The sequence below is a fragment of the uncultured Chitinophaga sp. genome, from assembly GCF_902168175.1.
GTDB lineage: Bacteria > Bacteroidota > Bacteroidia > Chitinophagales > Chitinophagaceae > Chitinophaga.
The window spans coordinates 57,672-115,342 of record NZ_CABHOU010000021.1 but is presented as its reverse complement, the minus strand read 5'-3'; the positions used below and the strand labels follow the sequence as shown (position 1 = coordinate 115,342).

The following is a 57,671-nucleotide window of genomic DNA, read 5'->3' as shown; positions in this document are numbered from 1 at the left end:
ATGCCGAGGCCAACTTTGCCATGGCGGTGGTATTGGGCCGCATAGGTTTAATATCGGGTGCGAAAGAGAAAGTGGCATCTGCCAAAGAAGTGAAAAAGTATGCCGACCTGGCCCTGAAGTTTAAACCAGATTATCCGGAAGTATATCACCTGCTGGGTAAATGGAACTTCGAACTGGCTAACCTGAGCAGCATAGAAAAAACAGCGGCGAAAGTACTTTTCGGCGGTGTACCTCCCGGCACCATCCAGGATGCCATTGCCAATTACGAAAAGTGCCGTAAACTAAAGCCCGCGTACGTTATTAACTGGTACGACCTTGCCATTGCCTATCACCAGGATAACAAGGATACCGAAGCCATGGAAATACTCAGGAAGATGAATGGTCTGCGTCCTATTATCTTTGATGACCTGCAAACGAAAGCAGAAGGAAAAAAGATGCTGGAAGGCATGCAGTAATAAGCTGAATAGTGTGCTGTGGTTGAACGGAGCGTCGCAACGGGGGCTTAATAGTAGTACTACTGCTTGTTCCCCCTATATCTTTTTCCCTTTCCACCTGCCACTTTTCAGGTACCATAAACACATTACGAGAATACTGAACCAGTAAATAAATTCAGAGCCCCATGCCCAGTGCAGGGGCTTTTGCCATTTTTCTATTACCACCTGGCAATAAATGAGGTACAAAGCTACAGCGGTGAACTCGATGAACAGGTTTACGCGGGTGTTGCCGGTGCCGGTTACGCCGTTAAATACCACGGCGGCTACGGCAGTAATGAGTGTGCTGGCCGTAATCATACGTACAGAGGGTAGTGCCTCCGCAATAAGCGTCGCATCGGTGGTGTATATACCTAAAATTACGTGCGGGAAGATGTTCACCAACGTACACACCACTAAAGCGCAAAGCACACTAAAGCTCATGATCTTTTTGATGATACCCAGCACTTCGTCCTGCCTGTTCTGACCGATAAGGTTACTCACCATCGTATTGGCCGTAGCGGCCAGCGCCCATATAAATATGGAGAAGAAGCCAAACACGCTGCGCATCATATTAGAAATGGCCAGCGGCCGTTGCCCCAAATGTTCAATGAAAATGAAGAACACCAGCCAGCCGCCGATGCTGAACACGAACTGTACGATAAGCGGTGCGGCCACGGTTAATGTAGTGCGCATAGTTTCCCAATGCGGTTTTAACCAGCTGAACAAATGGAACTGCCGGTGATAACGAAGTATCAGCAGCATGCTAAAGGCAGTGATAAACCCGGTACACTCAGCAATGATGGAAGCATACGCAGCGCCATTCAGTCCCATAGCCGGGAAACCCAGTTTACCGAAAATAAGTGCGTAGTCGAACCCGATATTGGTGAGTTCCATGAACAACGAAGTGATGGCGAGAATGCGGGTATTGGCTGTACCGATATAAAAAGAGTTGGCCAGGCCCATCATCATTAAAAAGGGGAGGCCCCAAACACGGATACGGATAAATGACAGGGCCGCCTCGCGTATGTGGGGGTCATGTAAAGCCTTCGCGAAAATGAAGGGCGCAACCATAAAAGTGATAAGAATACCTGCAGCCGCAAACAACAATCCGAGCCATATACCGTTTGAAAACAGCCGGCCGATGCCACGGTAATTCAGTTCCCCCGCCCGGCGGGCTATCAGTACCTGCATACCGTTGTTGAGTCCGTGCGAAATCATGTACATCACGAGGTAGTAAATACCCGCGATGGCATTGGCTGCCAGTTCGAACTGGCCCAGTCTGCCGAGGAAAGCCGTATTGGTCATGTGGTTGATCTGCGGAACAATAAGGGCCAGCCATATCGGGCCCGCAATCTTTAACACTTGCCGGTTAGATGTATCTACTTGCATATACTACGGCGGCAAAGATACTTAAACCTTTAACAGCGCACGATTTCAGGCAGTTTTCAACAAAAATGCCTATTATTGTGCCTTACAAATGACGTAATATGCCCGTGGCTTACACGATACAACCCACTTTTGCGATTGATGACACCAGTTTGCTGGAAACAGACCTTACTACCTGCCACCTGGTGGTGTTGGTAGGTAAGGGGACTTTCAGTTATGCCGTGTACACCACCGCGATGCGGAAGTTCCTGGCATTAAAGTCCTACAGCTTTCAGCCAGGGAACATCGCAGTGGCCGAACTGGAAATGATCGAACAGGTATTTGATGCGGATAAACTGTTGTTTACCGCTTTCAAAGAAGTGCTGCTGGCTTTTGATACGGCAGATAATACACTGGTGCCCGAAATGTTCTACGGCTCCCAGCTTAAGAAAGATTTTCTTCACGTAGCACACCAGGAACAGTTGCAGGAAGCCGTTTTAACGGACGTACTGCCCGAACTGGCCATGGTAAACGTTTATGCTACAGATAAAGATATACTCGGATTTCTTCGTAAAGAGTTTTCCACCGATAAAGTAGTACACGCACATACCGCACTGCTAAAGGCTTACAACCAGGATCCCGATATTCACAGCCCGGATGGTACCGTGTTTATTGAGGTACAGCAGCAAAAGTTTACGCTTACCCTGTATTCGAGCGGCAACCTGCTGTTACAGCAGCAGTTCGCCTACAAAACCGGGCTTGACGTAGTGTATTATGCGGTAAATGCCCTTCGCCAGCTACAGTTGTCTGAACAGGACGTGCGTGTAAAGCTGGGTGGAGCGCTGGAAGAAAACTCGCAGGTATACCAGGAACTGTACAAGTTTATCCCTAAACTTAGCTGGGTACAACGCCCCGACAGTTTCTCCTACCTTTCCAAGATGCTGGAAGTAGCGCCTCATCATTTCCATAACCTGTATGCTTTAGCATTATGCGTATAATCGGCGGCGAAATGGGTGGAAGAAAGATCAGTCCTCCCGCTAACATGCCTCATACCCGTCCTACCACCGACATTGCGAAGGGCGGTTTGTTTAATATTATCGAGAATAACTTAGATATACCTTCGCTTAAAACCCTGGATATTTTTGGGGGAACAGGCAGTATTAGTTATGAACTGGCCTCCCGTGGCGCCACCGATCAAACGATCGTGGAAAAAGACCCGGCCATGGCCAACTTCATTCAAAAAACCGCGGCCTCACTGGGTATTAATCACCTGAAACTAATGCGTTCGGAAGTGTTTAAATACCTGGAACACTGTACGGAGAAGTTCGACTTCATCTTTGCAGGTCCGCCCTACGCGCTGGATACCATCGACGAACTGCCGAAGATCATCTTTAACAGGGAGTTACTGAACCCTGAAGGCTGGTTTGTGCTGGAACATACGCCACGTAATAACTACAAAGATTTTTCCTATTATCGTACCGAGCGAAATTATGGTACTACCATCTTCTCCGTGTTCATCAACCGGGAAGAGCTGCGAAAACCTTAACATATTATGCAACGTATTTGCTTATTTCCCGGCACTTTTGACCCGGTAACCTTTGGACACACAGATGTAATAGACCGGGCCATCGACCTGTTCGACGAGCTGGTGATCGGTATTGGCATCAATTCAGGTAAACAGCCGATGTACTCTATCGAACAGCGGGTTGCCTGGATTAAAGAGATCTATAAGGACCAGCCGAAGATTAAAGTTGCCTCTTACGAGGGGTTAACCGTGAACTTCTGCAAGCAGATAAACGCGAATTTCATATTGAGGGGTATCCGTTATGTGAGTGACTTTGAGTACGAGAAGGCCATAGCCGATATGAACAGGATGATGGACGACTCAATTGAAACCATCTTTCTCACCTGCTCGCCACGTTACAGCACCGTAGCTTCTACGCTGGTGCGCGATGTGATAAGGCATGGTGGCGATGCGTCGCAGTTCGTACCAGCACCAGTATTACGCACAATCAAATCAGCATAACTCTTTATTGTATGAAACCAATCTGGCATTCATTAAAAGTATCGCTCGAGCAGCTAAACGAAGGGGGACTGGGCACCATGGGTGAACACCTGGGTATGGAGTTTACCGAAATAGGTACCGATTACCTGCGGGCAATGATGCCCGTAGACCGCCGCACGGTACAGCCATACGGTTTGTTACACGGTGGGGCTTCGGCCGCACTGGCCGAAACGGTAGGCAGCATGGCATCCGGACTGGTCATCAACCCTGAAAAGCAAATCGTTGTGGGGCTGGAAATTAATGCCAACCACGTACGCGGCGTGCGTGAAGGGTATGTACACGCCATCGCCAAACCCTTACATCTCGGTGCATCCACCCATGTATGGGACATCCGCATTACCGACGATCACCACAAGCTGGTATGTGTGAGCCGCTTAACTGTGGCGGTATTGCAAAAGAAAGATACTACAGAAGCAGCGGCTTCCTGAAAATAACAACGCCGTGCAAATGCTGCACGGCGTCCTTTTTATTTCATTTCTTTCCAGCGGTCGAACACGTTAATGATGTTCTGGTAGGAGTACAGCAGGTACTTATCTACATTCTCTGCCCGCACCCATTCAATGTCAACAATATCTTCCTCGATTTGCGGCACGGTAAGCTCCGTTCCGGTAAAGTCCATATGGTACCATATGCTGTGTTTCAGCACTTTTTTGCCCTTATACGGGTAGTAGTGGTAGGTTTCGGTGATCTTTGGTCCAAGGGTAATCGAGTACAGGCCAGTTTCCTCAGTTACTTCGCGTACGGCACACTCCTCAATCGTTTCACCATCGTCCCATTTGCCTTTGGGTAAGTCCCACTTGCCGCGGCGGAAGATCATCAGTACATCACCTGCGGGGTTGGTTACCAGTCCACCGGCCGCCACCAGTACGGTGAAATGTGCTTTTACCTGTTCAAACAAAGCTTCCGGATCGCTGCTGCTCAGTACTGCTCCGTCCAGTTTGTCGTTAGCCATGTCGTTTATCACCGTGGCAATAGTGGCATCATCCGGATTGTTAAATTCCGGTATACCGGCATCCGTTTTGGTGCCGGTAAATACGATGTATAACGATCGTTCGTTTATATATATAATGGTGGGTGTTTGCATGGTTGCAAAAGTAGCAAATTCCGTTTAGCGCCTTTTCTGCATTTTATTTTACTTTTGCGTTCATGAACAATGTAAGTGAAAAGCAGGTAGCAGAGAAACTGTTACAGGTACAAGCCGTAAAGCTTAGCCCGTCAGAGCCCTTCACCTGGGCCTCCGGTTGGAAATCGCCTATTTATTGCGATAACCGTAAGATATTATCCTACCCGTATGTGAGGGATTTTATTAAATCGGAGATGAGCAACATCGTATTCGAAGTGTTTCCAGAAGCCGATGTGATAGCCGGTGTAGCTACCGCGGGTATTCCTCACGGAGCCATGGTGGCCGATCAGCTGAAATTGCCTTTTATTTACGTTCGTTCTAAGCCGAAAGAGCATGGTATGGGCAGGCAGATAGAGGGGGTTTTACAGGAAGGCCAGCGGGTAGTGGTAATCGAGGACCTGATTTCCACCGGGAAAAGTAGCCTGGAAGCGGTTCAGGCCATCCGTGCTGAAGGCGGGAACGTAATTGGCATGGTATCTATCTTTAATTACGGGTTCGATGTGGCGGTAAAAGCTATGGGCGAGGCCGGTGTTCCTTACCGTTCGATGAGTAACTACGAAGCGCTTATAGAACTGGCAGTAGAAAAGGGGCTGGTTTCAGAAGGAGAACAGGAAACGTTAAAATCCTGGAGGAACGACCCTGCGGCCTGGGGTAAGTGATATATTTGAATTTTTATTTGTATATTAGATTATAAAATTCAGACTTTTTATGCGTATCATCAGATTACTGCTCGTGTTTATGTTCGTTGGAATGGGTGTTACAATGGCCCAGGCCAAGAAAGGTACTTTGGCTACGGCGAAAATCAATACTCCTACGGTACAGTGCGAAATGTGCAAAGGCACTATCGAGCGTTACATGTACAGGGAAGATGGAATTCAGTCGTGCAAGGTAGATTTTAAGAAAAAGGTAACTACGGTGAAGTATTACACCGACCGTACGAACATAGAAAATGTGAAAACCGCTATAGCCAACGCGGGATACGATGCGGACGATGTGACCGCTAACGAAGATTCTTACAAAGCACTTCCTACCTGCTGTAAAAAACCGGAAGACGGTGGTGGACAGCCGACGAAGAAAAAACAATAATGCACGTTAGTATAGAGAGATAGAAAAGGGCAGCCTTGCATAAAGGCGGCCCTTTTTAATAAGTAAGGCCTTCCCTCAGGAAGGCCTTACTTATTAGCTATAATAGATGAGTTTTAGAATAAGCCCAGCTGCTGTTTGGTCTCGCATTTTATAGGAAAGGGCAGGAAAACACCGCCTTTACCTACCTTACATTTCCCCGATGCCTTAATGGTTACCTCCTTGGAAATGATAGCAGTCAGCGCATTTTTAAATACATTCGACATATCCACCTCCATCTTCACCGGGAAGTAAAAAGTGTCCCTGGCCGGTATATATATTAAGGTATCCTGGCTGGAGTGACCTACTTTAACATCGTTCAAAAACAGGTCGAAATCTGCTTCTTTCAGTTTGAGGGCGAATTTATTGGGATTATAATACGCGATGCTCATTCTCACAACGCTGGTCGTAAACCCAAGGTTATCTAAGCCGAAATTGGCCACTTTAACAAACTCCAGGTCCTTCATTTTTTCGCAGGAACTCATGGTGCCCCAGGCTACGAATACTACTAATAACAAGCGAACGTATCTCATTGGCAAGGTCATTTTTATCAAATTTGCACCAAACCTACGTTCTATTTTTCAATTTTCAGGCGGTCGGCAGGTGGTTTAACATGCTTTTAAACGCTGGCTGAGGGTGGTTATTTTGTCGATGGTGCTACTTTTAATGGTCTTTTGTAGCCCAATTTGTATTTACGGTTATCATTTTTTATGTTGATAGGGAGGGAGCGTATCTTGTTTTTCGAGATGGTATAGCTGGTGTTTTAAAGTGGTTTCAGGAGGCTGTTTGAAGATGCGATTACTAAAAATGTGCGATTTTAAGGTTGTTTAGATGCTTCTTTGGTATGTCTTGATTTGCCCGTAAGGGTGGTTATTGGTCACCCTTAAAAGTCGGAAATTGAAGACTTTTTCCCCAATTTCATGTCAGTTATAACCTTCTCTTATAGTCTAAAATGACCCATTAGGGTGTCTGTTTGTCCCATGGCAGACTGGTTCAAATGAGATATTTAGTCCTTGTTTCACTGTACGAAAAGCTGTTTTTCTAATCGCCGAATCGGTCAGTTGGAGTTGGCAGATGATGGAAAATCTGTGTAGTTGGGGGAATCTTCTCTCAAGAACTCTCACCTCAAAATTCATTCACTGACTCTTTTTTGAGCCCGTTAATCGTACAAAGTCGTCGAACTAAAATCTTTGATTTTTATAATTGTATCCGATTTTCAGCGCGCGATTTCCGGGACGATCAACTCATCTTTCCACGAAATTTCAAGCTTTTAGATTTGATTAAAAGGCCTTTTTCTGGCTAGTAAAAAAGGATAGAAGTAAAATTGGAAACGCTGTTTTTCGGAAAATCGGAAGTCAAAAAGGTGCTTCTATTGGTTTTCACCGGTCGAAAAAGTGGGTTTTAAATAGCGTCAAAAAGGAAATTCAACCAGGTTTTAAGATGGTGAAAAGCTGAATAATGAATCGTAAAATCGACCGAAATCTGATTGATAAGTCGAATCTTCCATTTTTAAACTGCGTTAATATAATATCAGAAAGTCGCTCAAAAGTCAAAAATCCGCCGCTCAGTTTATCCGGTAGATTGTGTATTTCAGGTTCCGAAATACGGTTTCCAAGTAATTGGGAGGAATCGCAAATGTCGGGTTCCTGGTTTTCGAGTAATAGAAAAGGGGAGATGTATAACAATAAATGATAAATCGTTTTTGGCTTTGAGGCTGCCGGAATAAGGGGAAAAAATGGCTGGATCTCCAATTTTGGGTATCAAAACTAGCTGTACGATTTTTCAATATCGACATGTGTTCCGCCAATTTGAGCAATTCAACTTCTGACCATTTTTAATAAAATGACGTTTCCTGATGGTAATTGTTGATATTAGTTTGTCCCGATTTGCACTGTCGTATGTAAATAATAGAGTATTTGTTTGAGCCAATTTTCGGAATTCACATCCTTAAAAATCCAGAAATAGGAGCCTGGCAACATTGATGTTATGGAGATATTTTTAAATGTCTCGTACGTCCATTACTCCATATTATATATGTCCCAAATTTTCTAAACGCCTGAAAACTTCAAGAGGTATTTAATAATTCTATAATTCGTTTAGTCAATTTTAGAAAATCGCCTACTGTCATTTTCTCCACCAGGTTCTTCAAAACGACACTTGGTATATGGAATTAATAATATGTGACAAGGTCTTTTCTTTACATCGATGGTGGCTCAAAATGGCCAAATGAACAATCTTGGGTACACACATATAAAATACCGTTACTTGTTTTTGGGGCAAAAGTGCCAATATGTCGGATTTTGGAAAGCCGCTTTTCGCCTAACATATTAGCATCTTAAGGAATGTGAAACGATCATTTTTAAACCCTCTTTTCAATCGGAGACATCACAAAACGTTTTTCGCTACCCTCCAATTTGGTCATTTAGTCGATCAAGATCAAGTCATTTCTGGCTACCTCATCTTTACTTCTTCATGAGGTAGGTCCTTCCTTTTTTGACCACCTCATTTTCCCGTTCAATTTTTCGGCTTTTTGAAAGGCTGGGGGCGGCCTGTTTGTTTAACATTTCACTTCAAGTAAAAACACTGAAAATGAATCTATTTTTCTACTAATTACTTTAGTATTTTTGCAAAGAATTCAATTTTTTGGCTGACGTTCTTTTTACTAAAGTAGCTAGCATATTAAATTTAATTCTATGAGCTGTTTTTCAATTTGTTAATACTGGGAAACGGAAGCTTAATATTTAATTTTAGATAACTGATTTCAACTGATTTTTACAAAACGAAAGCAAACTACCGTCACTATGGCAGAAGGTCAAAAAGAGGTTTCTTTATTAATTGATTCTCAATATTTTCCAAATATTGAGTACTATAAAACTTTAATTAATGCCAACGTATTAAGGATAGAGAGATATGAACACTATCAAAAAGTGAGTTTCAGGAATCGCTGTTACATTGCCGGACCGAATGGACGAATACTTTTGAGCGTTCCGCTTGTTAAAGGAAAAAATCAAAGGACGGTGATGAAGGATGTTCGCATCAGCGACACTGAAAATTGGCAGGCGCTACATTGGAAAACTTTGGTATCTGCCTACCGCCGTTCCCCCTGGTTCGAGTATTATGAAGATGACCTCCAGGGGTTGTATGAAAAAAAGTTCGAATACTTGTTGGACTGGAATATGGCCTGCTTCGACTGGTTGAATTCGAAGATCGGTTTTAAGAAGACTGCTATTTTGACAGATCGTTATGAAGACACTTCCGACCTCGACGGCACCATCGATGCCAGGGACCGGTTCGCGCCTCCGGGCGATCAGGATGAGCGACTCGGCATCACCGGTTATACCCAGGTGTTCCAGGAACGGGTGGGCTTCATTCGGAACCTAAGTATCCTCGACCTGCTGTTTTGTGAAGGGAAGCGCTCCATTGAACTGCTGTCGGCCAGCGCCAAAGAGACGTTCTAAAGTCATACAATTGTTTGATTTGTAGGAATTTAGGCAACTTAGGGGCCTTTCATAAAAAAGATGGAGATTTTTGGAAAACCAATGGAACAAAATAGTAGATTTGCAGCCTATTGCTGGGAAACGAACTTACGTAGGTGTGTAAACCAGAAGTTTCCAGCAGGAAATCAAGGACATTTATCCTGAAGTTTAGATTTTCTAATCCTTAAATTCATTCTCAGCAGTAAATGAATAACACCTACACGGATCTCGTTAACCAGACGTTCGAGTTTCCCCAGGAAGGCTTCGATGTGAAGAACAATTACCTGGAGTTCAATGGCCTGAATGTTAAGGCACTGATAGATAAATATGGTACTCCTTTCAAATTGACCTATCTCCCCAAAATCGGGATGCAGGTAAACAAGGCGAAAAAGATGTTCCAGGATGCTATCAAGAAAAATAAGTATGATGGTAATTATTACTATTGCTATTGTACCAAAAGTTCTCACTTCTCCTTTATAATGGAGGAAACATTGAAACACGGCGTACACATCGAAACTTCATTTGCATACGATATTGATATTATCAATAAATTGTATGAGAGGAAGAAAATCACAAAGGATACCTTTGTGATATGTAACGGTTACAAAACGAAAGCTTACACCCGCAGCATCGCGAAACTGGTTAACAGCGGTTTCAGAAATGTGATACCGGTGTTAGATAATAAAGAGGAGCTGGAAGACTACAGCAAACTGATACGGACTAAAGATCCGGTAAAGCTTGGTTTGAGGGTTGCAGCAGAAGAGGAGCCTTCCTTTGATTTTTATACTTCAAGGTTAGGCATCCGCTCCCGCGACATCCTGGAGTTTTATGTTGACAAATTGAAAGGTAACCCGAAGTTCGAACTGAAGATGTTACACTTCTTCATGAACAAAGGTATAAAGGACGATATCTACTATTGGAGTCAGTTTAACAGGGTAGTAAACCTGTACTGCCAACTGAAAAAGATTTGTCCCGAACTGGAAAGCATTAACATAGGTGGTGGCTTCCCGATTAAACACTCCCTCGGGTTCGAGTACGATTACGCTTATATAGTAAACGAGATCGTAGCCAATATCAAGAGTGTTTGTAAAAAGAATAAAGTACCGGTACCGGATATTTATACAGAGTTTGGTTCGTTTACAGTTGGAGAGAGTGGCGCGGTAATTTACAGCGTGATCGGAGAGAAGATGCAGAACGACCGTGAGATCTGGTACATGATAGATAGTTCTTTCATTACTACCTTGCCAGACACCTGGGGTATCGGGGAAAAGTTCCTGATGTTACCCATTAACAAGTGGGACGAGGAATACCAGGAGGTGCATCTTGGAGGGCTTACCTGCGACGGATACGACTTCTATACTTCGGAAGAACATATCAACGCGGTGTTTCTGCCCAAAGCGTCAAACGGAAAGGAAACCAAGGAGCCACTCTATATCGGCTTTTTCCATACCGGTGCTTACCAGGACCAGCTTAGCGGTTATGGCGGTATTAAACACTGTCTGATCCCTTCGCCAAAGCACGTGATCGTTGGTTACGATAAAAACGGACAATTAAAAGACTGGCTATACGCTAAAGAGCAAACAGCTCAAAGCATGCTTAAGATTTTGGGTTATTAAAAAAATGGGTTAGTAATCCACACTCGGCCCCTCGACTTTTCGAGGGGCATATTTTTTTCATATAAGCCCAAGTCCATCCATCACATTCCCATTTGCTCCCAACCACATTTTCCCGTTCTTAGTAAAAACAAAAAAGGTTCCCCAAAAACGGAGAACCCAAATTCCACAGGAAGGAGAGATGTAAAACTAAAACTTCATAGACAAAGATTGGATAATAGAACGAGATGTCGAACATTCATAGACTTCAGGACAATCAGGACATTTCAAGGTCGGGAAAAAATAGAACACACTCAAAAAATCATGGTACGGGAAAAGGACGCATTCATGGCCGGGAAAATAGAACATCACTATTGCTTAGTGTAACTCAGGATCGGTACCTGATGATGAAACAAAGGTAAGCTTGCCCCACGCCCCCGCAAATACCCGAAAGTTGTAAATTTTGTAACATTTTAACACCCCTGCTTCTAAACAGAGATCCCTTTATAAACATTGAATACTAATACATTACCTACATTTTATATTTATGAAAATTAAATTGATACTACTTTTTGTAGCGGCCTTATCTATTTCTAATGCGCTGTGGGCGCAGAATGGCGAAATAGAAAATGTGAAAACAGTTGTCAATAGGATGTTTGAAGGCATGAGGAACGGCGATAGTGCCGCTGTTAGGGCAGTTCTGGCCGATAGGATTATTATGCAAACGGTGGTTGCAGAAGATGGTGCAGAAACGCGTGTAGCCACAGGCGACGTAAATCGCTTTTTAAAGGCTGTCGGAACACCTCACACGGACGTGTGGGATGAACGTATCGAGTTTGGGCAGGTATTGGTCGATGGAAACCTGGCTTCAGTATGGACGCCTTACCAGTTTTACCTGGGAAGCAAGTTGAGTCATTGCGGGGTGAACTCGTTTCAACTGGTAAGGTTACCCGAAGGCTGGAAGATCGTATTCCTGATAGATACCAGGCGGAAGGACTGTAAGTAGTTAGTGTTTCTCTGTATCCAGGTAATTGATGGCGGTGTCGCACTGGCGCTCTATCTCGGCAAAGCATTCGTCCAGCAGTTCGGTGCGGCCGTCCAGGAACTCGGACTGGCCAGAGCGGGAGAGTCCTTTGAGGATCAGGAACTGTTTGGTTAGATTTTGGTTGATGAGGGCGGAAAACTGCTTTTGCTTTTCGATCGCCTGCAGCCTTTCAAGGGTGGCTACATTACGGTAATGATGCCCAAGCACGCGAATCATCAATAATATATAACACCCCGTAAGGAAAGGGTTAAATATATCCGAGCAGTTTTGCGAGTAGCCGGCCAGTACGGGTATTTCTATATTATTTACCCTTATATAGGCCACCAGCCCCAGGTAAAGACACAGCATCAGTCCCAGTATTAGGGCCGCACGCAGGTGGATGATGAAAAAAGCGAGTAAAATACTCAATATCCAAAGCATCGCGTACATCGGTGACACGTCCAGGTGATTAAAGAACGACGATAGCATGGTGAGTACCATCGGATTCAGTACGGTGATAACGGCAGCCGTGGTATAATACCGCTTGTTCTGTAAAATGACGAAGGAAATCAGGAAGATGCCAGCAAAGGCTGCTCCCACAGCCAGATGGAAGTAATCGTGGTTAAACAGTAACACGAAGGTAAGGGGCACCATTAATACGATATAGAAGAATGCAAAGTCGAACAGCATTTTGATCTTCGACTGCTCCAGCACGTCAGTGGTTTTGCGCAAAAGCGTTCCCACAGCGGCGTTTTCGGCTGCGTAGTAAAGGCTGACGGCAAATGATACGATCCGCTTCATAATGACAATGCTGGCTGTAGAGCTTTGTGTTCGGTTAAAATAACTTTATGGAAGGTAGACTAATTAGCAGGCAAGGGCATTCAACTTTCGTGTGAAATTATATTACTAAAATGCAGGCGGTATTGGCGGCTCCGGGGGTAGGGGCATAAAAAAGGGCCGATTCGAAATCGGCCCTACACTTCATCACTGTAATCTATCCCTTATGCAACTACAATTTCTTTCGCAGGTTCCTGCTTATTCTCTTTCTTAGGCAGGGTTACCTTCAGAATGCCATTTTCGTATTTGGCGTTAATTTGTTCCGCATCCACATTTTCGTCAAGGCTAAAGGAGCGTTTGAACGAGCGGGAGGTAAACTCGCGGCGGATGTGTTTTTCAGTTTCTTCTTTGTTCTCAGTTTTCTTTTCCACGCTGATGGTCAACACCTGTTTGTCGAGGTTCAGCTTAAAGTCAGCTTTCTCAAAACCGGGGGCTACCACATCCAGCACATAAGCTTCTTTAGTTTCCTGGATATTCACCGGTGGGTGAGCGCCGAAGAAGTCAGGAGTAGCGAAGTCGTCTTTCCAGAATTTGTTAAGACCATTGTTACCGAATACATCTTCAAAAATGTTGTTGAATGATTTCGGAGCCGGGCGTTGATTGAATTTTACGAATGTCATAGCTATAAATTTTTTAAGTTTTTTAATTGTTATCTGAGTTTTTCGCTCATTTGAAGGGTATAGATCAAACGGAATACCAGTGCCAGAAAACTGCCTAAAATTGCAGTTTTTAGGAAATGGGACAGACAAATAGTCTGAATTTCTTGTTTACGTGCGTCATTATGTCTGGTTATTCATGTTGCCACTCTATTTATTATATCATTACCTTTGCAAAAAAGGAGATTAATTATATGTACCCAGCGGAATTAGTTATGCCAAGGAAGGCAGAGTTGACCGATAACGGTTTTGAAGAATTACTGACTCCTGCAGAAGTTGAGACAGTATTGGCTAAAGAGGGCACTACCCTTGTTGTTATAAATTCAGTGTGTGGATGTTCGGCAGGCACGGCGCGCCCGGGCGTACTGATGGCGGTTGCTACCAGTGAGAAAAAGCCAGACAGGCTTACAACCAGCTTCGCAGGTTTTGACCTGGATGCGGTGCAGGAACTGCGTAAGCACCTGTTGCCTTATCCTCCGTCTTCACCATCTATCGCTTTGTTTAAAGACGGGCAGTTGGTGCATTTCATCGAGCGTCACATGATCGAAGGCCGTCCTCCGCAGATGATTGCAGGCAGCTTGTTACAGGCGTTCGACGAATTTTGTTAATTAATTTTCTCAGTAATGGCGGTTAGTTTTCCAAAAATTAGCTGCTTATATGTGAAAGGAATTTGGGATTTGAAATTTCCCTACGTACTTTGGTGGTTTGATTTTCCTGTTGATCTAATTCGGCTTTGTTCATAGGAAAGTTCAAATCACCAAACTTTTTTATTTAGCCTATGTATCCTAATCTTTATTACGCTTTCAAGGATCTATTTGGTGTTAGTATTCCCGCGTTTAAACTGTTGCAGACTTTCGGCTTCTTCGTAGCCGTAGCCTTTCTGGCAGGTGCATATGTGCTTACCATTGAATTACGCCGCCGCGAAAAGCTGGGCTTATTGCAGGGAGTAAAAGAAACCATTGAAAAAAAACAAAGTGCTTTTACTACCGACCTGGCTATCAGTACGGTGATTGCATTTTTTGTAGGATATAAGCTGATCGGACAGTTGTTATTCATGCGTACCGACGCCAGTGGCGAGGAGATGCGCGGATACTTATTATCGTTGCAGGGCAGTGTGGCCGGAGGTTTGGTGTTGGCGGCCGCTGTTGCGATCTATAAATTTGTAAAACGTCCTAAAGATGCAGCGGGCCGTGAGGCTAAAGTTGTTAAAAGTGAAGCGATCGTTATGCCGCACCAGCGCGTACCCGACATCATTGTGATGGCGGCCGTTGCAGGTTTGGTAGGCGCCAAAATATTCCATAACCTCGAGAACTGGGGCGACTTTATAGCCGATCCATGGGGTTCATTGTTTTCGGCCAGCGGACTTACCTTTTATGGCGGCCTTATTTTGGCGGCTGTGGTAATTATATGGTATGGTCGTTCTAAAAAGATATCTACCCGTCACCTGATCGATAGTGCTGCGCCTGCACTTATGCTGGCTTACGCTATCGGACGTATGGGGTGCCAGTTTTCCGGCGATGGCGACTGGGGTATTCTGAACAGTGCTTATGCGCCGGATGCCAATGGGGTAGTGCAAAAGATAAGTCCGGAACAGTTCCAGGCAAAACTGCACGAGCATGCAACCTTTTACAACAGGCAGTTCGGTAGTTTGGATGCCGTACACCATTCAGCTTTCGAAAAGCCAGGTTCACTGGGCTTTTTGCCAGATTGGTTTTTCGCATATGGTTACCCGCATAACGTGATCAACGAAGTTGCGCCTATTACTAATTGTACGCAGGCTGAGTATTGCAGCGTATTGCCTATTGCCGTTTATCCGACCCCGCTATACGAGATCATTGCCTGTCTTTTCTTTTTCGGCATATTGTGGGCCATACGCAGCAGGGTAACCATTCCCGGCGTAATATTCGGCATCTACCTTATATTTAATGGTCTTGAAAGATTCTTTATTGAAAAGATAAGGGTTAATACCAAGTACGATATCTGGCTTCACCCCACCCAGGCGGAGATCATCTCCACTTTGATGGTGTTGACGGGCATTGCGCTTATCTGGTATTGCCGTAAATTACATTTGAAAACAGCTTCCCGTTAATTCTATATGCATCGCCATCCTAAGCTTGTGCCATTGTCGCACGAGCACCAAAAGTTGTTATTTGTATGCCGTTATCTAAAAAACGACGCGGCGCCTTACGAAGGATTTCCCCTCGAGTCCAGGGCTAAGCTGGATTATGTTGTAAAAGTATTTCAGGAAGTAATGGTTCCTCATATGCAAAAAGAGGATTACCTGTTCGAGATGTGTCTTGGCAAAGACGCAGAAATAGACCAGGCCATTCGCGAGTTGCAGGAAGACCATCGCCAGATTTCCGTTATATATGGCGGTTTGCTTGAGAGTGCCGACCTGGAAGGTGATATGGATACCATTGCCCGCAGGCTGGAGGAACACATTCGCCGTGAAGAGCGTGAGTTGTATGAACTTATTCAACAACGCCTTCCTGATGTGATTGAAAGTCTGACCTTTAATTAAAACAGTTAAAATCAATATATTAGCAGTTGTCCTCCCGGGCGGCTGCTTTTCTATTTGGGGCAGGCAGTGGATTACTACTCAGCCGCCGTTGTGTCACTCCCTTCAACGGCATTAACAACATTGGGCAACTTTCAGTTTTTCCTTCACCGGGGTGTATACACTGTACGGTGTAGTTGTCGACCGTAATCCGGATTATCTCACCCGGTGTACACCTATTTTAGGACATGACACCTATTTTAGCATGTTCCCCAACCATCACTGAACCATCACCCAACCATCACTGAACCATCACTGAACCATCACCCAACCATCACTGAACCATCCGGATGCCTTTCGGACTATACTCCAAAATTCACTGAGTTGCTTCTAAACGAGTACGGTGAAAGTATCCTGGAAGTATGGAGAAGCGGAACGTGAGCGGAGGATTAGGTGTGTTTTAGCGTGTGCGGGTGTGATTGCGACAGTTTTTAGCCCAATGTTGTTACTGTCGCTGAAGGGAGTGACACAACGGAGGCCTGATAGTGGTACTTCAGTTGGCCCAAAATACTATTCAGCATTTTCTTTGTAACAAATGCTGACAAGCCTCGTCTTTAACCTGTTGATGGAAGTTATCTGACCAATTATCACTGTTTATTGACCATTTGTGTAAACTATTGTACTGGGTAATGCAAAGTACCTACCTTTACACTGTAATTGATAATAAAAGGAACTATAGCATCATTTTTACTCTATCGCCTAACTTAACAAACACTTTGTTTATCAGATTTTAAATCCGCCTTGTATGAATTGTATCTCTAAATCGTTGGCCCTGAATATGTTGCTAATTGGAGCAGCCGCAATACCGGCACTGGCACAAACACAGCCCGGCAAAGTAAACGGCAAAATCAGCCGTACCGATAGCAAACCGGTAGAGTTTGCCACCGTCACCCTGCTGAAAGCAAAAGACTCCAGCCTGGTGAAAGGAGCGGTAGCGGACCTTAACGGTAAATATGAATTTGAAGAGGTGGCATCTGGCAAATACCTGGTAGCCGCCGTAAATATGGGGATGAGGAAAAGCTTCTCCCAGCCGTTCGATGTAAAAGGTGTAACTGTAACTGTGCCGGCTATTGTGCTGGGCGAAGAGGCGAAAAACCTCAAAGAGGTGGCCGTTACTGGTAAAAGGCCTTTTATAGAACAGAAAGCCGATAAAATGGTGGTGAATGTGGAGAACAGCATTGTGGCAGCAGGTGGCACCGCCATGGAAGTACTTGAAAGAGCACCCGGTGTGCAGGTAGATAAGGATGATAACATCTCTATGAAAGGAAAAGGAGGTGTTACCGTGATGATTGATGGTAAACAAACGAATATGTCGTCCCAGGACGTTGCCCAGCTGCTAAAAAACATGCCCAGCTCTAACATTGACCAGATAGAGCTGATCGCTAATCCTTCCGCCAAATACGATGCAGCGGGCAACGCCGGGATCATTAATATCAAATTGAAAAAGAACAAGAACTTCGGAACTAATGGTAACCTGAACATTGCCTATGGCCAGGGTAAGTTGCCCAAGGCTAACGGCGGTATTAACCTTAACCACCGGAACGAACACATTAACTTATACGGTTCGTACAACTATAATTACAACCGCAACTTCGAGCGACTGGCTTTATACCGCCAGAGTACCGACCAGGGTAAAGACGTGATTTTCGACCAGCTGTCGTATATGGACAAAGAATCAGAAAGCAACAGCGGCAAAGCAGGTATCGATTATTTCGTGAACAAGAACCACACGATCGGTTTTATGGCCGATGTGAGCAAAAGAGTGTGGGAAGGCCCCAGTCATAGTTTAACCAAGATCGGCAGTCTGGTAAAACTAGATAGCAACCTGGTAACCGAAACGATGAATGACCGTGATTTTAGTCAGACCTCCTTTAACCTCAACTACAAAGGCAAACTGGATAGTACAGGTAAAGAGTTAAATATCGACCTGGACTGGGCACGCAACGACGAAGCACAGAATAACCTGATGCAAGGCTCGTTTTGGAACGGGGAAATGAAGACATACCTGCGCGGCGACACCGTGAAGAGCGCGCAGCCTTCCCGTATAGAGATCAGGACCGCAAAGATCGACTATACTCATCCCTTGAAGAACCAGGCGAAATTTGAGGCAGGCGTAAAGGTGAGCTTCGTGGAGTCCGACAATGACGCCCGTTTTGATTCGCTGAAGAACCAGCAATGGGTATTTGACAGCAACCGTTCGAACCAGTTTTTATACAAAGAGAACGTGAACGCAGCGTACATTAACTTTTCCAAACAGTTCAGGAAGCTTGGCGTGCAGGCAGGTTTGAGGGGAGAACAGAGCAATGTGAAAGGGACTTCCGTAACGACAGGCCAGGTAAACGATACTTCGTACTTCAACCTGTTCCCGAGTTTATTTGTAAGTTATGCCGCCAGTGATAACAACCAGTGGGGCGTGTCGTACAGTCGCAGGTTACAGCGCCCCAGTTACGACGACCTTAACCCGTTCGAGTTTTACCTGGACCGTTATACCAAAATATCCGGCAATCCCGGTTTGAAGCCACAGTACTCCAATAACTTCGAGTTGAACCATACCTTCAAACAGTTTTTAACCACCTCGCTGGGTTATACCCGAACTAAGGATATGATTACCAGGGTTATAGAAGCCGATGTAGACTTTAAAACCGGTGATACCACCATTTTGAAGTACAAGTATATGAACGTGGCCAAGCGTGACAACTTTAATCTCGGTATTTCAGCACCGTTCCCGATTACCAAATGGTGGAACTCCTTTGTAACCGTTTCGGCTTACTATAACAGGTTCCAGACGGTAGTAAACGGAGAGGACATAGATCGTTCGTCCGCCGGCTTCTTTGGCCAGACGCAGCAATCGTTTACTTTGGGCAAGGGCTTTTCCGCAGAGGTATCGTACAACTATACGTCGCCGCAGATAACGAACGAAGGGTTGTTCCGCATGAAAGCGATGCACTCAGGCAACATTGGTTTACAGAAACAACTATTTCAGAAGAAAGGTACGATCCGCCTGAACGTGAACGATGTGTTGAATACCAACAGGTTCAGAGGCACTTACGAGGCCAGTGGCCAGAAAATAAGCATCGGTAATAACTGGGACAGTCGCCAGGTGAGAGTGAGTTTCAGCTACCGGTTCGGTAACATGAACGTGAAAGAAGCCCGTAAACGCAGCACAGGTTTGCAGGACGAGCAAAACAGGGTGAAATAACAACACCCGCATTACAAACACCGACCTAACCAAGTTTTAGGTATATAAGGATGGATGGAGCGTGGCCTTTTCAGGTCACGCTTCTTTTTTTTACATTTATATGCAACCTTTTTTAAGTCACCCCGTCTTTATAACGAACACATTTAAATCGCTTGACTACAAACACTTTTACAGATCAGCTGGTATATCGTTGCCGACACGGTGATGTACGGGCGTACCGTGAGCTGTATGATTCATATAGTAAAGCGATGTATAATATCTGCCTGAGGATGCTGGGAAGTGCGGCGGACGCGGAAGATATTTTACAGGAGGCCTTCCTCCAGGTATTTAACAATATAGGCAAGATTCAGCAGGAAGCGAGTTTGGCCGGGTGGATCAAAAGGATCGTTATAAACCACTGCCTTTCGCAGCTTCGTAAAAAGAAAGTGTATTTCGAAGAGGTGGATGAGCTGCATGTGAGCGACGAGGTTGGGGTAGACGAGCAGCAGTTTGCTATGTCGGTAACCATGGTGAAGGAAGCAATAGCGCAGTTGCCAGACGGTTACCGCACCGTATTGAACCTCTACCTGTTCGAAGATTATTCCCATCGCGAGATCGGCGATATGTTGGGAATTACTGAATCAACTGCCAAAACACAATATATGAGAGCGAAAGAAAAAGTGAGATTGATTGTAAAGCAAAAAACTACCGCATAATGAAGTTTGAAGATTTCATACGGGAACACCGCAACGAGTTTGAGCAGGAGGGGCCATCGCCTTTGCTGTGGGAGAAGCTGGAGAAGCAGTTGCCGCTTAAACCCAAAACTGGAATTATACGCACATTGGGCAGGCATTGGTTAAAAGCCGCCGTGGCGGTGTTCCTGCTTATCAACTCCGTTTTTGTAGTGCAGTTCCTTAGTTATAAACAAAGGGCACAGCAGCAGGAGCTGTTGATACCAGAAGTAGATGAGGCAGGTGTCTATTACACCAGCCAGATAGAGCAGCGTCTTGATCAGATCAACGCTTATCCGCCCGCAGAACTTGGACTTGACAGTAGTGTTCGTCGCGAGTTGGAATTAAAGAACGACACCTATCTCATGCTTGAAAAAGAGTTACAGAACAATCCGGGTAACGAGCGCATAAGAGCCGCCATGATCCGGTATTACAAGATGAAACTCGAATTGCTGGACAAGATACTCGAAGAGCATGAGCATCATTCAACACCTAAAAAGCTACAACCGTATGCGTCTGAAATTTAAAATATTATTCCTCCTGTTTTTACCATCACTCGTGTTTGCAAAAGGCGATCAGAAGAGCGTGCGTACACTGGAAAAAAGTCTTCCGGCCAATGCATCCAACAGTTTTAAACTGACGAATAAATATGGCCGTATCACCATCAATATCTGGGATAAGAACGAGATCAATGCTAAAGTAACCATTACCGGTTTCGGTAGAAGTGAGAGCGAGGCGAAAGAAATTGCAGCGGCAGTTGTAATCGAGGAAGGCAGCGAGCATGGAGAATTATCGATTACCACCAAGTATAACCCCGGCACTAAAAGCTGGATATTTGGGAACAATAAAAACGGCAAAGAGTACGTAAACATCGATTATGTGGTGTATATACCGCGCAAGCTGAAAAACGTTACCTTGATAAACAATTTTGGTGATGTGCTGGCCCACGAACTTACATCTCCCACTTCGCTGATACTGAATTACTGTTATTTCGATATCACCGCTGCCGATGATCTTTATGGTACCATGAACTATTGCGACAAAGGCAAGATAGGAAAGGTGAATAATACAAATCTGAAGATCAACTATTCTTCCTTCAGGCTTGAAGCAGCAAACCAGATGACCATGACCAGCAACAACTGTGATTACAAGCTGGGTAATATCGGTACACTGAATCTAAAATCAAATTACGACGACTTCAAGCTCGAACGGGCGAAAAAGATAACCGTGACCGGTAACTATACCGACCTGAATATCGGGCATCTCGAAAGCGAAGGATCATTTAACGTAAACTACTCCGACATCAATATCAAAACATCCGGCAGCGATTTCAAATCTCTTCTTTTCTCGGGCAATTATTCCGATGTGCATATGGGCATAGTAAAGAATCTACCGGTAAAAATCGAAGGTTCATTTAACTATGGAGAAATAAGCACAGGCGGTTTATCGATGAAAAACGTGCACACCGTGAAAAAGGGTACGAAGGTAGAATATAGCGGTACTGCAGGTGACGGTTCGGTAACCATGCAGCTGAAAGGCAACTACTCCGATGTAACATTAAAAACAGAATAACCGGGCGGCAGCTACCGGTTACGGATGCAGGGCACTTCGCCATTCTGCGCTGTACCCGTCACCGGGGCTGTCACCCGTCACAATAGAAACGCCATTCTAAAACCTCATCAAAATTCTACATCATGAAATCACAAGATCAAAACTGGTATTATTGGTTTGCGCTTGCATTATCCATCTTGTTTTTCTCTTCCTTCAGGCAGGATAACGAGCGTGTAAACGGTAATGGAAATATCAAAAAGGAAGTGCGTGATGCGACCAATTTCAATGGCATTTCCACCTCCGGTAATTACAAAGTGTACATCAAGCAGGGAAGTACCTATTCCGTGCAGGTAGAAGCCGATGAAAACCTGTTGCCTTACATTGTGGCCGAAGTAGATGGTAACGACCTGGAAATTCATGTAAAGAAAGGTTACAGCATCAATCCCAGCAAACCTGTTAATGTATATGTAACCACAAAAGATCTGAAAGAATTATCAGCGAGTGGTAAAGGAGGTTTTTTTAGTGACGGGCGTTTCCGCACCGACAAACTGGAGGTTTCGCTCAGTGGCAGCCTGGAGAGCGACCTGGATGTGGAGACCGATAGGCTCGAAGTGAACCATTCAGGCTCCGGCAACCTGAAGTTTAAAGGCAAAGCCACTAAAAGTGAGATCAGCCTGTCCGGCAGCAGTACGATAGATGCCCATGATCTTAACACCAGCGAGTCGGAAGTAGCTATTTCCGGTAGCGGTAATGTAAGGGTGCATGCCGATAAGAAGCTGGAAGTTTCCGTATCCGGCTCCGGTAACGTGAAATACAGCGGTAACGCAGTCGTTTCCCAGTCCGTATCCGGCCGGGGAACGATCAGGAAAGAGGGATGATATCATCAAAGTATAAATGTGTTCAGGAAAAGCAGGCGATTTGCCTGCTTTTTCTTTTATCTTTGCATTCGCAGAAATCTGCAACTGATACCATTAAACTAAAAACATTCAAGAATGCCGTCCTTTGATATTGTTAGCAAGATAGATGGGCAAACGCTCGACAATGCGATCAATACCGTGAAGAAAGAGATCACTACACGTTTTGATTTCAAAGATTCGCATGTTAGCATAGAGCTCAACAAAAAAGATAATAAACTGGTGATAGAGACTGAAAGCGACATGAAGCTGGAGCAGGTACTTGACGTACTGATCAGCCGCAGCATGCGCCAGGGGGTAGACGCTAATGTGTACGACCAGAGCAAAGAACCTTACCAGAGCGGTAAAGTGCTTAAAAAAGAGATCAACATTCGTAATGGTATTAAACAGGAAGATGCCAAAAAGATCGTGAAACTGATCAAAGACTCCGCTACCAAAGTACAGGCTGCCATTATGGACGATATTGTACGTGTTACCGGTAAGAAAATAGATGATTTACAAGAAGTTATAGCACTTTTGAAGGGCGCGAACCTGGGTATTCCGTTACAGTTCGTGAACATGAAGAGCTAATTATTTTTCACCCGGAAATGCAGAAGGGAAGGGGATTGAATCAATTTGATTAAAAAAGAGTCAATTTGATAATGAATTTCTAAAAATAAGTTTTACCTTTGCAGTCCGTATTTACAAATTATTGATATGAAACAGGGAATTCATCCGGAAAATTACAGATTTGTTGTATTTAAAGATATGTCTAACGGCACAAGCTTTCTGAGCCGTTCTACCACTCCTTCCAAGGAAACAGTGAAATGGGAAGATGGTAACGAATATCCTATAATCAAACTTGAGATCTCCAATACATCTCACCCGTTCTATACTGGTAAAAACGTGTTGGTGGATACTGCAGGTCGTATCGACAAATTCAATAAACGTTACGCAAAAAAGGCTTAATCAGTCCTTTTTAAATAATTATAAGATCCCATCGGTTATCATATCGATGGGATTTTCTATTTTTAGCCGATGGACCCTAATTATATCCTTTTTGACACACCAGACCGCGACTTGTTATTCCCGTTCACCCACACCCGGCCATCGGCCGCTTGTCGCGTCGGTTTACTTTCCCTGCAACAGAAGTGGGCGTATTTGCTGGGCGCAAGCCTCAGTCATTTTACGATCGATTACCTGCAACCTAAGTTTCCCCTGGTCACCGGCGGCAAAGAAGCGGTGAACATCCTGCTGAACGGGCATGTGCTCCCTACAGAAGAGTTTGCGGCCGTAGTGAAAGGCATGGAAACCGGAGATGAGATCTATAAAGACGGCAGTTTGATAGCCAAGGCCGTGAGCGGCCTCGATTTTCTGCAGTCGGTCAATGGCAAAAGAAAGGATTTTCCGGGCGAATTGCGCCGTATGGACCATCCCTGGCACATTTTTCAGCTCAACGACTACGGTATTCGCCAGGACTTTAAAATGCTCACTAAGGGCCGTAAATCAGCGGCTATATCAAAGACTAACCAGGTAATTTCTCCTGAAAACGTTTTTATTGAGGAAGGAGCGAATGTGGAGTGTAGCGTGCTGAATGCCAGTACAGGACCAATTTACATCGGCAAAAATGCCCAGGTGATGGAAGGTTGCCTGATCCGCGGCCCTTTAGCTATGGGCGAGGGGGCGGTGTTAAAGATGGGGGCCAGGATATATGGCGCTACCAGCATTGGGAATTACTGTGTGGTAGGAGGAGAGGTGAAAAATACCGTGTTCTTCGACTATTCCAATAAGGGCCACGACGGTTACCTGGGCGATGCAGTAATAGGAGAATGGTGTAACCTGGGCGCCAACACTAATTGTTCCAACCTGAAAAACAATGCCCGCGAAGTGCGCGTATGGATGGAAGGAAGGAAAGAAGCCTGGCCGGCAGGAATGAAATGTGGGGTATTGATGGGCGATTACAGTCGTTGCAGCATTAACACCATGTTTAATACAGGCACAGTAATCGGTGTATCAAGTAATGTTTTTGGCAGTGATTTTCCTCCTAAATTTCTGCCCTCCTTTAGCTGGGGAGGCAGTAGTTATGGGCCTTACAGGGTAGAGGAAGCCATCAGGGATGCTGCATCCTGGATGTTATTAAAGGGAAAAACGATGGCAGACATGGAAAAGAGCATACTGACGTATATCTTTGAGCTCCAAACGGGCCAAGCCTAACGATCGATAACAATCACAAACGCATAAAATTCCATTTATCAAACAATGAGAAAGAAAATTGTAGCAGGCAACTGGAAAATGAACCTGACGCTGGCGCAGGGAGAACAACTGATCAATGATATTGTGGCAGCAGGTGTAAAGCTGGAAGATGGTCAGGAAGTAGTGGTATCAGTACCGTTCCCTTACCTCGTTAAGGCTAAATCACTTTTGCAGCACCAGCCGGGCTTTTACGTAGCCGCTCAAAACTGTGCTGCTGAGAAATCAGGTGCTTACACCGGCGAAGTATCAGCAGAAATGCTGAAATCAGTGGGTACCGATTACGTAATCCTTGGTCACTCCGAGAGAAGAGAGTACTTCAAAGAGTCGAACGAAGCACTGGCTAAGAAAGTAGACCTGGTACTGGCAAACGGCCTGAAACCTATCTTCTGCTGTGGCGAGCCGTTAGAGATCCGCCAGGCAGAAACACAAAACGATTATGTGGCTAAGCAGCTGGAAGAGAGCTTGTATCATTTGTCTGCAGAGCAGCTGAAGGATGTGGTGATCGCTTACGAGCCGATTTGGGCGATTGGTACCGGTTTAACCGCCAGTGCCCAGCAGGCGCAGGACATGCATGCATTTATCCGTGCGCAGATCGCTGGTAAATATGGTCGTGAAGCGGCATTGGGACTTTCCATCCTTTATGGAGGAAGCGCAAAACCGGGTAATGCGAAGGAGCTTTTTTCGAGTCCTGATGTAGACGGAGGTCTGATTGGCGGCGCGTCTCTGGTAGCTGCTGATTTTGTTGCGATCATCAAAAGCCTGTAAATAAATAGCTTAGGTTGCGTTCCTTAAAAGCGCAACCTTTTTTTAGTATTATTTGCTAAAATTATTAGTATTTACCAAAATAGTTAGTATATTTGTACTGTCAATTTGCTGATCGATAAATCATAATGATTATGAAAGAAGAAGCACTGTACGATTATTTATTGGTAATTAACCCGGATGCGCAGACAGCAGGGGATGTAAGTCGTTTTAAGGGGCTGATAGCGAATGAGATCGGGTCATACACCGGGTTACATTCAAAGGCGCATATTTCACTTTTCCGTTCGGAGTTTCCCGATCGTTACGAGGACACATTTACAACGTTGCTGGAGAGGCTCGCTAATGAATTATCCGGGTTTACGATTTATACTTCAAGGATAGATTATTTCAAGCATGGGGAGCAGAAGCGTACCATATATGTGAACGTGGCAAACCCCAAGCCGTTAGAAGAGTTGCACCGCCGCATTCTGCAATTGTTCGAACTGAAGGTGAATAGTTTTAAGCCACATATCACGCTCGCGCGGGCTATTCCGACAGCATCGTTTAACCAGGTTTATCCGCATTTTGAGAATAAGTTATTCGTTCGCAGTTTTCATTGCCAAAGTTTCATTTTACTGAAGCGTCCTGTTACGGGCGGCGTTTATGAAATAGCGCATGAATTTGTGTTCGGTAATCAGGAGGCAGCCGATGGGCCACTGTTTCATCGTTCCGATTCTCAGCACGAGCATGCAGCTTAGTGTTGAAGAAGTGCGGCGAGTAGGTTGTTGGCAGGAATAGGTGTATCGTTCTGGCTTTTCATAAGATGATTATTTTGTGTGGATCTGTTATTGAGCGGGTGGTGCGATTGTTATTTGCTTTTGTGAGATAGTTTGATTGCTGGTACGCTGCAAGTCATGATCTTTCATGCGAGTATAGTCATGATGCGATTGTTCTTTGCTTTTGTGAGATAGTTTGATTGCTGGTACGCTGCAATTCAATATCTTTTGTGCGAGTATGGTCATAGTGCGATTGTTCTTTGCTTTTGTGAGATAGTTTGATTGCTGGTACGCTGCAAGTCAATATCTTTTGTGCGGGTATGGTCATAGTGCGGTTGTTCTTGCTTTTGTGAGATAGTTTGGCTGCCGGTAGGCTTCAATTCATGGATCTTTTGTGCGGGTATACTATAGTGCAAATCGTTCTTTGCTTTGCGAGATAGTTTGATTGATTGTACGCTGCAACTCATGGTCTTTTTGCGAGTATGCTAATAGTACAATTGTTCATTATCTGCCACAGATAGTTTGGTTGCGAATGCCCCGCAGTCCATGGTGTCCGTTAATTGTTTTGCTAATATTGTCGATTGATCCATCAGAAAGCTGATAATATTCACAAAGCTTTATCCGGCATCTTTATATAAATCATTGTGTGTTAACATAGCAATAGTTCTATTTTATCACTCCAAATATTTCCTTTTCTTATTTAAAAAGATAGATGCAGTTATGCCGATCTGGAATAACTGATGGGATAGATGTGCGCTGTTGTATAAATATAGTAAGAGGACTATTTATTTCACTACTGAATGCTGAAGTTGATAGCTATTGCTGATATACAATTTGTCAATCAGGTAGTAGTACAAAATCATAAGTAAAAACTATTTCGGGGAAATAAGCAGCCTGGCGGTGTATACACCAAACTTATATTCCAACCCCCATAAAATATTTCAATTTTGCCATGAAGACAAACAAGTTAACCACTGAAAGACACAACTTTTTTTAAACTATTAACTGATAATTGTGCGGTATGGAATGGGTATCTATTAAACCATCGTATACAAATGGAACAGCAGCATCAACGCAGGAGCTTGAGGTGTTCTCCCAATTGGCGAAAGCCGGATTTCATCTGGAGATGATGCGACGCAACGTCAACCCTGCCGTAGTTGAATATTTTTACTTTCATCCACTTCTACATATACAGGTTCATGAAGTTCAGGAGCCCGAAGGTGACACTTCCCAGTTCTTTATTTTTTATCCCGATGGCCGTACTGCTTTCGTAACGGAGGCAACGCAGCTACAGGAAAAATTATCTGTCTCCCGGCATTGAATAGGCTGTTTTTGGTGCCGACGGGACAGTAGGGAGATCATTGTAATGGCCGGTACGGTAAAGCCGTCCGGTCATTGCAAACTCCTTCCGGCGCCTGGCTTTAAACCGCCCCCTAAATATTTGTCATTTCTCCATCCATATATGTCCTTACCCTATACCATTCATTTTGAAGGTAATTCGTGAATGTAAACCCCTATGTTTTTCATTCCTATATAGCCCTTCCAACATCAAAAGCTGTGGCTCTTCCCCAAGGCCGTTTGCTTAAATAGCCGGATGAACCTGGTTTTGTCCGGCTATTATTTTTGTTGGCGAAGCAGCTGTTTCCTATCTTGTTACAATGCATATCCATAGCTAATAAATAATCAAGGTATATGATCATACACAACGAAATCATTTTAAAAGGTCGGGTACAGGGCGTCTATTTCCGGGCTACCGCCAAATCGGTGGCGGAAAGCCTGAATGTAAAAGGCATCGTAAAAAATACCCCTGAAGGTCACGTGTGGATAGCGGCAGAGGCACCAGCTGATGTACTCACGGAATTCTTTGACTGGTGTAAGCAGGGGCCTATATCTGCCGAAGTAGCCGAGTGGGAGATAATGGAAGGGCCTGTTCAGCATTATCCCGACTTTGTGATCGGGTATTAAACGAGATGTGTGAGAATAAAGGATGGTGTTAAGAATTGCGTAAACTACCGCTTCATTCCATCATTGCCCCAAATAAAAAAAGAGGCTGCATAGCCTCTTTTTTAAAGTTTAAAACGAGTATTATTTAATGCCCAGCTTAGCAAGCAATGCTTTATCCAGAGAGGATTTAGGAACGATTACTGTGATGGTGTTAATGGCAAAGTAAGGTTCAGAAACGTAAATGTAGCCTTCTTTCGGAGACTTGGTTCCCCATGAGTTCTTCACCACGAAATAGTCTTTCCCCTTTTTGTCTTTCCCCAACCCGGTAATGTGCATCAGGTGATCGTCCTGTGTAACCAGCGCCTGATAAAGCTGCTGGCGGTATTCGGGCGTAACCTGCTGCTCGGTAATGTCAGGACCAAAGCCTGTCGCTTTTGGAATGCTGTCGCCAGCGGGAGAAAGCGCATAACCTTTACCCATCTGGAATCCTTTATTGCTAACATCCGCATCCCACATTACTGTGTATCCTTTATCTACAGAGCGTTTCACCGCCCCTACAAACTCGCTCAAAGGCAGGTTGTAATAAGCACCGTTCGAAAAGTTATCAGGTACTTCTACTACAAAGGACTGATAAAAAGGATGATGGGTGAAGGACGTAAGATTCACATAATCGCTCTCGTTAAACTTCAACACCTCTTTAGCGTAAGTTTGTGCAGTATAGTTTTTGCCTTTATACTCAAAGCTGGCAGGTACTTTACCCATCGCATCGTCCATGATATTTTCCACCCCCTGCTCCCAGTTAGCAGGAAGGGGCTTTTTAAGCTTTAGAACGCTGTCGAGGTAAGTTTTGAGGGAAGCGACCATTTTGCCATGATTGTGCGCTGTTTGGCCATTTGTAAGCCCGGAATACACGCTTTCCGGCACAACACCGTACTTACCTATCGCCCTGATTACATCGTGCCCCAGACCGCCTTCGTCAAAACGGGCGTAACCCTGCCGCAGCACATAATTCTCCGCCTTCTCGCGGTAAATGTTCCGCACGGTGAACATTTCCGAAATATCGGGCTGATCTTCTCCCTTACGTATACACTCAGATTCTACGAGGGAAGTAGTGGAGAAACACCAGCAGGTGCCTGTCATATCCTGGCTTTTCACCGGGGTGGCCTTGTGGCTTTTTGTAACGGTTACTTCGTTGCCCGTTGTAATATTAACCTGGTTTTCCTGCGCCAGTAGTGGGAGGGATGTTCCCATACAGAGCGTCAGAATGATTTCTTTTCTCATAGCTGGCATGTATTTGCTGTAACTGTTTTGTAGGATTAAAGATAAGGAAATGTAAAGAAAACGCCGCAGCCTTTACAGGTGCGGCGTTCTAGAATGGCGGAAAAAAAGATTTATGGGTTTGGGCGGTTAATCGTTAATGCTTACGCTCAGGTTATCACCATTCTGGGTAATATGTACATGGCGGCCTTTAAAGTAGCGTGCATATTTCTTCAATACCTCGGGCGATTGTTTAGCACCGTCGATATACAGCACGCCGTTTTTCTTTTCGGCATCAAATTTTTGGCTGGAGTTGATCAGTTTGGCTTCCTGTAGCTCCTTGCCCAGTTCGTTGTAATTCACATCGTTCTTAGAGCGTTTTTCTTTGCGGGCTGATTCTGCTTCCTGGCGGGCACGGTCGCTTTCAGCCTTTATCTGATATTCGTTCATTTTCGATGCTTCCTCACCATGTTTAATGGTTTTTTCTATCATCTTTTGAATTTCTTCCGAATTAAGGTCAGGCATGTTTTTTATCATCTCTTCCTGTATCTTAATGTCGCTCTTGCTTTGTTCCAGGGCTTTACGCATTTCTCCGTTAATCTGCTCCCAGTTTATGTCCTTAAATGCTTTAAGGGCATTTTCGTTCACTGTTTTCCAGTCAATCTCTTTATAGGCTTTCTGGATGTTTTCATTCATTGTTGCCCAGTCGATGTTTTTGTAAGCTTCGGCAATTTCTTTATTGTGTTTTGCCCAATCAATTTCTTTAAGGGCTTTGCCGGCTTCTTCATAGGCTTTTTTGAAATGCTCGCTGTTGTCCTTCCACAGCTTTTCTGAATCTTTATAAGTTTCACGGAGTTTTTCAGCAGTCTTGCGGGCTTCCTCGGCGGTCTTACGCATTTCCTCCTGTGTTTCCTGCATTTTCAGAAATTGTTCCTGCATACGTTCACGATCTTCTTCCGGCATGTCTTTAATGCTGTTATACTCCCTGATGTTGCCGTTGCTGTCTTTTATTCTTATTTTTTTAGGCAGTGTATCAAAGGGGAAATCGAGTGGCGAAAGGAGAGCGAGCGGTTGAAAAATATTGATCGGCGCAGCCTGTATGTTGGCCAGCGCTGCCAGGGGCAGTGGTGGTTTTGGTGCACCGGGCGGAGCGGGCACGACTGCACAATCTTCAGTGCTTACGATAGCTTCTTCACAGGCATCCGATATCGGAGAAACAGGCAACATGCTGTCTGTAATACCTACGCTTTTTTTCTGCGGTTGTTTTACTTTTTTCTCTTTTTGAGATGGATTGAGCCATGCGATTGACGCAACGCCAGTGAGTATGATCAGTAACGCCAATAGTTGCTGGCTATAGTTACGGTGACTAGTTTTCATTTCCATGATTCTTTTGATGCGGTGAAAAAGGAATTGTTTATTGTCCGCAATCGCCATGGCCATGGGGTTGGTGGTAAGACGATATTCTTCCAGTGCCACCAGGGCTTTAGCGTAATGCAGTGGCTGTACGGTACTGGCAATTACCAGGTCGTCGCAGCAATGTTCCCTCTCAATACGGATGTTTTTAGATATCCACCATATGAAAGGATTGAAGAACAGGATCGTTTCAACAATTGTTTGGAAGATATTCAACAGGTAATCATGGCGCTTAATGTGAGCCAGCTCGTGCAACAGGATGGCTTCGAGCTGATCGGTACTCAGGTTGTTGATCATAGCGGCAGGCAAAAGTATGAGTGGGCGGATAAAGCCGATCATCACCGGTACCTGAACTGACGAAGAAATATGCAGCTGTACTTTTTTATTGACGCCCAGCCGGGTAGCCAGCATTTTAAGCTGTTTTTCCCATTGGGTATCGATCTGAAGCATCGCTGCACGGCGTACCTGCTGTAGCTGGGCCAGGTCTAACACCAGTTTGATAGTCATGACCGCAACGCCTACAACATATATGCCTACCAGTACGGGAAAGTAAACCTCCATACCCGGAAACAACCATTTCAGATTATTGGCGGGTGCCGCCGCAGGTAATTGCGCTACCTGCATATCTGCTATTAGCGGATTATTTGCCACAAAATGCATTACTAATTGTGACTCTCGTATGGCCAGCATTTGTTGCCAAAAAGTGGCGACAAACCAGGTGAAGATACCCGCCAGTGACAGGAACGACAAGTGGTATTTAGCTGCGGAACTGGCCGCCGGCCATATTTTAAGTACAATTCTCAAACACGCAAACACAACAAATGCCTGCCAGAATGAGTGTAAAAGCGTCCATCCGAAGGCACGGATGATGTCTGTGGTAAAAGGAAGCAGCGAGGTCATGGCAAAAAATTTAACTGGTATCTATTTTTGCTTTTTCTCCATTTCAGATAGATAACGCCTTATCTCGTCCAGTTCCTCCGGGGAGGAGTGGTGATGGCCAAGGGCCTGCATTACAAGCTGACTGGCCGATCCGTTAAAGACAGTATCTATCATTTTGTTTAATAATTGTTGTTGGGTTTTTTCCTGCGACACAAGGGCTTTGTAAACATGGGTTTTAGCGCTGGTATCACGGCTAAGCAACCCCTTTTCATGCATGATCTGCATGAGCTTAAGGGTTGTAGTGTAGCCTGCTTCCTTGCTTTGCTCCAAAATCTCATGCACATCCCTTACAGTACTGGGGCCTTTTTCCCAGAGTATGCGCAGAATTTCCAATTCACTTTCCGTCGGCTTGATGTTCCTTGCGGCGTCCATTGTTTGCTAATTTTAAATCGTGATCTGTTCCTGTCCAGATTACTGATGTACGAATATCTTCGTAAACAAATGTACGATACTTTTCGTAATTGCAAAATCCAGGCATATATTTTTTATTTCTTTTAACATCGATTTTTGCCGGTTATCAGGAATGGGAGGGGCAGAGGGACTTGTCAGCATAAAAAAAGCGGCACACCCCAGTCAAAGGGATGTGCCGCTGCAGAAGAACGACGCTTCTTTCTAAAACCTTCCTGCCTTTAGCGTAATATGCGCTGCCGGGCCACTCATGTCGCTGTCGGTAATTCCGGGTGTGTTGGAGCCGGAGATGAACCTGTAGGAAGCACCGATGCCTACCCGCATGAACGTCGCTATATTAATTTCGAGGTTGGCATAAGGTTCCGCCGCAAAGAAACAACTGTTATCGATCCAGTTGTCGCCTTCATGGTCTTCTTTCCATCTTACGCCTTTCATTACGCCACCGCCGCCAATAAGGCCGCCAACGCCCCAGTGTATCAGTTTATTAGAGTTAAATGTGTATTCAGCCACAAAACCGGTGTACCACATATTCCAGTACAGCGTAGGGTCGGAACTGTTAACCCTGGGGGCTTCAATGTCATTGACCAAAGCATAACCGCCGGCTCCCAGCATAATTTTGCTATTGAGCATCACACCGGCATTACCACCCATCATGATGGCAAACTTATCGGCAAAAGGGGTGAATTTGATGGTGGGGGCACCATAGCCGCCTACTCTTATTTTACTGCCGTTTTTGGGAGTAGCCAGTGTTTCCATTTGCTGGCCATAACTATTACCGGCGAGTACAAGCATGGCAAGCCCTAATATGATCTTTTTCATATTTCAGCATTTAATTGTTTTTAATATATAATTACTCGTGAATTTCTATTTCTGCAAAGCTGGTGCCCGATGTGCCGAACCAGCCCAGTATTTTCAGGTCGCCGCCGCTTACGTTTACCAGGTTGGTACCCACGTTTTCCAGCACTTTAGCGAACAGGCCGCCGTTGTTAACCTGGGTATCCACATGGTCCAGGAACTCATGGCTCCTTTTGGTGCAGGATGCGATACGAACGATTACTTTGTCTCCTTTCAGGAAAGGTTTGTCGCCCCGCGTAATTCCTTCGCTGATAGGGGGAATGAATTTAATGCCGTCAGATACATCTTCATTATACGCACCGTTGATAGCGAAGTTGTCCCTGATCCTTGTTGTTAGTGTGTTGCGGTAAGAGCGGATCCAATAATAATCGTTGTTGGCACCTTCCGGGTCGCGGGCATGAAACTTGGCGTAGTAGCCTTCCTCATCACCAAACTCGGCCTCTTTAAATTCAACGGTCAGCGAATCGATCACAGGAACGCGTTTAATCGTGTCGGTAGCCTCAAAGGTTTGACCGTTCAGCACTACACGTAATCTGTACACGTGGCCGATAACGCCGATACTGTTGGTGCTGCCGGGATCGTAGCTATATACATTGTTTGCGAACGCGAACGGGTAGCTGTCGCCACTGGTCAGGTCGAAAAGGGTAACGTTGGCATTGCTGATCACATTGGCCGGTGCCGTACCGGTATAAGCCGTAGTTTCGGTGATACGTACCTGTTGTACGCCGGGGGCGGAGGTGATCCACGCGTCCACTACGGGAATAGTTTTGCCCTGGGCTATATCGAGATCAAATTTTGTTTCGCATGCTGTGAGCATTACGGTAGATGCTAAAAGCAGCTGGCTGAGTATCTTTTTCATATGCTTTGCAGTCATTAGAATTTAAAGTTGTAAGTGATACCGGGAATGATGGTGCCGATGATAGACAGGCGAATGGCCTCTTTCTTCGTGGCATCGTCTTCATTTTGACGGAAGTAAACGGAGTAAGTGTTTTTGCGTGCGTACACGTTGTACAGCGAAAACACCCATTCTCCTTTCCAGCGTTTACGTGGCTTGCCCTGCAGGGTGTAGCTCAGGTCCAGGCGGTGGAAGTCCGGCAAACGGTAGTTGTTACGTTTATCGGTGGTGTTGTACGGAATGTCCCAGTCCTGGAACTCGAGGCGTGCATCGGCAAATGTTGAGGGCGCGCCGGAAGCATAAACGAAGTTGGCAGACAGCGTGCTGCGTTTGTTCAGCTCCTGCGATAACACCACGTTCAGGTTATGTGGGCGGTCGTAACGGTTCAGGAACCAATCACCACCGCTAATGCCCGGCGTTTTACGCTCGCTGCGGGAGAGGGTGTAGCTAACCCATCCTGTTGTTTTACCGACTTCTTTTTTTGCATACAGTTCAATTCCGTAAGCCCTGCCGGTAGAGGCCAGCAGATCGGCTTCTATCAGTTTATTCAGTTCCAGCGACGCATTATCTATGTAGTCGAGCTGGTTGTCCATCATCTTATAAAACGCTTCGCCGGATGCTTCAAAGCTACCGTTAGGCGAGTTGTAGAAGTAACCCAACGCAAACTGATTAGCCACCTGCGGTTTAATGTTGTTACTTGATGGCGTCCATACGTCGAGCGGGGTTGCAGAAGCAGTGTTAGACAACTGGTGCATATACTGCGCGGTACGGCTGTACGATGCTTTAACAGCGCTGGTATTGTTTATCTTGAATTTAGCAGAGAAACGTGGTTCGAGGAACATATAGTTTTTTATAGATTCTCCCGCGCCGAAGTGCTGCTCAGATACCAGGCGTTTGCGTACACCAGGGGTAGTATCATTATAGTAATAAGCTGTTCCTTCGCCCATATAGTTAAACCCTGATACACGTAATCCATATTGCAGGCCAATCTTATCGCCCAGTAATTTCAACTCATGATCAAGGTATACTGCCGATTCGAGTGCATGTTTGTTATCGATAACAATCGAACTTGTTTTGCTGTCGCCTTCCGTACCAATGCCAGTGCCGGGTTTAAAGGTGTAGTAGATCCCCTGTACGCCGAAATGCAATGTGTTATTGGAGTTAAGGTACCAGGTAAACGAAGGTTTAACGCCATAGTTAATGATGTTCGATTTCCAGCTAAAGCCCTGCTTATCCTGCTCATCATCGCTGGTAAACTTCAGGCTGTAATCGTACTTACTGTAGTAGGTGGTAAGGTTCATGAACAGCTTGCTGTTAAACACATGGTTCCAGCGGATAGACGTGGTCGTGTTACCCCAGTTGATATTGGCTTCTTTGCCAAACCCGAACACGTCGCGGCCGAAGTAGCCACTTACGAAAAGGGTATTGTTTTTATCGAATTTGAAGTTCGCCTTGGCGGTAAGGTCGTAGAAGTAAATTTTGGTATCCTTCATATCGCCTTTCAGGAAAGGTTTCATCAGCACATCGATGTACGAACGGCGGCCTGCGATAATAAAGGATGATTTATCCTTTTGAATAGGCGCTTCTACCGACAGGCGGGTGAATACATTACTGATACCGCCATTCACCTGCAATTTCTGGTTGTTACCGTCCTTCATGCGTATGTCCAGCACCGAAGCCGTGCGACCTCCATATTCAGCCGGAAAGCTGCCTTTATAGAGATTGATGTTTTTAACCGCATCCGGGTTAAACACTGAGAAGAAACCCATCAGGTGGGTGGAGTTGTAAACAGGCGCCTCGTCCATAAGGATAAGGTTTTCGTCGCTGTTCCCTCCGCGAACGTTGAAGCCTGATGCACCTTCGCCCACGGTAGTAACGCCTGGCAGGGTCTGGATGGCACGCAGTACGTCTGCTTCGCCCATCAGTGTAGGCAGTTTTTTCAACTCGGCAATATCCAGTTTAGCCACGCTGGTATTGATGGTGTTAATGTTTTTCTGTTGTTCTTTGCCGGTGATTACCACCTCGTTCAGCTGGCTGTCGCTCCGTTTCATCTTAACGTCTATGGTTTTGTTACCAGTGAGTTTGATGGTCATTTTATGGACGGAGTAGCCCATGTAGGAATATTGCAACTCATGTTCGCCTGCAGGCAGGGTGAGTGAATAAAATCCGTATTCATTGGATAGGGTGCCAATAGTAGTGCCGGTTTTGCCGATGGAGATGCCTATCAGGGTTTCGCCCGACTGGTCATCTTTTACATAACCGCTAACCGTATAGCGTTGTTGCTGTGCCTTTACCCATTGGCTCTTCAATAGCATAAGCGTAAAGAGCGCAAGCAGAACTGCTTTCGTTTTCATTGATTTTCCAGGTTTAACTTTTTATCTTTTCTGATGTTCTGATTATATGACGTGCGGAAAATGATTTCCCCCTATACCGGCACAAATTTTATAAAATAAAGTGGCAATCAGCTACGGCAAACGGAGCATTTGCCGGAATAAGCGGGAGGGGATTAACAAACGAGGGGTAAGAAACAGGGTGTTAGTCTAACGGAGTACATTGATATCCAAGTTCTTGCACGAATAATGCAATCACGTTCTCCTCGGTTTGCCGGCAAACAATGCGCAATACTTTGTCGCAGTCTTCCAGGTCTACGGAACAGGCAGAGGCCTCAAATTGCTCGGTTAGGGCCTTCAATACCTGATTTTTGTCATGTTGTGAGTCTATATTTGTTTTGAATACGCCAATCATGTGCTTTTATTAAATATTTCAGGATACTTTTGCAAAGTTGGTCCTTTATAATTTTGCAGACTTGCATTTAAGGGATTAATATTTATGTAAAACGGATTATTATGGCAGTAGTGATTAGAAATGAAGCCTACGATATTATCTACCAGGATAATAAGCCTTTTCAATCCCTCCGGATAAGTTCGCCCCAGCTTGTAGAAGAAGACATCCAGTTAAGCGAATCTTTTGGCAGGGCCAGGATGAAAGACATTTCCTTTGATGGGATGCTTTTCGGCTACGGTACCATTGATATATTGGAAAACATTCATGTAGAGGCCAAAGACCATATCGCCACAGTGGGCCTTTATTATACACTAAAGGGCGATTTCGATATTACACTTAACGACGGAGAAGTGCATCGTTACGGCAGGTTTAGTAATAACCTGGTTTACAATCCTTCTAATACCGAAACGATAAGCCTGCGCAAAAAACAGGGCATAGAGGTAATCGGTTTAAACTTTACAACGGCAAAATTTCTTGAACTGGCCGCTAACAATAGCAGCGTACTGGATAAATACGTGGAGGGTATTATCAAAAACCAACCCGTGTTTCAACGCTCCAACAGCGGTATGACGCAGCGGATGATGCAGGTGGTACAGGAAATACAGCAGTGTACATTTTCTGGCGGTATCAAAAAGTTATTCCTTCAATCTAAAGGGCTTGAGTTGTTGGCGCTGCAAAGCGAACAGCTGGAGCAAATGACAGGCCGTACGGTTAAAGCTACAAAGGTTTCTGTTTCGGACCGTGACAGGATACAATATGCGCGTGAACTGCTGATAGAACATGCGCAGGAGCCGTTGTCGTTACATGAATTGTCGAAAAGAGCGGGTATTAATGAGTTTAAGTTGAAGAATGGTTTTAAACAGATGTTTGATAATACTGTTTTCGGCTACCTCAATGATTATCGCCTGTTGCAGGCGCAGCAAATGTTACAGCAGAATATTTCACTCACCGCCATCTCGGACGAACTGGGTTATTCATCGCTGCAACACTTCAGTAACGCGTTCCGTAAGAAGTTTGGCGTAAGTCCGATGAAGATGCGTAAAGGCTTCTGATCTTACATCTTATTATAAATAAAAAAACGCCTTCGTACTGAAGGCGTTTTTTGTTGTAAGATGGTATGCTGCAAGGTTAGTCTACAGTAAGGTGTTTTGATGCACGCTTCATGTTTTCCACCGCGAGTTTTTTAGTTGCAGCGTCTAACTCATTTTTTATTTGAGCTGGAGTAAGCTTCGCTGTTTCAATCTTTTCAGCGATAGCTACCGTTTCAATGTTGGTAGACATTGCAGGTATCGTTTGATGAGTTGAAACGCTTGTATGATCTATTTTGCTATGCAACTCGGCCAGGGTAGGCGCAATTACCAGCGATACGATCGACATTAGTTTGATGAGGATGTTCATTGACGGGCCGGAAGTGTCTTTAAAAGGATCACCAACGGTATCGCCAGTAACAGATGCTTTATGTGGCTCTGATTTTTTATAGTATATCTCTCCGTTAATTTCCACACCTTTTTCGAACGATTTTTTCGCATTGTCCCACGCGCCGCCGGCATTGTTCTGGAACATGCCCATTAATACCCCGCTAACGGTAGCACCGGCCAGGAAACCACCCAATACTTCAGGGCCTAATAAAAAGCCGATGATGATGGGAGAGAGGAGGGCAATAGCGCCTGGCAGCATCATTTTTTTAATAGATGCCTGCGTGGAAATGGCCACACATTTATCATACTCCGGTTTGCCAGTACCTTCCATGATACCTGGAATAGTACGGAACTGGCGACGAACTTCTTCCACCATAGCCATAGCCGCTTCGCCTACCGCGCGTATTGCGAGGGACGAGAAGATGAAAGGGATCATACCGCCAATAAACAAACCAGCCAATACATCCGCTTTATAGATGTTGATAGAGTTGTTGATGTTGTACCCATTGGCCTGAATAACGCCTACGTAAGCAGCGAACAGCGCCAGTGCGGTAAGTGCAGCGGAAGCGATGGCAAAACCTTTACCAGTAGCAGCAGTAGTGTTACCCACTGCATCGAGGATGTCTGTTTTTTCACGCACCTCTTTTGGCAGTTCACTCATTTCGGCAATACCACCGGCGTTATCGGCGATAGGGCCGAAAGCGTCGATAGCCAACTGCATGGCAGTAGTAGCCATCATGCCAGCCGCGGCGATGGCTACACCATACAGACCGGCAAAAGCGTAAGAGCCATAAATACCGCCAGCTAATACGAGAATTGGTAGCAAGGTAGATTCCATACCTACTGCAAGGCCGCCGATAATGTTGGTAGCGTGCCCGGTGGCCGACTGGCGGATGATGGAACGTACCGGGCGTTTGCCCATTGCGGTATAATATTCTGTGATGATGCTCATAAGAGTACCTACCACCAGACCAACGATGATAGCGCCAAATACACCACCTTTGGTGAATTCATGTCCGCGCAGTACGAGTGACTCAGGCAGTATCCAGTTTACTGCAAACCAGCCGGCAATGGCGGTAAGCACAATGGAACCCCAGTTGCCCATGTTCAGTGCTTTTTGTACGGCCGCGGTATTAAGACCAGCATTGTCGCTGATGCGAACGAAGAAAGTGCCAATGATAGAAAGGATGATGCCCATACCGGCTATAAACATGGGTAGCAGCACAGGGGCCAGACCGCCAAAGTTGTCGGTCGATTTAGTTTCTGCGCCCAGCACCATGGTTGCCAGTACAGTGGCTACATATGAACCGAAAAGGTCGGCGCCCATACCGGCTACGTCACCTACGTTATCGCCTACGTTATCGGCAATGGTGGCTGGGTTACGAGGGTCATCTTCGGGGATGCCTGCCTCTACTTTACCCACCAGGTCGGCACCTACGTCGGCCGCTTTTGTATATATACCGCCACCCACACGTGCGAACAGCGCAATGCTTTCTGCACCCAGAGAGAAACCAGTAAGCACCTCGATGGTTTTGATCATTTCCGGGGTATCGGCCTCGGCGCCGAAGTAGGCTTTAAGGATGATAAACAGGCTACCCAGGCCCAATACGGCCAAACCTGCAACGCCCATGCCCATTACGGACCCGCCCGTAAACGATACTTTCAACGCTTTTGAAAGACTGGTACGGGCCGCCTGCGCAGTACGAACGTTCGCCTTGGTGGCTATCTTCATACCGATAAAACCGGCAAGCGCAGAAAAAATAGCACCAATGATAAAGGCAAGGGCAATGGTCCAGTCGGAATTGGCATGACTGGCACCCATATAGCCGAGCAGCAGGGCTGCAATGATTACGAAATAAGTTAAAATCTTGTATTCAGCTTTAAGGAAGGCCATGGCGCCTTCGGCAATATGCCGGGCAATCTCGGTCATTTTTTCGTTTCCGGCGTCCTGGCGACTTACCCATGCGCTTTGTACAGCAGTAAATAACAGTGCAATCAGTCCGAATAGTGGAATCAGGTAGACGATACTCATTTTGGTTCTTTTATTAAAAATTAGGGTGTCGAGTAAAAATAATGTATTAAAATTATTTTTACTAGTGGACGAATATATTGAAATTAACCGGGATTTCTAGGCTGATTTGCAAGGCTTTGTATGGGGGTATATAAGGGTCTTTATTACGCTTATTGCGCCTTTAAACTGAGAAATACATTTCCGAGGTTGTTTATGATGTCTTCGGGGGAAAGCGCTTCTTCCGATAAAACCCGGGCAGCGGCATCGCCGGCGGTGCCATGTAGCCATACACCGAAGAGGATGGCAGCTTTGGCGCTGTAGCCCTGGCAAAGCAGGGAGGTAAGAATGCCTGTAAGCACATCACCACTACCACCCGTAGCCATACCTGGGTTGCCGGTGATATTGAAATAGATAGCGCCATCCGGACAGGCAATGGCGGTATAACGGCCTTTAAGCAAGATGTAGAGCTGTAAGTCGGCTGATTTTTTCGCCAACAGTTCCAGCCGTTCGTAATCATTGGCAGTACTTCCAAACAACCGCTCAAACTCTTTAGGGTGTGGGGTGAGCAGGGAGTGTTTAGGTATTTTGTTCAGCAGTGCAGGGTAAGTGCCGATAATGTTCAGCGCATCGGCATCAATGACCATTGGCACGGTAGCTGCAGACAGCAAACGTTCCAGCGAACGGGCTGTCGCTGTTTCGGTGCCTATCCCGGGTCCAATGCCGATACATTTATAGTTGCTTTGGAGGCCTTCATGAAAGTGGATGCTGTGTTGTTCTTCCACTTCGGCTACGCACATGGCAGCAGGCACTGTTGCCTGCATAATTTCGTACCCGCAGCAGGGCACATGTACAGTAAGCAGACCAACACCTGCCCTTAGGCAAGCTTTAGCGGCCAGCACAGCGGCGCCCATTTTACCATAACTGCCTGCAATAAGCAAAGCATGCCCAAAGGTCCCCTTGTGCGAAAATGGTTTGCGTGGCTGGTATATAGTGCGAATAATATCCCGGTCGATAATATGGTAAGGTGTAATAGTATGGGCGATATAAGCCGGGTGTAGTCCAATAGGCAGGATATACACCTCGCCTGTAATACTGGCATTCTCCGGCATCAGGAAAGCGAGTTTATAAAACTCGAAACTGAGGGTGTAGCGGGCATGTACACAGGGTTGATGTGCCGAACTTTTATCGGCCATTAACCCGGATGGGATGTCGATAGCCACTATAACGTTTTTATCAGCCAGATCGCTGATTTTGTGCAGGATGCCTGCTACCCAGCCTTCTACCGGGCGGGAAAGGCCTGTCCCGAATATTGCATCTACCAGCACCGCGTTTGCGGGCAGGGATGGAAAATCGCTTTGGGCGCGGATGTGGTGTATAAGGGCAGGCTGTTCTTTTTCAAGTTGACGAAGGTTGGCCGTGTAATCGTCGGATGACTTTTCGCTGTGGTGAACGAGGTATACTTCTACGTTATAGCCCCTGTGAAGTAGCAACCTGGCAATGGCCAGTCCGTCGCCGCCGTTGTTACCCATGCCACAGAAAATGCAGATGGGCGTGGTTTCGCTGAATTTATTCCTGATCCAGGCTGCACAGGCCGCCGCAGCTCTTTCCATGAGCATAATGCTGCTCACGGGTTCGTGGGCAATGGTGTAAGCGTCTGCGGCGCGTATTTGTTCAGCGGAGAATATTTTCATGGCCTTCGTTATAAAGTAAATATAGCAAATATGGTGCGAAGGCTGCTCTCCAGGCAGGATGTGATGTATACACGTGCCTAACTATTCCTGGTGCCCGGCACGGCCGAATGCAGGCTTCTTCTTACGATGACGAAGAATTGGTCTCCTATTATTGAAAGGGCTTTGAAAGGGTATTCAAAGAGTATTGAGAGGGCCTGCAAAGGGTAAGTGCCTGATAAATATTCTTTCGCTGAAGGGAGTGACCTTTAGATTTACCGTATGGTGTATACACCTCCGTAATAGCATTTACACCGGGTGAATTGTCACGCACCGTAAATATGCCCGAAAGCAGTGTTCGGCCCATTGCTTTCATGTAGGTACTAACATAGAGGATAGATATAACGTGGATATAACCTGAGCGGCACATGAGCGGAGGATGAGCGGACGGTGAGCGGACGGTCAGGCATGTTTTAGTACCCGCGGGTGTATTTGCGACAATAGTGTAAAAACGCCCATAAATGATTCAGTCGCTGAAAGGAGTGACACAACGGCGGCTGATTAGCAATCCTGATGTTTGTTCCAAAAAAAAGAAATCCCGGCCTGTAAAGCCGGGATTTAAATATCGGGGGATGCTGTAATTATTTGAACGTATAACGTGCCGAGACGCCGCCAATTTGTTCGCCAATAAAGTCGTTACCGCCATTGAAGTGGAAGTAAGGTTTAAGGTCGGCGCTGAGGTTGAGCGGAATTTTTTTGAAGGTATACTCGATACCAAATATGCCATCAAGACCCACATAGGCTTTACTTCCATCTCCTCTCCAACGATCTCCGTCGTAATACCTGTTTTCCCATAATTGCAGGTGAGCGCCGCCGCCTCCATACATGTTCCATTCGGATTTACCGAAAACATTGAAGGTGTATTCGTAAAGGCCGGTGAACGTAACATTGTTAACCCGATCGTTGCCGCCGCCTGCGAAATAGTGATGTACTATGCCTTCAATAGCATGTGGCCCTTTAATAAAATGTTTGGCCGTAAAACCGATCAGCCAGGGATTTAACCTTACACCAAGACCTGTTTTGTAATCTGCCGGATCGCTTGTGCGCTGCGCATTTGCTCCAAGCGACAATACTGAAAGAATGCCACAGAGTAATACGATTTTTTTCATAGTAGTTAGTATTGATTAAAAAAACTTTAGTCCTTTTTTCCTCGCCCGAATATATAGCGGGCCGAAATACCGAAATCTGCAAATTCGTGGGAGGTAGTGAAGTGGACTGCTGGTTTCCAGTCTATACTGATATTAAGCGGAATTGTGGGAAAGTTGTAATTGGCTCCTGCAATTCCGTCAATACCGGCCAGGAACTTATTGTTCCCATCTATCACCCTGTTCCCGAGGTGCGCGCCGCCGCCGGCATACCAGCCAAAACCTTCTGTAGTAAGTGCGGAAAGATCGAAGTGAAATTCACCGAGTGCAGTAAGTGAAACGGTACGGTTGTATAAACCCACAATTGCCTCTGCTGCAAACTTATCGCTGATGTAATAACGTGCGGTAGGACCTAATGGTAAACCCAGTCTTACACCGGCTTCAAGCTGCCCTGCTGTTTGTCCCTTCGCTTTAATTGCCAAACTACTGATGATTGCTACCAGTATGATGCGATATTTCATTGATCAGGAATTTACAATAACAATGCCAAGAAAATGTTAATCCCTTATCAAACGTAAATAAACAAATCCAAGTATGCCGGATAACAGAGAAGCGGTGATAACAGAGATAATTGCGATGACCTGGATAGCATGTTGCGAGGCATCATGATAAGCGAGAGAGGCGATAAAGATGGACATTGTGAAGCCAATACCGGCAATTATCCCGATGCCCAATAACTGCGACCACCTTGTGCCTGAGGGCAATGCGGCGAGTTTTAATTTGGTCGCTATAAATGAAAATAAGAAGATGCCCACCGGTTTGCCAACTACCAGTCCGGCAATAATACCATAACTAACGGTGTTGCTGAAAGCATGCAGTATGTCTGGCGGAAATACAATAGCAGTATTGGCCAGCGCAAAAAGTGGCATCACGATAAAATTAACAGGGTCGTGCAGGCGGTGTTCGAGTTGACTGATCTTGTCGAGCGGAATGCAGAAGGAGAGTAGCACACCGGCGATGGTGGCGTGTATCCCGGAATTAAAAATGCAATACCAAAGTACAATGCCGGGAATGATATAAAATACCAGCCGTTTTACTTTGAACATGTTGAACAGTACTAGTAAGGCCAAAATGCCAGCACCGCCCAATAAAAAGCCGATACTGATATGATCTGTATAAAATACGGCAATTACCAGTATCGCACCCAGGTCGTCGATAATAGCCAGGGCTGTCAGAAATATTTTGAGAGATAGGGGCACACGATTACCCAATAGCGAAAGTACGCCCAATGAAAATGCAATATCAGTAGCCATGGGGATGCCCCAGCCGTGTGCATATTCACTGCTACTATTAAAACAGGTAAAGATCAACGCAGGTACCACCATACCGCCAACGGCCGCCAGTACAGGTAATAAAGATTTTTTTACGGATGATAATTCACCGATAGTAAGTTCCCGCTTAATCTCCATGCCTACCAGCAGGAAGAAAAATACCATCAGCACATCGTTGATCCACTGCAGAGGGGAGTTGGGAAGATGTAAACCTGCCACTTCGTAATAGTGACCGCCCTGTAAATCGAATAACTGCGTCCAGAAGCCAGTGAAGGCTGATCCCCAGGCAGTATTGGAAACAATCATCGAAATTAGCGTACAGATAATAAGCACGATACCCACCGCTCTGCTATCATGTAAAAACTCAAGCAGGGGCGAAAGGAATTTTCTCCGGATAAGGGATGTTACGGTCATATCTGAATTCGTTTATGCTTTTAGTTACCGATCAATTCATATCTTGATTTAGGCTTGCGATCGAACTCCCATTTGAAGTTGGTGAGGAGGCGCTGATCTGCCGGGAACTGGGTGAAGGGATAAATGCCACCTTCGTGATCTTTAATATTGACGATATATTCCAGTTGCCCGTCCACAAAGTGCATATCGATAATGGCGCAGGTAGAGCGTTGTACGTTGGTAAAGGCACTGTCGGCGTCCTGCTGGTATACAAGGCTTTCAGCGTTGCCGTATACCCGCATGTAATACAGTTTGTCGTCCTTAAAGTAGCCTGTAATGGTATTGCCTTTTATCTGGTTGTAATAGCCTTTGATCACTTCGGTAGCCAGCATGGCGTTCTGATCGAGCAGTATTTTATCTCCCTTTTTGTTTTTAGTAAAGAGGAATACGGTATCGCCAAACATCTGCATTTCTTTTACCCAGAGTACTGGTTTCTGGTACATGCGGAATACTGAATCCACGCTGCTGTAATAGGCGCTGTCGCACACGGCCTGCAGGGAGTCTGAGTAGATGCGTACGTTGTGATACGCGTTTATGTAACGATGTTCGGTGGTGTCTTTAGGAGGTACGCTGTCTGTAACCATGGCGAGCGGCCTGGCAGCAAGGGAGTCGGGTTGTAGCCCGGTGACAGGTACCGTGGGAGCAATGGAATCAGGCTTAAGTCCGGAGAGTGCTATCCTGGCGCGCAGGCTGTCCCGGTTCGCATCCGCGATTTTCGGGATGGAGTCGGGGCGGGAGGGCTGTACGGTAATGGTTGCTGAATCTCTCCTTCCTGCTATGGCCAGGTCAGCGCGTTTACGGAATTCCGAAGCAGCTGAATCCGGCGCCGTTTCCAGCGAATCGCTGATGGCGGGCGCCTGAATGGCTATGATGGAGTCTTTGGCGTACACTTTAGCCGTATCTTTTTTAATGATGCCGGAGGCCAGGGTGTCGCCTGTCATAAAGAGTGTGTCTTTACCGCTATAGGTAATAGATACAGGTCTTTGCGTGGCAAATACGAATTTGTTCGTCTGGTTTATCTGCCCATAGTTGCCAAGCAGTATGATCTTATGTACGGTATCTCTCCAGATCATATTACCGGTGGCAGTAGCCACGCCGCTTAACTTATCAATATCGATGTTATCTGCGGTGAAGTCGCCCGTACTGTCGGTAATAATAGGTCTGCTGGTAAAGTTACCCATACCGGTTTCTGTATTGTATATGCCCGACGATACGTAGGTGATCCGCTTACCATCATTGATGGTGGTAGGGGCTACGATAGTAGCTATTTTAGTATCTGTATTATAAAGTAGTGTATCCGTAGAAAGGGTATAGTCCGGATTTATCAGTACTACGTTCTTTTTAAAATATACGTCCTTGGTTTCGGTGTAATAGAACGCCTCGTGGCTGGTAAGCGTCGATTTTTCGTTTACCAGTTTACCTCCGTTGGAGTAACTGCCTATTTTGGCATTCATATCGTACACCATTTCCGGCCCCGAAATTACTACCTGTTTATCGGTAAGGCGGGCGTTGCCGCGCAGGGTAGCCACCCTCGTGGGACCATTATAATGCAAAAAGTCCGAGTAAGTATGTACGCTGTCGTTATTGTTGATATGTACATTCCCGTATGCGTCTACTGCATCGGTCCGTTTTATTGCACTGTCGGCATAAAGCAGGGTAGTGCCGTGCTGAAACAGCGCCTGCACGTGTGCGCCATTGATCGTATCGCTGTAAACACGCGTTAGCTCGAGTGAATCTTTTTTAATGAAATTGAGTCGTCCGGACCTTATGATTTTTATTACCTCTGAAGAGTCCTGGGCATTGGCATAGAAACTACCGGTCAATCCCATTAAAAGAATGAGAATGAACCTGTATTGAAAGCGTTGCAGCATATTAAGCATTATTGTGCCGTATCTGAAGGTATCGGCTTCACCTTATCTTTTTTACCAAACAGCGAGAAGTGTACATACCTTTTAGGGTTGTAACGGAGGTCTTCTATGAGTTTATTGAGGCTTGCGAGGGTAGCCTGCAGGTTATTATATACTTTTTTATCGTTCAGCAGCAGGCCGGCAGTACCGTCGGTGCTATTGAGTTTATTGATGGTGCTGCTGAGGCTGGCGGATGTTTGCTGAAGAGAATTCAGTGTTTCTTCAAGTTGCCCGTTGGCCAGGGTACCCATGGTTTTGTTGGCATTATCCAGTATACCTGTAATTTTTTCGTTGTTAGCCTTCAGGTTGGCGGTTACCGCTTCCAGGTTGTTGAATGTGCCGTAAATATTACCATTTTTTTCCATCATGCCGTTAAGGGAGTTAGTAGCGGTGGAAAGATGGCCCATGGTGCCGTTAAGGTGGTTAATGGCAGAGCGCAGGTTACCTTTTGCAGTGGTATCAAAAACGGAGTTCACGGTCATAAGCAGGGAGTCAACCTGGCCCAGGGTGCCTTCCAGTTTGGTTACCAGTGGGTTAAGCTGCTCTTTTAACGCATCCGTAATGGAATTATCTACTGCGGCGTAGATAGTATCACCATTTTCGAGGTATTCGCTGGAGTTGCCAAAGTCTAGTTCCACTTTTTTGGTGCCCAGCAGTTCGCTGCTGATGCGGGCTACGGAGTTCCGGGGAATCTCTATCTTTTTGCTGATGGAGAGGGTCACCAGGATTTGTCCGGCGTTTTTGTCCAGCACCTGCAGGTCGGTTACATTGCCCACAATGAGGCCGTTTACCTGTACGCTGTTAGAGGGCTGAAGGCCGTTTACCTGTTTATATACGGCGTAAATCTTTTTCTTTGAGGAAAACAAGCTGTTACCCTTGAGGAAGTTAAACCCCAGGACCAAAAAAGTAATTCCTACGGCAGACAGTATGCCTACTTTGGTTTCGTTAGATATTTTCATCCAGTTTTATTGTATAATGGTTTGCTGCTAGCAAAAAAATAACTATTACAGATGTGAGCAGTTGCAGGAGGGTGAATGTGCGGTAAAGATAAGTTATTATCTCACATCAGCGAATTCAGCCGCAAACCATTTTTATATGGCACTACGAATGCATCCGGAAAACCCTGCTTCTGCGCCTTATACATTGCCGCGTGGGCTTCCGCTTCTGTGCGGAAGGTGCCAAGCAGGTATTTGTATTTCTTCTTCCTATCTATCAAAACCTGTTCCCTTTCTATATTACTCTTGGGACCGAGTTTCTTAAATACGGTAGAGTTTTCCGTGTATACCTTGTCAGTAATGCAAAGTTGTACCTTATATGCTTCTGCCGCAGGGGGAGGGGGCAGTGGTTGTTCGTTCTTAACGGAAACGGGGGTATTTTGTACCGGTTTTTCCACAGCAGCCGGCTGAGGAGGGGTTACGCTTTCCACCGGGGTATTTTCACCATAACGTTCCAAATGTTCTTTGTAACGTTTGGTGGCGCGGAATATAGCATTCGCTGTTTCGTTCTGTCCGGCGGCGGAGTTGAGGTATTCCTCCTCTTCCTCGTTACTGATAAAGCCAAGCTCTATCAGTACGCTGGGCATGGCAGTCGCCTGCAGCACCCAAATACCCTTCTCATCACGCTGACGTGCCCCACGGCTAATACGGCCAACCTGGGTAAACTCGTCTTCCACAAGGTTAGAAAGGCGAAGGCTGTTGTCGAAAAAGGCGTTACGCAGGGTGTTACGCATAATCATACTGGCAGGGTCGTTCGCATCCATCATCTGCTTGCTTTCTTCAGAATTGGCATCGAGTACGATTACGGAGTTGCTGCGAAGCGCATCAGTTTTAGCGCTGTTCTTGCTGGTAGCCCAAACGTAGGTTTCAGTTCCTTTTGCCGCGCTGGGTACGTTAACGTACACCGGGTACTTCTTTTTAGAACCTTTCCTTTTAGTGTAGTGGGATATTTTCCTGCCGTAAGCAGCATTACAGTGAATAGATATAAAAAGGTCGCCCATGGCGTCGTTAGCGATCCTGGCTTTTTCCCGGGGATCGTCGAAACGGTCTACCTTGCGGGTGTACACGACTTTCACATCGGGCATTTTATCCTCAATGATTTTACCCAGCTTAAGGGCTACGGAAAGGGATATGTCTTTTTCAGTGGAGAATTTTCCTTTTGCTCCGCTATCATGCCCGCCATGGCCGGCATCTATTACAATTACTTTAATAGGTTTGTCCTGCCGAGGTGCTGCCACCTTAGCGCTGATGAATAAAATCGAAACTAACGCTATACCCAATCCTGTTGTCAATGGTCTTGTCCAACGCATGTTGCTGTTTGTTTTTTGTTTTAATGGGTTAGTTTATCTTAAAAAATATATAAATTTTTAGTTCTTCCAACAATGATAATGCCTGTTTATCCAGCCTTTCACACTTTCGTGTGTTGTTTTTACAGCAACCATCATGTTATAATTTGTATAAAAACTTGTAGGTTTGTGCCCGCTTGACACATGTACCCTTTCTGCAAAAATAATTATAAAAAGTTTTTCAGGCAGTCGCAATTGCCGGTGATAGTGATTTTATTACTATCATCACCTGTCTTATTAGACGGTATTGCCCGTGCTGCCGGTGTATCGTTGCCGTCTTTTAACAAAAATTTAGCAGAGGGGCCGCTGCCAGCAGATACTGTTCCGGCAAACGATACAGCGCCCAATCAGAGAACTCCTATTATGGATTCGCTGCTCCGCCAGCGGATTAAAATGAACGATACCAGCGCCCCCAGGCGTTTTAATGATACAATTCCTGCCGATACCGCTGCTGTTCGCGTAGCTGGTGATTCTATGGACCTGGCCAAAATATCGGCCGACACACTGGATGCGCCCATCTTCTTTAAGGTAAAGGACTCCTCTGTAACGTACGTAAAACAGAAGATAGTACGCATGTACGGCTCGGCGGATGTAAAATATAAAGAAATTAACGTAACGGGAGATCGAATGTTTATCGACCAGGAAACTGGTATACTTCGGGTAACACCCAGCATCGACTCCCTCGGTAAGAAAACCGGCCGTCCGGTGTTCAACGATGGCTCGCAGAGTACAGAGCAGGACAGCATTGTGTACAGCATTGTTTCCCAACGGGCTAAGATTTATGGCACCAAAGCTCAGTATGGAGAGGGGTACATAAGCAGCCAGCAGGTAAAAAAGGCGGCGGATAATACCGTTTTTGGATTCAAAAACGGTTATACCACCTGTAACCTCGATACGCCGCACTTTGCCTTCCGCGCCCGGAAAATCAAAGTAATCCCTAATAAACTGATTATCTCGGGGCCGGCCAACCTGGAAATCCAGGGGATACCGACACCTTTGTATATACCGTTCGCTATTTTCCCTATTACTTCGGGCCAGCGCTCGGGTATACTGGTGCCGCAGTACACGGTGAACCAGCAAAAGGGTATAGGCCTTGAAAACGGCGGTTATTATATTGGCCTGGGCGAATACCTGGACCTTACCGTTCGCGGTAACATATATTCTTACGGCAGTTGGGGTACCACCTTTAGCCCTACGTACCGCAAAAGGTACCGTTACAATGGCGGTCTGAACTTCTCTATTGCCAACACCCGCTTCGGCGACAAGGAAGTGAAGGAAGATTTTTCGGTTTCGCGCGACTTTAACGTTACCTGGAACCATAGTATGGACAGTAAGGCAAGACCAGGTACCAACTTTAGCGCTAACGTGCATTTTGGTACGTCGAACTATAACTCTTATAACGTAACTGATTACCAGACAAGGCTTAACAACATTCTTACCTCCTCTATTGCCTACAGTAAGAGCTGGCAGGGTAAGCCCTATAACTTAACCTTATCGCTTAACCACTCGCAGAATACGGCCACCAGGGATGTTACCATAACTGCTCCTGAAGCCGCATTTACCGTAAATACCCTGTACCCCTTCCAGCGCGATGGTGGTGCGGGTAACCCAAGGTGGTATGAGAAGATAGGTATCAGCTACACTGGTAACCTGCGTAATACCACCACTTTTAAAGACAGCACCTTTGGTAAAGCACCGATGTGGGACAGGCTGCAAACGGGTATGCAGCACCAGATTCCCCTGAGTTTCTCCATTCCACTGGGAAGAAGCATTACCCTGTCGCCCAGCGTAAGCTACTCTGAGAAGTGGTATACCAAAAAACTGAACCGCACCTGGAACGAAGCCGATTACAAAATCGACAGTGTATACGAGAACGGGTTTTATTCTATGCGTGAGGTGAGTACGGGTATGTCGCTGGCTACTTCGTTATACGGTATGTACACCTTTAATAAAGGTAAAGTCCAGCAAATCCGCCACGTAATGCGTCCTACAGTGAGCTTCAGCTATAAACCCGACCTCTCCGAACAATATTATTATAACCTTCGTTACGATACCACTGCTAATGCTGTTCAGCGTGTTTCTTATTTCGACGGTTCTGTATTCGGGCCGCCTTCATCCGGAACATTTGGTGGTATTAGCTTCGGCCTTGATAATAACCTGGAGATGAAGATGAGGAAATCCAAAAAGGACACGGCCGACGCTAAAAAGATAAAACTGCTGGACGGCTTCGGTATCAATGGTAGCTACAACCTTGTGGCCGACTCCTTCCAATTATCTACCTTCTCCATATATGCCCGTACTAACCTGTTTGATAAGGTGAACATTTCCGCCAACGGCGTAATCGACCCTTACCAGCTTGACTCCCTCGGCAGAAGATTGGACAAGTATACATGGCAGGGTATCGATACAAAGAAACTGGGCCGCCTTACGAGTATGAACGTGGCCATCAGTACTTCTTTCCAGTCGCAGGATAAGAAGAGTAAGGAGAAGGAGCAGAAGAAGGATGAGATATTAGAGAACGAAACTACAGATGCACAGTTAGAGGCCCAGCGCCGGCAGCTGGAAATGACAAGGGCTAACCCCGGCGAATATGTAGACTTCGACATTCCCTGGCGCATCGACCTTTCGTACAGCCTTAACTATACCAAAACCCGCACGGCCGATTACAGGAGGGATACTACCGTATTTACCCAATACCTGAGTTTTAACGGCGACTTTAGCCTCACACCCAATTGGAAAATAGGCATGAGCAGCGGTTACGACTTCAGGCTTAACCAGATATCGTATACCACCATGTACGTTTCCCGCGACCTGCATTGCTGGCAGATGTCGATTAACCTGGTGCCGTTCGGCTCTTACAGGTCATTCAGCATCACTATCAGTCCTAAAGCAGGCATCCTCCGCGACCTCCGCGTGAATCGCACGCGGCAGTTCTATGATTTATAACGCGATAGCTTTTAGTGGATTTTCGTTTGATGTAGTTGACGGTTGTGGAACTGTTGCTGCCCGGCAGTATAGATATTGGATAGATTTCTCTTTCGATAGTCATATACGGCATGGTCGGTGTATACACCGAAGTTGTATTTGGAAGTTGTATGAAAGTATTGCTATTGACCAGAAACCTACCCGTCCTATATCCGAAACGGCGCTATTAGGTAATAGTACTAATTAGAAGGCATTTGCTCCCTGAACATAACCAGCCTTAGCCGAAGTCTTTTGAGGCGTATGTTCCCGGTAATACTCCCACATTAATGTAAACACCTTTTCCTTCAATGCCGGTATATCATGCTGCGTAAGGCCTTTAGTAGAAATAGGAGGAAGAAAATGATAGTCTATCGGATGCGGTGCGGCCCAAAATCCGGCTACCGGCAGAATTTTACGGGTATGAAATAGGAGCGAGGGCATAATGGGCGTCTGCGTATCTATTGCCAGCGCAAAGGCACCATCGTAAAAGTTCTTAAGCGGGTACTTTGATTTATTGCGGGTACCTTCTGGATACAACTGCACATGCATGCCCAAACGTAGCGCCTCTTTCATCTGTATCACACTGTTCTTACGGCTCTCCTCATCTTTACGGTCTACCATAATACCGCCGATGCGGTACATGATACCGAACAGCGGAATTTTACCCATCTCCACCTTCGCCAGCGTTTTACTTACCCCGGGTACCTCGGCTGTGGTAACCAGCACATCTATCAGTGAATTATGGTTGCATACCACTACATAAGATTGCCCCTTAGCGAAGTTTTCCAGCCCTTTCCGCCTCACCGGGCAGCCGATCAGCGGCATAAATACGTTCATCCATACCCGGCCGAAGTGCAGGAACCAGCGTGTTTTGGCCGGGTCCGGGAAATGGGAGAAGATCCAGATCGGGATGAAAACGATCAGCATAGTGACGGCGAACATGATGAGTCCATACACCGCGTAGATGCGGCCTGCTATATTCTTGAACCAGTTCATACAAAGGGATTTATTGGTCCTTTTATCTGTTGGGCCAAATGTAAGAAAGCCGGGTACAATAATAAAAATTTAATAGCGGAAGCGGAGTTTACAGGCGCCAGTCGATAGGTTCAAGCCCTTCTTTTACCAGCAATTCGTTGGTTTTGGAAAAGTGCCTGCAACCGAAAAAGCCTTTGTCTGCACTAAAAGGAGAGGGGTGGGCCGCTTTCAGAATGTGGTGTTTGGTAGCATCTATCAGGATTTGTTTATCCTGCGCAAAACGCCCCCAGAGAATAAATACCACGCCTTTTTTCTTATCGGATATTTTCTGGATCACGGCATCGGTGAAGTTTTCCCAGCCTATTTTACTGTGCGATGCAGGTTCATTGGCCCTTACCGACAACATGGCGTTAAGCAGCAGCACGCCGTTTTCGGCCCAGGGGGTCAGGTTTCCGGTTTGGGGGATGGGAAGCCCGAGGTCTTTATTGATCTCTTTATAAATATTTACAAGCGAAGGAGGAGGTTTTACACCATCCTGCACCGAAAAGCAAAGTCCATGCGCCTGGCCCGGACCATGATATGGGTCCTGCCCTAAAAGCACTACCTTTAGTTTATCTAGGGGTGTTTTGTCGAAGGCATTGAACATCAGGCCGCCCGGAGGATAAATGGTTTTGCCCGTAGCTTTCTCCATTTTAAGGTGCATCGCGATCTGTTCAAAGTAGGATTTCTGGAACTCGTCTTTCAATAATTCCTTCCAGCTTTCTTCTATTTTAACCTCCATAGTTATCTTTTCTTTGCTTTAATACAAACGAATTTGATTTATTGAATGAAAATTATATAAATTTGCACTCCCAAACGATAAATGTAACCATTTATTTTGGAAAGGATGACTCGGTAGCTCAGCTGGATAGAGCAACTGCCTTCTAAGCAGTAGGTCATTGGTTCGAATCCAATCCGGGTCACACAAATGAAAGCAGGTCGATCGACCTGCTTTTTTTATTTACGATGGTTTCCACTTAAAACGACTCCATAAATGTCATGTACGCCGCCGTACTTTCCTCTATTCTTTCCGGCGTAGCATGAAATTCTGCCCCATAAAATGCAAAAAGAGGCCTGTAATCTGCATGTACATATTCAAACGATAACTCAAACGGCGCGGTAAGCTGTTCAAGGGTATATTTATACTTCGCGCCCGCTTCGTACTCGTGCTTGTCAATACCTGCAGATATGGCCAGGGCTACCTTCCTGCCCTGCATTTTGTAGCCGCTTTTGCTGCCATAGGCCCAACCATAAGTTAATACATCGTCCAGCCAGGTTTTGAATAACGGTGGACAGTTGAACCAATAAAAGGGGAACTGGAAAATTATTTGATCATGACTTTCTATTAACTTTTGCTCTGCCTGCACGTCTATTTTACCGTCAGGGTATCTTTTGTGTAAGTCATGGACCAGGTACCGGTCGTTATGTTTACTCAGTTCTTCCAACCATCTTTTATTCACCTTCGATGCTGATAAATCGGGGTGTATGACTATGACCAATGTTCTTTTCATATGCGCAAAAATATCTAAGTTGCATACGTCAAACGCCATGCCTTCCCAATGTAAGCACCTAACAAAAGTGTAAGTATGAGTAAAATAAAGCCATCATCTACCCACCAGGAAAATAAGCAACTGCTGGAAGCTGCTTGTCCTGAAATTTATGCGGCTAACCAGATTAGCGGCCAATGGACGGTGGCCATTTGCTGTTACCTGGCAAATGGTAAACTGCGGTTCGGTGAGTTGAAAAAGCTCGTGCCCACTATCACCGAACGTATATTAACATTGGAATTAAGGAAGATGGAAGAACGGAAGCTGCTCGTACGCACCGTTTACCCGGAAGTACCCGCGCGGGTGGAGTACGAGCTAACTCAGAGTGGTCTTGAACTGTTACCCGTCATTCGCCAACTGGAGCAGTGGGGAATTAGGCACAAAGCGCGTTTGGAGGCCGGGCTGTGAGCGCTTACTTCAACAACCTTCCCAGCCTGTACACCTTATCTATTTGTTTTTTTAGAAACGCCTGACTTGCATCTTTCATCGGCGCAATGTATAATACCTTTACCGGGCCCATCCCACAAAACTCCAGTGTGCCTTTTTTAAATTGATTCAGTGCAGGACTGCGCATAAATAATATGTCGTACCACCTTGGCGTATCTGCCGTAACAATGATCCTGGCCGTTTTGCCCTTAAACAGCTTCTTCGGAAAAGGTTTTCCTTTTACAGGCTGATAGGCAATTCCGGGTAGAAATGTCCTGTCAATAAAACCTTTCATGATTGCCGGGGAGCCGTACCACCACACCGGGAAAATCCATACTATATGATCGGCGGCTTTAATTTTTTCAATCGATAAAAGAAGATCGGGTTCCAGTACGGTCCTTTGCCGGTACCCGTGGCTGAGATTGGGATTGAACTCCAGTTCCGCAATATTGATCTCGGAAATAATAGCGCCCGTTTCGGAAGCACCTTCTTTGTAAGCATTGAACAGCGCCTGGTTAAAGCTTAATGAGTCGGGATGCCCGTTAATAATGAGTACTCGTTTCAATTTTTTTATACAAAGAAAGCGGAGCGGCGCGTCAACAAAAAGGACAAATGTCTAAATCATTACCGCTTTCCTGATCCTGCTTAAATGCCTTTGTGTAATGCCGAGGTACGAGGAGAGGTAACCTAAAGGGATGAGTTGTAAATACTCCGGGTACTTTTCCAACAAATCTTTATACCTGTATTCTGCATTCTCCCTTACAAACAGCAGGAACCGCTGTTCCATCTTGATGAACTCCTGCTCGGCCATCATTTTCGAAAACCGCGCCCAGTTTACGCTGGTTGCTTCAAGTTGAACAATCGTTTCTCTCGGGATGCTGAAAATGGTAACGTCTGCCAGTGCTTCGATATTTTCGAAGGTGGCGGTCTGGCTGATGAAGGACGAATAGGCCGTTACGAATGCCCCGGCAAAACTGAAGCAGTAGGTCACATCTTCGTCCGCAGAGTTATGATAAAACGATCTGAAAAATCCAGATTCAACAAAGGCTATTTCCTGGCATACAGCGCCTTGTCTGATAAAAAACTCACCCTTTTTAATTGTTTTAGCCCTTCCTTTACTCAAAAGAAAGGCTATTTCTTCACCCGACAGGAAATTGAATGATGACAGGTACTGCTCCATTTAACTGATATTGTTATGAGTAAATATACAGGCTAATAACTGAACAGGACACCATCTGTACCCATAAATAAATCTATTTTTGTACCTGTATTCAATTGGCGGTTTTCCTGAATTTTATACAGATGAATATTATCATAGCCAAAACAAGCAAAGCGTTTAACGATGGAAAACAGCTTTTCCGGCGATATGCAGAGGCGATTAATATCGACCTCGCGTTTCAGTCGTTCGATGAAGAACTGGATGTGATCGATACGAAGTATAATCATCCGCAGGGCGCACTGGTGCTGGCCTACGATGGCGATGTACCAGTCGGCTGCGCCGGTGTGAGAAAGCTGGATGCACACACCGCCGAATTGAAAAGGATGTTCGTTGACCCGGCGTACAGGGGGCAACAGTTAGGCCATCAGTTGCTGGTGCAGGCACTGGAAGAGGCAAAGTCGTTGGGGTATGTTGCCATCCGCCTGGATACGATCAAAGAAATGCAGCCGGCCATCAGGTTGTACAAGTCATTTGGGTTTGAGGAAATTGGGCCTTACTGCTATAACCCGTTTGAGGGGGCGGTATTTATGGAAAAACAGTTGTAAATTATTACTTATGGCCAGAGAAATACTGTACCTGAAAATCAGTAAAATACTCGAAGAACAGATTGCCTCCGGTACACTTAAAACCGGCGATAAACTGCCTTCTATCAGGGCCGTACAAAAGATTTACAACGTAAGCCTCAACACGGTAAAGCAGGCTTTCCTCGAACTGGAAAGCAAATCACTGATCGACTCCCGCCCTAAGTCGGGTTACTTCGTAAGCAGCAATTCCCTGCGACGGTTTTCATTACCATCCGTAAGCCGGTTGAAATTAGCGGATAGGAAAAAGCACCCTGAAGACCTTATCAGCAAGGTTTTTAATACCATCGCCAATAAAGATATCACACAATTTTCGCTGGGTGTGCCCGATACCAGTTTTTTGCCGGTGGCCAGGCTGAACAAAGGTGTTGTTAAGGCCATGCAAATGATGGAAGACAGTGGTACCGGTTACGAGCCTGTTCAGGGTAGCATCAACCTCCGGCGGAACGTGGCTAAATGGTCGTTTGTGCTGGAAGGGCAACTTACGGCCGACGACCTGGTAACTACCTCCGGCGCAATGAACGCGATCTACAATTGCCTGCTCGCCGTAACCCAACGTGGCGACACCATTGCCATTGAAAGTCCTGTATACTTTGGTATCATTCAAATGGCGAAGTCGATGGGGCTGCATATCATCGAGTTGCCCACACATCCCGTTACAGGCGTGGAGATAGACGCGTTAAAAAAAGTATTGCCCCGGATCAATGCCTGTTTGCTGATCAGCAATTTCAACAACCCT

54 protein-coding genes and 1 tRNA gene (2 of these 55 cut by a window edge) are annotated in these 57,671 nt (G+C 45.6%); 31 read left to right on the top strand and 24 right to left on the bottom strand.

Annotated elements, in window-relative coordinates; genetic code table 11:
• Window positions 1-455, top strand: partial view of a hypothetical protein gene (locus QZT80_RS02600; protein WP_295117301.1) — the 3' portion only. It extends 301 nt beyond the left edge of the window; only the last 455 of its 756 coding nucleotides appear in the window; its start codon lies beyond the left edge, outside the window; it ends in the stop codon at window positions 453-455.
• 75 nt (window positions 456-530) lie between these two features.
• On the opposite strand, the gene QZT80_RS02595 is transcribed toward QZT80_RS02600, so the two are convergent.
• The gene (locus QZT80_RS02595; protein ID WP_295117299.1) at window positions 531-1,862 is read right to left on the bottom strand and encodes an MATE family efflux transporter; all 1,332 of its coding nucleotides are present in this window, start codon (window positions 1,860-1,862) and stop codon (window positions 531-533) included.
• A 98-nt stretch (window positions 1,863-1,960) separates the two neighbouring features.
• Here QZT80_RS02595 and QZT80_RS02590 point away from each other — a divergent pair, with 98 nt between their 5' ends.
• The 4 genes from QZT80_RS02590 to QZT80_RS02575 are packed head-to-tail and all read left to right on the top strand — an operon-like array spanning window position 1,961 to window position 4,331.
• A complete protein-coding gene (locus QZT80_RS02590) occupies window positions 1,961-2,836 on the top strand; it encodes a DUF3822 family protein (protein ID WP_295117297.1) in 876 nt (291 codons plus the stop codon).
• Window positions 2,827-3,384, top strand: coding sequence for an RsmD family RNA methyltransferase (locus QZT80_RS02585; RefSeq protein WP_295117295.1), 558 nt, complete (start codon window positions 2,827-2,829; stop codon window positions 3,382-3,384). Before QZT80_RS02590 ends, QZT80_RS02585 begins: the two co-directional genes overlap by 10 nt.
• A gap of 6 nt (window positions 3,385-3,390) precedes the next feature.
• Window positions 3,391-3,864, top strand: a complete 474-nt coding sequence (coaD, locus tag QZT80_RS02580; protein ID WP_295117293.1) for a pantetheine-phosphate adenylyltransferase — start codon at window positions 3,391-3,393, stop codon at window positions 3,862-3,864.
• Between the two features lie 11 nt (window positions 3,865-3,875).
• The gene (locus QZT80_RS02575; RefSeq protein ID WP_295117292.1) at window positions 3,876-4,331 is read left to right on the top strand and encodes a hotdog fold thioesterase; all 456 of its coding nucleotides are present in this window, start codon (window positions 3,876-3,878) and stop codon (window positions 4,329-4,331) included.
• A gap of 38 nt (window positions 4,332-4,369) precedes the next feature.
• Here the strand turns inward: QZT80_RS02575 and QZT80_RS02570 are convergent, their stop codons facing one another.
• On the bottom strand, window positions 4,370-4,987 hold the full coding sequence (locus tag QZT80_RS02570; RefSeq protein WP_295117291.1) for an NUDIX domain-containing protein: 618 nt from the start codon (window positions 4,985-4,987) through the stop codon (window positions 4,370-4,372).
• 62 nt (window positions 4,988-5,049) lie between these two features.
• Here QZT80_RS02570 and pyrE point away from each other — a divergent pair, with 62 nt between their 5' ends.
• Together pyrE and QZT80_RS02560 are read left to right on the top strand one after the other, a co-directional pair.
• Window positions 5,050-5,685 carry an orotate phosphoribosyltransferase gene (pyrE, locus tag QZT80_RS02565; RefSeq protein WP_295117288.1) on the top strand — a complete coding sequence of 212 codons (636 nt, stop codon included), beginning with the start codon at window positions 5,050-5,052 and terminating at the stop codon, window positions 5,683-5,685.
• Between the two features lie 49 nt (window positions 5,686-5,734).
• Complete coding sequence (locus QZT80_RS02560) at window positions 5,735-6,112, top strand: heavy metal-associated domain-containing protein (RefSeq protein WP_295117287.1); 378 nt, start codon at window positions 5,735-5,737, stop codon at window positions 6,110-6,112.
• Between the two features lie 113 nt (window positions 6,113-6,225).
• Here the strand turns inward: QZT80_RS02560 and QZT80_RS02555 are convergent, their stop codons facing one another.
• Entirely contained in the window at window positions 6,226-6,681 is a 456-nt protein-coding gene (locus QZT80_RS02555; RefSeq protein ID WP_295117285.1) for an LEA type 2 family protein, read from the bottom strand.
• Window positions 6,682-8,949: 2,268 nt separating this feature from the next.
• Between QZT80_RS02555 and QZT80_RS02550 the strand changes: the two genes are divergently transcribed.
• From QZT80_RS02550 to QZT80_RS02540, 3 genes are all read left to right on the top strand, one after another.
• Window positions 8,950-9,606: a WbqC family protein gene (locus QZT80_RS02550; protein WP_295117283.1), complete on the top strand. Its 657-nt coding sequence runs from the start codon at window positions 8,950-8,952 to the stop codon at window positions 9,604-9,606.
• Window positions 9,607-9,830: 224 nt separating this feature from the next.
• Window positions 9,831-11,240: an arginine decarboxylase gene (locus QZT80_RS02545; RefSeq protein WP_295117281.1), complete on the top strand. Its 1,410-nt coding sequence runs from the start codon at window positions 9,831-9,833 to the stop codon at window positions 11,238-11,240.
• A gap of 523 nt (window positions 11,241-11,763) precedes the next feature.
• On the top strand, window positions 11,764-12,222 hold the full coding sequence (locus QZT80_RS02540) for a nuclear transport factor 2 family protein (protein WP_295117279.1): 459 nt from the start codon (window positions 11,764-11,766) through the stop codon (window positions 12,220-12,222).
• On the opposite strand, the gene QZT80_RS02535 is transcribed toward QZT80_RS02540, so the two are convergent.
• Together QZT80_RS02535 and QZT80_RS02530 are read right to left on the bottom strand one after the other, a co-directional pair.
• A complete protein-coding gene (locus QZT80_RS02535) occupies window positions 12,223-13,041 on the bottom strand; it encodes a hypothetical protein (protein ID WP_295117277.1) in 819 nt (272 codons plus the stop codon).
• 200 nt (window positions 13,042-13,241) lie between these two features.
• Complete coding sequence (locus tag QZT80_RS02530; RefSeq protein WP_295117275.1) at window positions 13,242-13,697, bottom strand: Hsp20/alpha crystallin family protein; 456 nt, start codon at window positions 13,695-13,697, stop codon at window positions 13,242-13,244.
• A gap of 230 nt (window positions 13,698-13,927) precedes the next feature.
• Here QZT80_RS02530 and QZT80_RS02525 point away from each other — a divergent pair, with 230 nt between their 5' ends.
• The 15 genes from QZT80_RS02525 to QZT80_RS02455 all read left to right on the top strand — a co-directional run bounded on the left by QZT80_RS02525 (window position 13,928) and on the right by QZT80_RS02455 (window position 28,378).
• Window positions 13,928-14,341, top strand: a complete 414-nt coding sequence (locus QZT80_RS02525) for a BrxA/BrxB family bacilliredoxin (RefSeq protein WP_295117274.1) — start codon at window positions 13,928-13,930, stop codon at window positions 14,339-14,341.
• A 170-nt stretch (window positions 14,342-14,511) separates the two neighbouring features.
• Window positions 14,512-15,822 carry a prolipoprotein diacylglyceryl transferase gene (locus QZT80_RS02520; protein WP_295117272.1) on the top strand — a complete coding sequence of 437 codons (1,311 nt, stop codon included), beginning with the start codon at window positions 14,512-14,514 and terminating at the stop codon, window positions 15,820-15,822.
• A 6-nt stretch (window positions 15,823-15,828) separates the two neighbouring features.
• Entirely contained in the window at window positions 15,829-16,254 is a 426-nt protein-coding gene (locus tag QZT80_RS02515; RefSeq protein ID WP_295117270.1) for a hemerythrin domain-containing protein, read from the top strand.
• A gap of 781 nt (window positions 16,255-17,035) precedes the next feature.
• Window positions 17,036-19,489 (top strand): outer membrane beta-barrel family protein, encoded by a 2,454-nt coding sequence (locus tag QZT80_RS02510; protein ID WP_295117268.1) that lies wholly within the window; start codon window positions 17,036-17,038, stop codon window positions 19,487-19,489.
• 152 nt (window positions 19,490-19,641) lie between these two features.
• Entirely contained in the window at window positions 19,642-20,184 is a 543-nt protein-coding gene (locus QZT80_RS02505; protein ID WP_295117266.1) for a sigma-70 family RNA polymerase sigma factor, read from the top strand.
• Window positions 20,184-20,726: a hypothetical protein gene (locus tag QZT80_RS02500; RefSeq protein WP_295117265.1), complete on the top strand. Its 543-nt coding sequence runs from the start codon at window positions 20,184-20,186 to the stop codon at window positions 20,724-20,726. The genes QZT80_RS02505 and QZT80_RS02500 overlap by 1 nt, the downstream gene beginning before the upstream one ends.
• A complete protein-coding gene (locus QZT80_RS02495) occupies window positions 20,710-21,771 on the top strand; it encodes a hypothetical protein (protein ID WP_295117263.1) in 1,062 nt (353 codons plus the stop codon). Before QZT80_RS02500 ends, QZT80_RS02495 begins: the two co-directional genes overlap by 17 nt.
• A 122-nt stretch (window positions 21,772-21,893) precedes the next feature.
• Complete coding sequence (locus QZT80_RS02490) at window positions 21,894-22,628, top strand: head GIN domain-containing protein (protein ID WP_295117261.1); 735 nt, start codon at window positions 21,894-21,896, stop codon at window positions 22,626-22,628.
• Window positions 22,629-22,742: 114 nt separating this feature from the next.
• Entirely contained in the window at window positions 22,743-23,234 is a 492-nt protein-coding gene (locus tag QZT80_RS02485) for a YajQ family cyclic di-GMP-binding protein (RefSeq protein WP_295117259.1), read from the top strand.
• A gap of 126 nt (window positions 23,235-23,360) precedes the next feature.
• On the top strand, window positions 23,361-23,612 hold the full coding sequence (locus QZT80_RS02480; protein WP_295117257.1) for a type B 50S ribosomal protein L31: 252 nt from the start codon (window positions 23,361-23,363) through the stop codon (window positions 23,610-23,612).
• Between the two features lie 69 nt (window positions 23,613-23,681).
• Window positions 23,682-24,857, top strand: coding sequence for a putative sugar nucleotidyl transferase (locus QZT80_RS02475; RefSeq protein ID WP_295117255.1), 1,176 nt, complete (start codon window positions 23,682-23,684; stop codon window positions 24,855-24,857).
• Window positions 24,858-24,902: 45 nt separating this feature from the next.
• On the top strand, window positions 24,903-25,661 hold the full coding sequence (tpiA, locus tag QZT80_RS02470) for a triose-phosphate isomerase (RefSeq protein ID WP_295117253.1): 759 nt from the start codon (window positions 24,903-24,905) through the stop codon (window positions 25,659-25,661).
• A 131-nt stretch (window positions 25,662-25,792) separates the two neighbouring features.
• A complete protein-coding gene (locus QZT80_RS02465) occupies window positions 25,793-26,395 on the top strand; it encodes a 2'-5' RNA ligase family protein (RefSeq protein WP_295117251.1) in 603 nt (200 codons plus the stop codon).
• A 1,039-nt stretch (window positions 26,396-27,434) separates the two neighbouring features.
• The gene (locus tag QZT80_RS02460; RefSeq protein WP_295117249.1) at window positions 27,435-27,734 is read left to right on the top strand and encodes a hypothetical protein; all 300 of its coding nucleotides are present in this window, start codon (window positions 27,435-27,437) and stop codon (window positions 27,732-27,734) included.
• A gap of 371 nt (window positions 27,735-28,105) precedes the next feature.
• Complete coding sequence (locus QZT80_RS02455; RefSeq protein ID WP_295117247.1) at window positions 28,106-28,378, top strand: acylphosphatase; 273 nt, start codon at window positions 28,106-28,108, stop codon at window positions 28,376-28,378.
• Window positions 28,379-28,498: 120 nt separating this feature from the next.
• On the opposite strand, the gene QZT80_RS02450 is transcribed toward QZT80_RS02455, so the two are convergent.
• The 6 genes from QZT80_RS02450 to QZT80_RS02425 form a co-directional block, all read right to left on the bottom strand.
• Entirely contained in the window at window positions 28,499-29,638 is a 1,140-nt protein-coding gene (locus QZT80_RS02450) for a C1 family peptidase (RefSeq protein WP_295117245.1), read from the bottom strand.
• Window positions 29,639-29,764: 126 nt separating this feature from the next.
• On the bottom strand, window positions 29,765-31,927 hold the full coding sequence (locus QZT80_RS02445) for a M56 family metallopeptidase (protein WP_295117243.1): 2,163 nt from the start codon (window positions 31,925-31,927) through the stop codon (window positions 29,765-29,767).
• Window positions 31,928-31,948: 21 nt separating this feature from the next.
• Window positions 31,949-32,338 carry a BlaI/MecI/CopY family transcriptional regulator gene (locus tag QZT80_RS02440; RefSeq protein ID WP_295117241.1) on the bottom strand — a complete coding sequence of 130 codons (390 nt, stop codon included), beginning with the start codon at window positions 32,336-32,338 and terminating at the stop codon, window positions 31,949-31,951.
• Between the two features lie 240 nt (window positions 32,339-32,578).
• Window positions 32,579-33,193: a hypothetical protein gene (locus QZT80_RS02435; RefSeq protein ID WP_295117239.1), complete on the bottom strand. Its 615-nt coding sequence runs from the start codon at window positions 33,191-33,193 to the stop codon at window positions 32,579-32,581.
• Window positions 33,194-33,224: 31 nt separating this feature from the next.
• Complete coding sequence (locus tag QZT80_RS02430; protein WP_295117237.1) at window positions 33,225-34,088, bottom strand: DUF4249 domain-containing protein; 864 nt, start codon at window positions 34,086-34,088, stop codon at window positions 33,225-33,227.
• A gap of 14 nt (window positions 34,089-34,102) precedes the next feature.
• Window positions 34,103-36,478, bottom strand: coding sequence for a TonB-dependent receptor (locus tag QZT80_RS02425; RefSeq protein ID WP_295117235.1), 2,376 nt, complete (start codon window positions 36,476-36,478; stop codon window positions 34,103-34,105).
• A 492-nt stretch (window positions 36,479-36,970) separates the two neighbouring features.
• On the opposite strand from QZT80_RS02425, the gene QZT80_RS02420 reads away from it, so the two are divergent.
• On the top strand, window positions 36,971-37,960 hold the full coding sequence (locus QZT80_RS02420) for an AraC family transcriptional regulator (RefSeq protein ID WP_295117234.1): 990 nt from the start codon (window positions 36,971-36,973) through the stop codon (window positions 37,958-37,960).
• Between the two features lie 76 nt (window positions 37,961-38,036).
• Here QZT80_RS02420 and QZT80_RS02415 read toward each other — a convergent pair whose 3' ends face one another.
• The 8 genes from QZT80_RS02415 to QZT80_RS02380 form a co-directional block, all read right to left on the bottom strand.
• Window positions 38,037-40,358 (bottom strand): sodium-translocating pyrophosphatase, encoded by a 2,322-nt coding sequence (locus QZT80_RS02415; RefSeq protein WP_295117232.1) that lies wholly within the window; start codon window positions 40,356-40,358, stop codon window positions 38,037-38,039.
• Between the two features lie 149 nt (window positions 40,359-40,507).
• Window positions 40,508-42,028, bottom strand: coding sequence for an NAD(P)H-hydrate dehydratase (locus QZT80_RS02410; protein ID WP_295117230.1), 1,521 nt, complete (start codon window positions 42,026-42,028; stop codon window positions 40,508-40,510).
• 617 nt (window positions 42,029-42,645) lie between these two features.
• The gene (locus QZT80_RS02405) at window positions 42,646-43,173 is read right to left on the bottom strand and encodes a hypothetical protein (protein ID WP_295117228.1); all 528 of its coding nucleotides are present in this window, start codon (window positions 43,171-43,173) and stop codon (window positions 42,646-42,648) included.
• Between the two features lie 26 nt (window positions 43,174-43,199).
• Complete coding sequence (locus QZT80_RS02400; RefSeq protein ID WP_295117226.1) at window positions 43,200-43,670, bottom strand: hypothetical protein; 471 nt, start codon at window positions 43,668-43,670, stop codon at window positions 43,200-43,202.
• A 36-nt stretch (window positions 43,671-43,706) separates the two neighbouring features.
• A complete protein-coding gene (gene nhaA, locus QZT80_RS02395) occupies window positions 43,707-44,894 on the bottom strand; it encodes a Na+/H+ antiporter NhaA (protein WP_295117224.1) in 1,188 nt (395 codons plus the stop codon).
• A gap of 20 nt (window positions 44,895-44,914) precedes the next feature.
• Complete coding sequence (locus QZT80_RS02390) at window positions 44,915-46,804, bottom strand: OstA-like protein (RefSeq protein ID WP_295117222.1); 1,890 nt, start codon at window positions 46,802-46,804, stop codon at window positions 44,915-44,917.
• Window positions 46,805-46,812: 8 nt separating this feature from the next.
• On the bottom strand, window positions 46,813-47,799 hold the full coding sequence (locus QZT80_RS02385) for an MlaD family protein (protein WP_295117220.1): 987 nt from the start codon (window positions 47,797-47,799) through the stop codon (window positions 46,813-46,815).
• 101 nt (window positions 47,800-47,900) lie between these two features.
• Window positions 47,901-49,145, bottom strand: a complete 1,245-nt coding sequence (locus tag QZT80_RS02380) for an N-acetylmuramoyl-L-alanine amidase (protein WP_295117218.1) — start codon at window positions 49,143-49,145, stop codon at window positions 47,901-47,903.
• 399 nt (window positions 49,146-49,544) lie between these two features.
• On the opposite strand from QZT80_RS02380, the gene QZT80_RS02375 reads away from it, so the two are divergent.
• Window positions 49,545-52,127 carry a putative LPS assembly protein LptD gene (locus QZT80_RS02375; RefSeq protein WP_295117216.1) on the top strand — a complete coding sequence of 861 codons (2,583 nt, stop codon included), beginning with the start codon at window positions 49,545-49,547 and terminating at the stop codon, window positions 52,125-52,127.
• A gap of 222 nt (window positions 52,128-52,349) precedes the next feature.
• Here the strand turns inward: QZT80_RS02375 and QZT80_RS02370 are convergent, their stop codons facing one another.
• Window positions 52,350-53,141, bottom strand: coding sequence for a 1-acyl-sn-glycerol-3-phosphate acyltransferase (locus tag QZT80_RS02370; protein WP_295117214.1), 792 nt, complete (start codon window positions 53,139-53,141; stop codon window positions 52,350-52,352).
• A gap of 88 nt (window positions 53,142-53,229) precedes the next feature.
• Entirely contained in the window at window positions 53,230-53,901 is a 672-nt protein-coding gene (ung, locus tag QZT80_RS02365) for a uracil-DNA glycosylase (RefSeq protein ID WP_295117212.1), read from the bottom strand.
• A gap of 107 nt (window positions 53,902-54,008) precedes the next feature.
• Here ung and QZT80_RS02360 point away from each other — a divergent pair.
• A tRNA-Arg gene (locus tag QZT80_RS02360) sits at window positions 54,009-54,082 on the top strand.
• Between the two features lie 54 nt (window positions 54,083-54,136).
• On the opposite strand, the gene QZT80_RS02355 is transcribed toward QZT80_RS02360, so the two are convergent.
• Entirely contained in the window at window positions 54,137-54,670 is a 534-nt protein-coding gene (locus QZT80_RS02355) for an NAD(P)H-dependent oxidoreductase (RefSeq protein WP_295117211.1), read from the bottom strand.
• A gap of 75 nt (window positions 54,671-54,745) precedes the next feature.
• Here QZT80_RS02355 and QZT80_RS02350 point away from each other — a divergent pair, with 75 nt between their 5' ends.
• Window positions 54,746-55,114: a helix-turn-helix domain-containing protein gene (locus tag QZT80_RS02350; protein WP_295117209.1), complete on the top strand. Its 369-nt coding sequence runs from the start codon at window positions 54,746-54,748 to the stop codon at window positions 55,112-55,114.
• A gap of 4 nt (window positions 55,115-55,118) precedes the next feature.
• Here the strand turns inward: QZT80_RS02350 and QZT80_RS02345 are convergent, their stop codons facing one another.
• Window positions 55,119-55,697 carry an NAD(P)H-dependent oxidoreductase gene (locus QZT80_RS02345; protein WP_295117207.1) on the bottom strand — a complete coding sequence of 193 codons (579 nt, stop codon included), beginning with the start codon at window positions 55,695-55,697 and terminating at the stop codon, window positions 55,119-55,121.
• A gap of 51 nt (window positions 55,698-55,748) precedes the next feature.
• Window positions 55,749-56,312, bottom strand: a complete 564-nt coding sequence (locus tag QZT80_RS02340; RefSeq protein ID WP_295117206.1) for a Crp/Fnr family transcriptional regulator — start codon at window positions 56,310-56,312, stop codon at window positions 55,749-55,751.
• A gap of 122 nt (window positions 56,313-56,434) precedes the next feature.
• On the opposite strand from QZT80_RS02340, the gene QZT80_RS02335 reads away from it, so the two are divergent.
• Together QZT80_RS02335 and QZT80_RS02330 are read left to right on the top strand one after the other, a co-directional pair.
• On the top strand, window positions 56,435-56,896 hold the full coding sequence (locus tag QZT80_RS02335; protein ID WP_295117204.1) for a GNAT family N-acetyltransferase: 462 nt from the start codon (window positions 56,435-56,437) through the stop codon (window positions 56,894-56,896).
• Window positions 56,897-56,906: 10 nt separating this feature from the next.
• On the top strand, window positions 56,907-57,671 hold the 5' portion of the coding sequence (locus QZT80_RS02330) for a PLP-dependent aminotransferase family protein (protein WP_295117202.1). Its footprint extends 651 nt past the window's final position; 765 of the gene's 1,416 nt are visible here — the first part of the coding sequence; it begins with the start codon at window positions 56,907-56,909; its stop codon lies off the right edge, out of view.

Coding starts and splice junctions, on each gene's coding strand:
- QZT80_RS02595 (WP_295117299.1), bottom strand. CDS start 1,862: ATGCAAGTAGATACATCTAACCGGCAAGTGTTAAAGATTGCGGGCCCG.
- QZT80_RS02380 (WP_295117218.1), bottom strand. CDS start 49,145: ATGCGTTGGACAAGACCATTGACAACAGGATTGGGTATAGCGTTAGTT.
- QZT80_RS02400 (WP_295117226.1), bottom strand. CDS start 43,670: ATGAAATATCGCATCATACTGGTAGCAATCATCAGTAGTTTGGCAATT.
- QZT80_RS02455 (WP_295117247.1), top strand. CDS start 28,106: ATGATCATACACAACGAAATCATTTTAAAAGGTCGGGTACAGGGCGTC.
- QZT80_RS02430 (WP_295117237.1), bottom strand. CDS start 34,088: ATGAAAAAGATACTCAGCCAGCTGCTTTTAGCATCTACCGTAATGCTC.
- QZT80_RS02445 (WP_295117243.1), bottom strand. CDS start 31,927: ATGACCTCGCTGCTTCCTTTTACCACAGACATCATCCGTGCCTTCGGA.
- QZT80_RS02550 (WP_295117283.1), top strand. CDS start 8,950: ATGGCAGAAGGTCAAAAAGAGGTTTCTTTATTAATTGATTCTCAATAT.
- QZT80_RS02390 (WP_295117222.1), bottom strand. CDS start 46,804: ATGCTGCAACGCTTTCAATACAGGTTCATTCTCATTCTTTTAATGGGA.
- QZT80_RS02440 (WP_295117241.1), bottom strand. CDS start 32,338: ATGGACGCCGCAAGGAACATCAAGCCGACGGAAAGTGAATTGGAAATT.
- QZT80_RS02585 (WP_295117295.1), top strand. CDS start 2,827: ATGCGTATAATCGGCGGCGAAATGGGTGGAAGAAAGATCAGTCCTCCC.
- QZT80_RS02450 (WP_295117245.1), bottom strand. CDS start 29,638: ATGAGAAAAGAAATCATTCTGACGCTCTGTATGGGAACATCCCTCCCA.
- QZT80_RS02415 (WP_295117232.1), bottom strand. CDS start 40,358: ATGAGTATCGTCTACCTGATTCCACTATTCGGACTGATTGCACTGTTA.
- QZT80_RS02575 (WP_295117292.1), top strand. CDS start 3,876: ATGAAACCAATCTGGCATTCATTAAAAGTATCGCTCGAGCAGCTAAAC.
- QZT80_RS02480 (WP_295117257.1), top strand. CDS start 23,361: ATGAAACAGGGAATTCATCCGGAAAATTACAGATTTGTTGTATTTAAA.
- QZT80_RS02410 (WP_295117230.1), bottom strand. CDS start 42,028: ATGAAAATATTCTCCGCTGAACAAATACGCGCCGCAGACGCTTACACC.
- QZT80_RS02535 (WP_295117277.1), bottom strand. CDS start 13,041: ATGAAGCGGATCGTATCATTTGCCGTCAGCCTTTACTACGCAGCCGAA.
- QZT80_RS02460 (WP_295117249.1), top strand. CDS start 27,435: ATGGAATGGGTATCTATTAAACCATCGTATACAAATGGAACAGCAGCA.
- tpiA (WP_295117253.1), top strand. CDS start 24,903: ATGAGAAAGAAAATTGTAGCAGGCAACTGGAAAATGAACCTGACGCTG.
- QZT80_RS02420 (WP_295117234.1), top strand. CDS start 36,971: ATGGCAGTAGTGATTAGAAATGAAGCCTACGATATTATCTACCAGGAT.
- QZT80_RS02355 (WP_295117211.1), bottom strand. CDS start 54,670: ATGAAAAGAACATTGGTCATAGTCATACACCCCGATTTATCAGCATCG.
- QZT80_RS02465 (WP_295117251.1), top strand. CDS start 25,793: ATGAAAGAAGAAGCACTGTACGATTATTTATTGGTAATTAACCCGGAT.
- QZT80_RS02385 (WP_295117220.1), bottom strand. CDS start 47,799: ATGAAAATATCTAACGAAACCAAAGTAGGCATACTGTCTGCCGTAGGA.
- QZT80_RS02555 (WP_295117285.1), bottom strand. CDS start 6,681: ATGAGATACGTTCGCTTGTTATTAGTAGTATTCGTAGCCTGGGGCACC.
- QZT80_RS02340 (WP_295117206.1), bottom strand. CDS start 56,312: ATGGAGCAGTACCTGTCATCATTCAATTTCCTGTCGGGTGAAGAAATA.
- QZT80_RS02570 (WP_295117291.1), bottom strand. CDS start 4,987: ATGCAAACACCCACCATTATATATATAAACGAACGATCGTTATACATC.
- QZT80_RS02520 (WP_295117272.1), top strand. CDS start 14,512: ATGTATCCTAATCTTTATTACGCTTTCAAGGATCTATTTGGTGTTAGT.
- QZT80_RS02370 (WP_295117214.1), bottom strand. CDS start 53,141: ATGAACTGGTTCAAGAATATAGCAGGCCGCATCTACGCGGTGTATGGA.
- QZT80_RS02560 (WP_295117287.1), top strand. CDS start 5,735: ATGCGTATCATCAGATTACTGCTCGTGTTTATGTTCGTTGGAATGGGT.
- QZT80_RS02435 (WP_295117239.1), bottom strand. CDS start 33,193: ATGAAAAAGATCATATTAGGGCTTGCCATGCTTGTACTCGCCGGTAAT.
- QZT80_RS02530 (WP_295117275.1), bottom strand. CDS start 13,697: ATGACATTCGTAAAATTCAATCAACGCCCGGCTCCGAAATCATTCAAC.
- QZT80_RS02350 (WP_295117209.1), top strand. CDS start 54,746: ATGAGTAAAATAAAGCCATCATCTACCCACCAGGAAAATAAGCAACTG.
- QZT80_RS02500 (WP_295117265.1), top strand. CDS start 20,184: ATGAAGTTTGAAGATTTCATACGGGAACACCGCAACGAGTTTGAGCAG.
- QZT80_RS02475 (WP_295117255.1), top strand. CDS start 23,682: ATGGACCCTAATTATATCCTTTTTGACACACCAGACCGCGACTTGTTA.
- QZT80_RS02495 (WP_295117263.1), top strand. CDS start 20,710: ATGCGTCTGAAATTTAAAATATTATTCCTCCTGTTTTTACCATCACTC.
- pyrE (WP_295117288.1), top strand. CDS start 5,050: ATGAACAATGTAAGTGAAAAGCAGGTAGCAGAGAAACTGTTACAGGTA.
- QZT80_RS02545 (WP_295117281.1), top strand. CDS start 9,831: ATGAATAACACCTACACGGATCTCGTTAACCAGACGTTCGAGTTTCCC.
- coaD (WP_295117293.1), top strand. CDS start 3,391: ATGCAACGTATTTGCTTATTTCCCGGCACTTTTGACCCGGTAACCTTT.
- QZT80_RS02425 (WP_295117235.1), bottom strand. CDS start 36,478: ATGAAAACGAAAGCAGTTCTGCTTGCGCTCTTTACGCTTATGCTATTG.
- QZT80_RS02405 (WP_295117228.1), bottom strand. CDS start 43,173: ATGAAAAAAATCGTATTACTCTGTGGCATTCTTTCAGTATTGTCGCTT.
- QZT80_RS02485 (WP_295117259.1), top strand. CDS start 22,743: ATGCCGTCCTTTGATATTGTTAGCAAGATAGATGGGCAAACGCTCGAC.
- ung (WP_295117212.1), bottom strand. CDS start 53,901: ATGGAGGTTAAAATAGAAGAAAGCTGGAAGGAATTATTGAAAGACGAG.
- nhaA (WP_295117224.1), bottom strand. CDS start 44,894: ATGACCGTAACATCCCTTATCCGGAGAAAATTCCTTTCGCCCCTGCTT.
- QZT80_RS02335 (WP_295117204.1), top strand. CDS start 56,435: ATGAATATTATCATAGCCAAAACAAGCAAAGCGTTTAACGATGGAAAA.
- QZT80_RS02525 (WP_295117274.1), top strand. CDS start 13,928: ATGTACCCAGCGGAATTAGTTATGCCAAGGAAGGCAGAGTTGACCGAT.
- QZT80_RS02375 (WP_295117216.1), top strand. CDS start 49,545: ATGGATTCGCTGCTCCGCCAGCGGATTAAAATGAACGATACCAGCGCC.
- QZT80_RS02510 (WP_295117268.1), top strand. CDS start 17,036: ATGAATTGTATCTCTAAATCGTTGGCCCTGAATATGTTGCTAATTGGA.
- QZT80_RS02490 (WP_295117261.1), top strand. CDS start 21,894: ATGAAATCACAAGATCAAAACTGGTATTATTGGTTTGCGCTTGCATTA.
- QZT80_RS02515 (WP_295117270.1), top strand. CDS start 15,829: ATGCATCGCCATCCTAAGCTTGTGCCATTGTCGCACGAGCACCAAAAG.
- QZT80_RS02590 (WP_295117297.1), top strand. CDS start 1,961: ATGCCCGTGGCTTACACGATACAACCCACTTTTGCGATTGATGACACC.
- QZT80_RS02540 (WP_295117279.1), top strand. CDS start 11,764: ATGAAAATTAAATTGATACTACTTTTTGTAGCGGCCTTATCTATTTCT.